The sequence below is a fragment of the Leptospira meyeri genome, from assembly GCF_004368965.1.
Lineage (GTDB): Bacteria > Spirochaetota > Leptospiria > Leptospirales > Leptospiraceae > Leptospira_A > Leptospira_A meyeri.
The window spans coordinates 1,210,001-1,267,671 of the sequence record NZ_SORO01000001.1 but is presented as its reverse complement, the minus strand read 5'-3'; the positions used below and the strand labels follow the sequence as shown (position 1 = coordinate 1,267,671).

Sequence of the window (57,671 nt, the reverse complement as noted above, 5' to 3'; positions counted from 1 at the left end):
CGTTCGTTTTCCAAAACCGCTGGATTTACGGGGACTCGTTGTGCCTACCTTGTGATCCCAAAAGACTTAAAAGGAAAAACCAAATCGGGAGAAGAAATCAGTTTCAATTCCCTTTGGAATCGTCGCCACACAACCAAGTTCAATGGAGTGTCTTACGTGACACAAAAAGGTGCAGAGGCAGTTTTTTCTGCACAAGGGCAAGTGGAGATCAAAGAACAAATTTCCTACTATATGCAAAATGCAAAGCTCATCCGAGAAGGTTTGGCGAAAGCCGGATATACCGTATTCGGTGGCACCAATGCTCCCTACATTTGGTTGAAAACCCCACGCGGGCTAAAATCTTGGGAATTTTTTGACGAACTTCTCGGAAAGGCCCAAGTGGTGGGAACCCCAGGTTCGGGTTTTGGCCCGGCAGGAGAGGGATATTTCCGACTTTCTGCCTTTGGAAAACGCGAAGATGTGATTTCTGCGATCGAACGTATCCAAAAAATGTAAAATTTAGTCCTGGTTTTTCCCGTAGCTCCGATATATAAAAACAAGGTAGAGCTATGGGAAAATGGAAATTCATCCTCTTTTTTGCAATGGTTGTGGGTCATATCTCACATATCAGCGCAGTATCACCAGAACAGACGAATCTGGGGATTCTAATCTTTGAAAACAAAGAAAACTTAAATTTTATCAATGTTGCTCTCAGCAATTTGGCTCCTTCGCAAGAAGAAGCACAAAGCACAGGCCAACCAGGAGCTGAAACTCCCCAAGCGGATCCTTCCAAAAAGAATTTGGACTTTGATTATTTCAAACTCCTAAAAGCAGCCAACCAATCTGACTTTAGTGGGAACATGTGGTACTTACAAAGTAATTATGTGTATGGATTTCGCCAACTCCGCCAAGCCCAAGGGGAGTTAAAAAATATTTTTGAAATCGTTCTTCAGAAGTATATTGAAGACGCAAGAGCTTTACTCGAAGCAGCAGCCCCGACCATCATTCGTTCCAATGACAATAACGCCAAAGCATTGTTACGTCTTGGTTTTCGTGACCTTCGCTCTTCGGAAGACCTTTACACAACAGGTCTTAACTCAAGCCCACACCAATACCGATACAAACTCACTCTTTATAAGGAAGGGATCCTCACGTTGCGACGTGCGAAACGTTTTGCTATCCTTGCGATGATTTATAGCAAAACTCCAGACGAGGACAAACCCGAATATCAATATAGATCTAACGAAGATCTAAAAGATGCTCGGAACGAAGAAAAACAACGTAACTATGAAAAGGTGAGAGATACCATCATCAACTTCGTAGAAAACAAACGTATGGAAAGAACGGTGGTTCCTCCTGGAAACCCGGATGCAAAACCTTTGGATCTTTTAGAACAACATGATGACAATTACGGACTCATTACTTCTAAAAAATTAGATTTACTGATGGAAGCCAATGCACAAATCAAAGAGACAGAAGGTGCGAGACGTGAGTCAGTTCCTCCAACTCCAAAATTTGATGAAAACGGGAAAGCCATCTACCCAGAAGAAAAGAAAAAATAATATGAAGTGGCTGACAAGTGTTATCATCTTTAGTTTCACTTTGGGACTTGTGGCAAAAACCACAATGTCGTATCGGGAACGTAAAAAACAATTAGATGGGAAAATAGCACTTGTTCTTGATATCAAAGAACAGTTGAAGTTGGAACCAGAAACTGGGAAAACTTCAATTGAATCCATACGCACACAAGTGGAAGAAACATACCGAGCCGGCAACCGAGTGGAAATTGAAAAAACACTTTCTCTTGCCGAAGGGGATCTTCTTGTCACTCAACGCAAACTCTGTTTTCCCATGGAAGAATCAGCAAATGGGCTCTACCAAAAAGCCATGGGACAATGGATCCTTCTCGAAGGAGAAGATAAAACTGGTGCAAAAACTTTGGAATGGGATACCAAAGAAAAAATCCAAAGATACCTTGTGATGGCAAAAAGTGAAAAAGATCACGCAAAAGAATACTTTTTGTCTGGGAATTACCAACTATCACTGCATACATACAAACGTTCGCTAGTTTATAGTCTTATGTCTTTACGATCGCAGAAAGCGGAGATTCCGGAAGAATTTCAAACTGCTGATAGTGTTTGGGTCCAACCTATTTGGATGGGGCTCCATAAACAAAAGCAAAACACGATTCAAGAAAACTAAAAATTTCGATTTTCACTGATAACAAATTCGAAAGAATGACTGCTTAGTGAAGTTCGAATCACTTTATCGTCATTTTTTGCTGACTAAGGCAACCCATCTTCCTGTGATTTCGGAAGAAGGGGAACTTTTAGGTCTCCTTTCCAAAGACCGGGTTCACCGCGAATTGTCTGATTTGGGGAGAGAAAGGGAAGATCTGGATGAAATTCCTTTGGACATCCTCGAAAGAGAACTCCACGAAAATCTTCTGCTCTATTTCAAAGAATCCGCACAAATCCCGGTCATTGGTTTGGATGGTGAAAAAAAGGATCACTGGGACAAACCAAGGTTTCTTGCGGCTTTCACTCGTTTTGATTCTTCTCAGTCTCGAGATCCCAAACTCGAAGAAATCGAATCCAAACTAGAAAAGAAAAAAGAAAATGCAGACTCTGTCCAATGGTTTATGGAACTCATCCTTTCTCATTTTCCCGATGGACTTCTTGCGACTGATGTAAACGGTTCTACAATTTTTTATAATGAGACCTTTGAAAATAACATTCTCACCAAACCTTTGTTTCGTGATTCATTGCAGTTGGCAGAAAAATACCTTCATAATCTCAATCGGGAAGTCCTTGCTAGTTATCTAAAGGATCATGATTTGACTTTGGGCAAAGATGCGGACACAAGTGTATTACATACTAACATTGCAGAGCTACGTGCAGATCTTCGCATTATCACTTTAAAAAAAGAGAAAAAGGTCGTTGGTTTTTTATATCATTTTTCGCCATCAAAATTTGCCCATCCTTCCGGAACTGGAAATTCCGAATTCCCGAATTTGGATGAGGCTTTCCGTTCTAAACTTCCGTTAGAGTCAGTTTTGGAAGAAATGGAAGCTCATTACATCCATAAATCACTGGGAAGAAATTCTAATAATATCTCACATACCGCTACGGAACTTGGTGTACCAAGGACTACCTTACAAAACAGAATTCGCTTTTTAAAACTTTCGGAACGGTTTCAGAATGAAGCTAAGGTAAAGTCCGTAATTCCGAGGAAACGCTCCGAAAAACCGGAAGAAAAACAAAAAAAAGTTTCTCCGAAAAAGAAGTCACTCTCTCCAAATCAGGCAAAAACTAAGGAGAAACCTTTAAAATCTTCAAAACCAAAGGCAAAAGCTAAGAAACAGAGTCCAAAACCAACGCAAGTGGGGAAAAAGTCGAAAAAAAGACGTTGACGAAAACACTCGGAAAAACAATTTTTTCATTACCGTTTGAGAAAACACCTCCGCACTTCGCTGTTTCACTTGCATACTTAACTTGCACAAATGGTTTCCCGAATTTAATCAAATACCTTAACAAATCAATGTAGAACAATCTATGGCATCACGCAAACAAGAAGAAATCCAAGTTAATCCTCCCGAAGAACCAACCGAATATACAAACGGCATCATGGACCAAGAAGACGGTTCCGAACCCCCAAAACAGTTTAAGAAGAAAAAGAACCGATATGAAGGTCCAATTCCTCCTCCTCTCGATTTAGTCGAACTCAAGAAAAAAAACATCAATGAACTGGCTGACCTTGCGAAAGGGTTAGGAGTGGAAAACACTCACGGACTGAAGAAACAAAACTTGATGTTTGCTCTTCTCCAAGCACAAACCGAAAAAGACGGTCAGGTGCATGCAGCCGGAGTTATGGAAAGGCTACCTGATGGGTACGGTTTTCTTCGTTCACCTGACTACAATTATGTGCCAGGTCCAGATGATATTTATGTTTCCCCCTCTCAAATTAAATTGTTTGGTCTTCGCACAGGTGATACTGTCACAGGTCTTATCAGACCACCGAAAGAAGCAGAAAGATTTTTTGCGATGTTGCGTGTGGAATCCATTAACGGTTTCCCTGTGGAAGTTGCCCAAAAAAGAAATTTATTCGATAACCTAACACCACTTTATCCAAATGAAAGAATCAATATGGAGTTTGATCCAAGCCATTTGGACACTCGTGTGATTGACCTTATGTGTCCGATTGGGAAAGGGCAGAGAGCTCTCATTGTTGCTCCGCCAAGAACGGGGAAAACAGTTCTCATGCAATCCATTGCCAATGCGATTACACGAAACCACCCAGAAATTTTTCTCATCGTTCTTCTGATTGATGAACGTCCAGAGGAGGTAACGGATATGGCTCGCCATGTAAAAGGAGAGGTTGTGAGTTCTACATTTGATGAACCTGCACAACGCCACGTCCAAGTAGCTGAAATGGTCATCGAAAAAGCAAAACGTCTTGTGGAACACGGAAAGGATGTGGTCATTTTACTCGACTCGATCACTAGGCTTGCCCGCGCTTACAACCAAGTGGTTCCTACTTCTGGAAAAATCCTTTCCGGTGGTGTGGATTCCAATGCCCTCCACAAACCAAAACGTTTCTTTGGAGCGGCAAGGAATATCGAAGAAGGTGGGTCTCTTACCATCATCGCAACCGCACTCATTGACACTGGTTCCCGAATGGATGAGGTGATTTTTGAGGAATTTAAAGGAACGGGAAATATGGAAATCCATTTGGACCGAAAACTCGCTGACAAACGAATTTTCCCGGCCATCGACATCAACCGCTCCGGAACCAGGAAGGAAGAACTCCTCCTACCGCAAGATACCCTCACTCGAGTCTTTATCCTTCGAAAAGTACTTTCTCCTATGAGTATCACCGAAAGTATGGAACTATTGATTGAAAAAATGCGTGGTGCGAAGACGAACGACCAATTCCTCGCCAGCATGAATACGAACTAGAAGGGCCACCATGAAAACTGACATACATCCAAAATACGTTTCTGCAAAAATCAAATGCGCTTGTGGTACAGTGATCGAAACAAGATCCACTGCCGGGGATATCAGTGTGGAAATTTGTTCCAACTGCCACCCATTCTTTACCGGAAAATCCAAACTAGTGGATACAACGGGACGAGTAGACAAGTTCAAGAAAAAATACAAAATGAAGTAAGAGGCCGAGGCCTCATCCGTCTAATAAACATACGGGGGAACAACTCATGGCAGTAATGGACTTTGCTCGCTACAAAGAAATCAACGACCAAAGGATGAATTACCGTGAGATGGATGACGCAACAGTCGTCTCCTATTACCGCAACACGGGTTGCGGGGACGGATACCGCATTTATTTAAAGTTAAACGATGACCAAGTTGTGGAAGACGCCAGTTATACCACAACAGGTTGTGGGTTTGGGATTGTGGCTCTTGCTATGGCAACTGAGTATGCCAAGGGTAAATCTCTCACCGATTTAAAAAATCTCACTCCTGAAACCTTAGAAACTCTATTTGAATTTCCTGAAAGAAGGAAAAACTACCCTGAGTCTGCTGTTGCTGCTCTGAAGAAAGCAGTAGAGGATTTTGAATCCGGACAAGGTGTCCCCAAGGAAAACCGAATTACAAAATCGCAAACCATGGAACTTCTTCATAACCAAGGTCACCTTCGTGAAGCAAAGTTATCCAGTGTTATGTTAGAAAAAGAAAAGTTAGACGGAGTTGATTTTTCTGGTGCTGACCTTCACAACGCTTTCCTTCAAAATTCCAGCTTTGTCGGTGCCAACTTCCAAGGTGCCAACCTAAAGGCTTCTTTTTTTAACGGTGCCGATCTTCGAAATGCTAATTTCCGTGGTGCTGATTTACGTTTTGCGAAACTGGCTTCTGCAAAAATTGATGGTGCTGATTTTACCGATGCCATTTATGATATTGGGACTCGAGTGGACCATAGCCAAATGTACATCTTTGATGTCATGAAAAAAGCAGGTAAGGATCTCTATTTGAAAAAAGAGGATGGGGAATGAAGCCAGGCGATAAGGCAAAACTCATCAAACCAACATTCTTGAATAAAGGCATTTTTATCTTCACTGGGTCCACTGTGGAAATCAAAGAAATCCAATCAGAAAAAGCAATTGTTGTTTATAATGATAAAGAAGGATATCCGCACGATTTAGAGATGAATCTGACGGATTTAGCCCCACTTTCCTAAAGCCGATTTTCTTGACACAAATCCAGAGAATCGTAACGTATTGTTAATCCAACTATGTTGATTCTAAGCCACCGTCAGGAAAATCACCTGCTTCTATCGATCCAAAGGGATGTCCTGATGGAAAACTCAAGGGAGTTTTACCAAGAATTTGAGAAGGCGATCGACAGTCAGAATTTTGGAAAGCTGACCATGGACTTTCACTCTGTAAAGTTTTTGGATTCGAGTGGGATCGGTGCAGTGATTAAGGCTTCTTCAGCCCTTCACAACCGTGGTGTTGAAATCTTTGTTACCAATCTGAATAAAAACCTAAATTCCGTATTTCGACTTTCTGGGCTCAATCATATTCTTTCGATTTTGACTTTAGATGAATACCTTTCTAAATTTCCAGAGTTTCAAAAAACTCTAGAGGCATAAGCGTAATGAAACTTTTCCAAATTTTTTCCCTAATTATTTTATCAATCCTCCTGAACTCATGTGCCTCAGGTGTAAAGTCTCGAAACCTTTTGTTTCGCAGTAATGAATTTGCAATTTATACAGTAAATCGAGACAAAATAAATTTAAAATCCGAATCCTCAGTTCCTAAAATCTTGGATCATCCATTAGAAATTTCAGAGGAAAAAATTTTGGATTTACTTGGAAATATTAGGTTTCGTGAAGAAAGTTCTTACGGAGATGTAAATCAATATATCTTTGAAGAAAAAGAAATCAAAGAATTCGCTATGGATCTTGCCGACGGTTTACAGAAATTAAAACCGGACCAGATTCTACTCGTTATCTCTAAATACAATCCTGTGAAATCCGTGGTTTCTCATTATTCTCGAACAGGATTTTATATTTGGTCATCAGATACTTCTATTGAGATTTTATTTGGGGAACTTCAAAAAGAAATAACCTATGATGAACAAGGGAATTATTATGATTGGTCCAATATCCCTGACATTCCGTTTGAACACTTCCCAGCATCGACATACGTTTTACAAGGTCCAGGTTTTTCCTTTAAAAAAGTTTCTGGCTTTAGAAACAAACACTGGTTAGTTTTTGATAAATCCGATTTAGCTAAATTAAAATTTGAAAAACGGAAGAAAACTACAGTTCCTGAAATAACGAACTCTGTTGATGCTGATCTTAAACCTGAAAAAAAAATTTCTCGTGATGAAGAAGATGGAATCATCAGCGAAGATTAAATAGATTCATCGTTTAATCTTCTTTTCTGATGACGGTTCGTTCGGTTTGAATGCTACCGTCAGTTCCTAAATAAAAATGCGTTTTTCCTATTAGCGAATTGATACCCAAACGGTAGTTTTTGCCAGCTCCAAAACTTAGATCCACACCGGGAAAAACTTCTCTTTCCACATCCACAAAGGCATCTGGATTTGGTTCATAAGAACCAAGCGCAGTTTCAAACTGTTTGGATTCTGTTTCTAAAACTTTCGTAAACTTTTCGTTGGCATCCTTTAGTTTGGAGATGGTTTCTTTTTCTTCTATAGTAAGTTCTTTTTTTTGGCTTTTTTCGACAAGTTTAGTGAGTGCGAGTTGGACTTTGTGGAGTGTAATTTCTTTGTCGGCGATTTCTTTTTTCATTCTGTTGAGTTCGTCGAGTAACTCTGGAGGAGTTCCTATGGCCACCTTGGTTTTAGTTTCTACTACGGCACCAAGTTTGGAGCAGGTAAGAGAGTTCCCGGCAATGATAGTTCCACCCATCACTTCTCCTCGGCCCCCTAAAACACGAATGAAATCTTTGGCAGAAATTTCGGAATGCATCACAGCCTCTTCTACAAAGATACTGCCTTGGGCTGTGAGTTTTCCTTGTTCTACAAATTTAGCGTAAATATTTCCTTCGGATTCAATATATCCTTCGCCACGCCCCATAAACCCACCGGAGAGAACTATATCTCCTTTGGCTTTGAGAAAGGCCTTACCCACAGAGTTACGAATGATGATACTTCCATTTGTGGTTAAAGAAAATCCATCGCCGATTTTTTCTTCCACGATGATTGTTCCTGGAAAATCTATATTTCCTGTGGAATAATCCACAGCTTCTAATTGGATCACTTCATCGACTTTAATTTCCCAAGTGGCAGATAAAACAGGACGGCCAGCAATTTTTGCGTACAGTTTGTCCTCTTTTAATTCGACATTGGGACCAAGATTCCAATCGACAGATTTTTCTTCCTGGTAGGGGATGATGGTTCCATTGACTGTTTTTCCAAATTCACCTTTTTTGGGTGGAATCCTCTCAGCAATGAGATCCCCCGGTTTTACGGATTGAATGACTGCAATGTTTTTATAATCGATTCGACCATATTCATCCTCTTCTAGCTGGGGTTTGTTGTCGGAACGAAAGTAAATTTTGATTTCTCCATCCTTGCCTGGAACAGGAGGAATCCCTTTGGCAATGGTATAAGGGACAAAAAAGTTTGGGTTTTTGATTTGGTTTTGAATGACAGAATCAATGATACCGACAGAAATTCCGACAGAAGCTATTTGTTCACGTAACTGATATTCGGTGAGTAGATCCCCTCCGTGTTTAGGTGGGTGGAGGACCATTTTGGCTTCCATATGATCTTCGGAGATTGTGATGTCTGCATAAGAACTGATGGGATCACCCTTTGACCAAGTCCCAATTTCCACAGGTTTGTTTTCTGCGAGGGCAACTACCTTTTTAATTTGTTCTCCGTTATAACCTTCTACACCAAAAAGTTGAACTCTGGCAATGACATCCTTATAATCGACTTTTTTGCCTTTGGCCCCGGGTTTTGTGATTTTTAATACGGCTTTGCCACCCGAGTTTTCGATTTGGAAATAACCATTTTCTGAGGCTTCTAAATCTTGGAGGATTCGATCTGTATAGGAGTCTGGACCAGGCATTTAATTGTATTCTAATAAGTGTGAAACAACATCCTCTTCTCCATCGGTTTTTAATTCTAACTTCGGAGTCATGGAGTCGATTGTATTAATTAGAGTCAGCACTTCTTCAAATTGACAAGAAATTATTCGGGAAAGGTCAATATACGCGGAGCGAAAGTATAAATCTAATGCATTTACCAAATGGATGTATTCGCTAAAATCGCCACGATCGGTATAAAGAATCGGAGTTTTGGCATAATAACATTCTGCTAAAATTCCATATCCAGGTTTGGTGCACACGTAATCGACTGCTGTCACTAGATCCGGATAATGTGAGACTTCTGGAATTAAAATTCCTTCCGATTGGATTCCGGGAACTCCATAAGCTACAAGCTGAATGGACTTGGGTAATTTTTCGGTTTGTAGTTTGGTTCCTTCGAGACCATAAGCTCCAAAAGATAAAAGAATGTACGTGGTGTTTTCATTTAGTCCAAATAATTTCCTTGCTTGTGATTTGGATAGGTTTGGTTTCCTTCCCACGAGACCAATGTTAGCCGAATCTAAAAAAGGTGGCATGGGGCAAGAAAAAGGTAAAATAAGGGCTTCGGTTACAAATCCATATTCTACTTGGAGTTGTTCGCTAAGAGTTCCAAAATAAGAATCGTCCTTCTCGTAATTTTTATAAATAAAATCCCAAGTGAAATTCCCAATAAACATACTGGGAACTCCCGCTTCCAGAGCAATGGTGATGGGAAAAGAAGAGCTATCGGTTAGGATCAAACCGATTTTGTTTTTCTTACAATATTCAGTTTCCTCTTTTAGAAGTTGTGTTTTCTTTTTTTCGAAATCGACGAGTTCTTCTTTTGTGGTTTGTAAATCAATTGAGAGTGAGTTCTTTTGTGAAACACCTACATCGAGTTTTAGATTCCGCGTTTTTAGTTTTGGATGGGTGAAATCCAAAAAAGAGATTCTTGTGCTGACTAAATGAATTTCTTCAATGAATTCTTCTTTTAGGAGGCGACGTATGATATTGCCTGAACGACTGATATGACCAAATCCATGGCCTGAAATATAAAAATAAAGTTTCATTTGTTTCTTTGGCGAATGGATTCATACAAAACAATTCCACAAGACATCGCTAAGTTTAATGAGTCTGCTTCCCCGAGCATTGGTAAGTGAAGAGTATCATCGGAAAGTTTTTTTGCATCTGTGCTTAGTCCATATTGTTCACTTCCAAAAAGAAACACTGATTTTTCTTTCATATTGACGGATGTATAAAGTGTTTTCCCTTCAGGAGTAACCGCATAACGTTTGTAACCTTTTGATTTGAATTTGGTCAAAACTTCGTTTAAATCACCAATATAAACGGGTAAAGTAAAAATAGTTCCCGTACTCGCGCGCACAACATTTGGATTAAAAAGATCGATCCTTGGGTCGGTGACAATCACGAGTTCTACGCCAGCTCCCTCTGCAGTTCGGAGGATGGTCCCGAGGTTTCCTGGTTTTTCCACCCCCTCAATGATGAGAATAGGATTTGTATCGATGGATTTTATTTTGTCCCAAGGGACATGGGCATCGGGAGTTTCTGCCACTGCAATCAGACCGTCAGGCCGATCTCTGTAAGATATTTTTTCAAATATTTTACGAGGAAGTTCGAAAATCGGACAATGAACGGACCCAATGAGGGCCTCTTCATTTTCTCCTAAAAAACATTCTGGGGAAATGAATAAACTTGTAATCTTCACCGGCAAACAAGGAATAGGTGACTTTGCGTTACTTGTGATGGCTTTTTTGATTTCACGATACCCTTCGATGAAAAACTTTTTTTCATCATCGCGATTTCTTTTTTCTTTGAGTCCAGCAACCCATTTGACCTTGGGATTGGAAAAACTGGTGATATATTGTCTTTTGTTCGGCATGGAGTTGGATCTGATCTTTAGATTTGCCTGGTTTATTTAGTGAAGAAAGTACAAAATCCAGCCGGGTATTTTTTTCCGGATTTTTCTGGAATGAATAACTCGGAAGTCTGGTAAATTCCTTTGGTTTTGATTCTTGAAGATAAAATTCTTTCTAAGGTCAAAGGACTATAGCCCTGGCTATGGCAACTAAGGATGACAAATTCTGGTTTGGAATCCGAGAGTTCCATCAGGGCATCCATCAGTTCACTTAAATTCTCTTCAATTTTCCAAACCTCTCCTTTGGAACCACGTCCAAAACTGGGTGGATCAAGAATAAGACCTTGGTATTTTTTCCCTCGTTTGATTTCTCGACGGATGAATTTCATCACATCATCCACAATCCATCGCACGGGTTTGGACTCGAGTCCCGAAAGTTTTGCATTTTCCCGAGCCCAGTCAACCATTCCTTTGGAGGCATCTACATGGCAGACACTCATCCCTGCATCGAGACATGCAAGAGTGGATCCTCCTGAATAAGCAAATAGGTTTAATACTTCGAGGCCTTGTTTCTTTTTTCCAATCTCTCTGATGCGGTCCCAATTGGTTTCTTGTTCTGGGAAAAGGCCAATATGACCAAAGGGTGTGAGTTTGATCTTAAAAGTTAGATTCGAAAATTCGATGGTGAAACTTTCCGGAACTTTTTTTTGAAAATTCCAATGGCCTGAGCCAGAATCATTTTTGATGTATTGTGCATGGAGGTCATTCCAAATTGTTGGAGTTTCTTTCCCATAAGCAGAAGTAGGGGAGGAACGAAGGAGTTTGTAACCACCAACGATTTCTAATTTGGATAAGTCACCGGAATCCAGGAGTTCGTAACTTTTTGTCATACCAATTCCAGGAAAATAAAGGTTAGGTCGTCGTCCCAGTCTTTTATTTCTGTTTTAGAAAATGACTCCAAGTCTTGGATGAGTTTTATTTTAAAAAGATGATTTGGTATTTCACGGTTCACACGTAAAAACTCGAGGAGTCCCACTTCTCCATACATTTTGCCTTCTGGATTAAAACATTCCAAAACTCCATCACTAAGGATGAGGATTCTATCTTTGGGTTCCACACGATGTGTTGTTTCTTCAATTTGGATTTCAGGAAATACGCCGATGATTTTTCCTTTGGGATGCACTTTTAAAATTTCCCCGCTGGCCCTTTGCAAGTATGCACTCGGATGGCCCGCCCTTCCAAATCTCCAAACTTTTGTAGATGTATTAAGATATACATAAGATGCGGTTACATATTGCGGATTACAATTACCGTATAACACGCGATTCATTCCTTCTAGAACTTGTTTTGGGGATGAGATATTATCTTTTTGTGTGGTAAAGGCAACTTTTCCCATCGCAGAGATGAGTGAAGCTGGAATTCCATGTCCCGAAACATCGCAAAGAACTATCCCAAGTTCATAAGGATTGGGAGAAAAGTATTCATAAAAATCTCCTCCTACATCTTTCATTGGTTGGATGTAAATTTGCATTTGTAAATTCTTTACATCTGGAATTGTTTTCGGAAGGGACTGCATGAGAATGTCCCGAGAAATTTTTCTTTCCTTTCGTAGACTAGTGACTTGGGCAAGAGCCAAATCTTTTTCTTGGCGGAGCAGTTGGATTCTATCCGCTAATGCAAAAGCAAACAAGGTGATGTCGGCTAGGGAAGCAATGGGAAATAACATTTCTTCCAAAAATGGATTGGAAGAAAGGATTCCAAATTTGAGTAATCCATACACAATGCATGTGAGGAGTAATAAAGCGAAGGCGATGGCAAAATAATAAAAAGACCTAAGTCCTTTGTAAATTCCCCAAATTAATACTCCAAGTAAACTAATACAAATTAGTAAAGATAACCATGTCACCCCAATGGATGCTTCTTTAATACCACCAAGCAAGGAAATGGTGGCATTAAGGAGTGAAAACAATCCTAATACTTGAAAACATCTCGCCATTTTTGGAGTTCTGACTTTTAGTTTTAAAAAATTAGATGTAAAAAGAACAAAGAAAAAGAGACAAATGCTAAAGAAAAAAGGAATTCCAATCCGTTTCCAAAAATAAGAATCGGGAACAAAAAAATAACTCCAGAACCCTAGTAAAGAAAGTTGTCCGAGCCCAAAGAACAATACATAACCAATATAATAAAAATAATTTCGATCTCTCACAAAAAATGCAATTGCGAGATTGTATAAAATAATAATTCCCAAACTTCCAAAAAATAATCCATAAACCCACTGGGTGATATAATCTTCTCTTTGAAGATTTCTTTGGTTGGTGAAAATAAGGGAAAACTGCAAAGAAATTTCAGATTTGATTGCAATGAGAATGGTTTCTTTTTCATGTCCAATCCGAAACACAAAATTTCTATGTGGGATTTCTCTTTGGAAAACAGGTTGGATATGTCCCGATTTGGATACAATATATCTATTTCCATCATTCTTATGGAATAGTTCCACCGAGTCTATGTTATGTGCATTAATGAGGAGGAGTGGATATTTAGAAGGATCTGGGAAATCTTTTGGGTTGAGACGGAGCCAAAGAGTTCCTTTTAAAAATCCAAAATTTACAAAATTATCTTCTATTTCTTTGAATTCACCTGTTTGAAACACAGACTCTACGGGTATGGAAGAGTTTGGGTCAATCCAATAAGAAAACTTTGTGGTGTGAATGAGTTTTTCGCCAATATCGTTTTGTGTTTCAGAAAAAAGGGAATCGGTAAAAAAAAGTGAAAGGACTGAAAGAAGGAAGAAAGTCGAATCGACGAATGGTTTTTTCAATTGTGGCTATGGACAAGGGATTAAACCCTTGTCCTCTTTTCGATCGGTCTTAGGCCTGTTTTTTGGCCGCTTCGTAAGAAATTTCTTTCGGACCAGTGTAAATTTGGCGTGGGCGACCAATCTTTAAACTAGGATCTTCAATCATTTCTTTCCACTGAGCAATCCAACCAGGAAGTCTTCCCATAGCAAACATTACTGTAAACATATTGGTAGGAATTCCAAGAGCACGGTAGATGATTCCTGAGTAGAAGTCTACGTTTGGATAGAGTTTTCTTTCTACAAAGTATGGATCGTTCAGTGCTGCTTCTTCCAATTCTTTGGCAATGTCAAGGAGTGGGTCTTTGATTCCTAGTTTGTTTAAAACTTTATCACATGCAACTTTGATGATTTTCGCACGAGGGTCAAAGTTTTTGTAAACGCGGTGACCAAATCCATTCAATCGGAAACTGGAATTTTTGTCCTTGGCTTGTTCTACGATTTTTTTCACAGAAAGCCCGCTCTTTTTAATTCCTTCTAACATTTCCAAAACTTCTTGGTTGGCACCACCGTGACGTGGTCCCCAAAGTGCTAGGATTCCTGCAGAAATGGCACCATACAAGTTGGCTAGGGAGGATCCCACCAAACGTACAGTAGATGTGGAACAGTTTTGTTCATGGTCTGCATGTAGGATTAGAAGTAAGTTGAGTGCAGAAACAATTTCTGGATCGATATGGTAATCTTCAGCAGGAACCGCAAACATCATATTCATGAAGTTAGATGCATAATCTAACTCGTTAAGTGGATGGATGATCGGTTGTCCGATTGATTTTTTATAAGCATAGGCTGCAATGGTGGGAAACTTTGCAAGGAGTCGAATGATGGAGATTTCTCTATGTTCCTCATTCATTGGATCATAACTATCTTGGTAGTATGTAGACAAACATCCCATCATACAAGACATGATCGCCATCGGGTGTCCATCTTTTGGAAATCCGTTGAACAGACGTTTGAGATCTTCATGGATCATTGTATGATTAGTAATGGAAGTATTCCACTCTTTGAGTTGTGCGTCGTTTGGAAGTTTGCCGTAAATGAGTAAATAAGCTACTTCTGTAAACGTAGATTTAGCGGCCAAATCATCAATAGGAATTCCTCGGTAACGGAGGATCCCCTGTTCTCCATCGAGAAAGGTAATCTCACTGGTGCAAGCACCTGTATTTAAATAACCGGAATCAATCGTAACATAACCGGACAACTGGCGGAGTTTAGTAATATCAATTGCCTTCTCGTCTTCACTTCCCACTAAAATCGGAAGTTCGAACTCTTTCCCATCCACTTTCAGAATTGCCTTTTCGGACATATCTTCTCCTGTATATCTCTGTCTATTTCAAAGGATAGACAGGGGAAAGGGTGGGGAAAAGTCATTTTTTACAACTTGTGGTATTTTTTCATAATGTCATAGGCGTAGAAATTAGAGACCACGATGCGACAGTAATCTCTCGACTCTTTGTAAGGAAGGTCTTCCAAAAAATGGTTAAAATCACCGGTATAAACAGACTTCTTCCACTTTCGTAAATTCCCTGGGCCTCCGTTGTAAGCGATGGATGCCCATTTCAATTCATTTCCGTTCGATTTCAAAAGGTAGGCTAAAAACTTTGTCCCGAGCCTGATGGAGGTTTCGGGTTCATAGAGGGAATAGGAAGTAATTCCCATACGTGAGGCGAGTTCCTTTCCTGTTGCCGGCATAATTTGCATAAGGCCCCGTGCATTGGATCGAGAGGTGGCCGTTTCCTTAAAAAAAGATTCTTGGCGCATCAGAGCATAAACTTTGTCTTCGGAGATATCATTTTCCTGGGCATAACGTGAGACAATGTTTTGGTGGGGTCTTGGGTAAATGCGTACGGAAAGGGAAGTGGGGAGTAGGATGGGGTCATCTGGGATCAAATGTCTTTTGAGAAGAGACCTTGTGTGAAAAGCAGTATAATATGTGTTATATGTTAAGTCTCCAATCCCCACTAAAATTTCATCTTTTTCTTCTTCGGAAAGGTTCTCTCGTTTTACATGAAAATTAACCAAACTTAAACCTAGACTATCTTCTCCGACTCGAAAGTATTCTTTGGCAAGGTTCAGAAGTTTATGCCCTTGGATTCGTGAACTCATCCCTCCCAGTTTATTTCCTAATTCATAAGAATCTTTAGGATACACAAATCCTAGGTTTCTACCGAGGATAGCATAAGATTCTTCGGGAATACCTGCGGTATAAGATAAATATTCAAATAAATATTCTTTATTGTAAGTAGGATTGTCTGGTTTGTTTGATTCTTTGATGATCGGCAAAAATTCTTCTCGGATGACTCGCGTATAATAAGAGCCGGGGCAAAGTGCGTAGTATCTTTTTAGTTCTTTTTTTAATTTTTCTGTATCACCGCTTTCTTTTAGAGATCGTAAATACCAATAAACGAGTCGGCCTTTGACAGGAAGGTTTGGAATTTCAGCAAGGGCTCTTTCAAATTTTGTAATTGGAGCATAATTTGATTTTTCTCCTTTACGATCCACTAAATATTCGATCAGTCTGTCCTGATAAAAAAGATTAAATGGATATTTTCCTAAATATAAAATTAAGTTTTCAAAATACATCTCACGATCGCCTAATCTGTCATAAGTGGCTGCAAGAACTCTGTAGTATCCTGCATCTTTACCAGGAAATGTTTTTAAAAGTTCAATGGCATTTTGAAATTTGTTTTGTTGGTATAATATGTCTGCAAGGGATACAATATACGAAGAATCCATATCCACGAAGGTTTTGTTTGCACGTAAAACCCTAAAAAGTTCGTTGATTTTCCCCGTTTTGGTTAGAATAGAAGTGAGATGTTTGAACCCTTCATAATAAGCAAGTCTTGTAGAGAATAGTTCTGGTCTTGTACGAAACACGGCTTCTTTGTCACTATTGTTGATCGCTGGCAATAAGAGGGTGAACTCAGATGGAGCCAGTTGTAAAATACTTCCCGACCCTTTGTATTTGGACCAGTCGGCCGCAATCATCTGTACAGTGGAATCGCTAAGTCCTTCTCGTTGCAGGCAAATGAGCCATTCTTCGACGGCTGCTTTTTCGTCGCCTAACACTAGTTTTGCTTTCCCGTATCTGTATTGTGTATCCCCTGTCAAAAGGTAACGTCTATGTGATTCTTGGATGGAGTTAATTTTATCTAAAATTTCTTTCCATTGGTTATTTGCTGCAAGGAGGCGAACCAGTTCATCAAGAAGCCTGCGGCAAATGGGATCTTCTTCCAAATTCAATCGATTCAAAAATTGAATTCTTTCTTGCGGAGTGAGATAGTTTCTTTGCGTGATTTCGGTGTACAACTTCCAATAACTAAGTTTAAAAAGGGTTGTTTGGAAGGGCATAGTTTGTGTCAGGATTTTTCTGACCTCTTCTTCCGAGGATTCTGTGACAAAAACTCCACGTACAAGAGAAATCAAATATCGAAATCTTTTCTCCTTGTCTCCGTTAGGTGCTTTTTCATGAAATTCAATTAAACTATAAACTTCACTTTCACGGGAAGGGTTTGTATTTCGAAAGTGACTTTCGATTTGACCCCACTGATGAGATTTGATTAAATACTGAAGGTCAGTGTCCGCAAATAGGGATGTTGTGAAAAAGAGAAGAATTCTACTTGCTAACCAAAAATGCCTCATGCATACTTCCTATGATTACGAATTTAGAGAGGGAAGGTTCCTCTCCTTATGAGCTTACAAACAGAATACAAACTGCAATGGCCGGAATACCGGATTGAATTCCACCCTGGTCCTCTAATTTCGAAAAAGGCCAACCTGAATGAACTTTGGCCAATCCTTCGTGCCTTTTTTTCGGGCAATCAGTCTCGTTTTGCAAACTATCTCTTCTATTTATCGACCGATTTTTCTGGGGGGTTCAGCCTTTGTTCCGTTCTAGGAGAAAATGAGCTCACCTTTCGCTTCCGGGACCCGCAACTGGTCTCTCCCTCTCCTTTCCCCATAGAAACTTTGGAACAAATTTGGGACCTTTGCCAAAAACGTGAGTTTGAAGAAATGGAAAGAGAGGACTGGGAACTCATTGGATTTGGTTTTTTGTATTTGGGAAAGGTCCTTGAGTTTCGAAATTGGGTTTTGAAAACCAAAGATTTTTTCGGCCAAACGGATGACAATCGTAGGTTTTTGCATTTGCTTGGTTGGGAAAGTTCTGATTTTTCTTTTGAAAACTCCATTTTACATATGTTAGTTGAATTTGAAAAAGGAAACAAAGATGTTATCAATTTTAAAACACTTACCGATGCAGTTGTTTTTGATTCCCATTGGCAAATTTCTGGCGTTCTGTTTCATGCGATCGAAATTGGTTTGTTTACAGGCGAAGAAACTTTTCGGTTCTGGAAATTTCTTATAGGATTTTATGAAGAATGGGAAGATTGGGAAAAACAAAAATTCCGTTCTGTTTCACTTGGAAAAATTCCTGCCTTTCCTGCTTTGCGTTATGCAAAACGATATTTTCCAGAAAACACTTTCGTTTTATACAGGCAGGATCTTGAAACAAATCTTAGAGGTGATTGGACCTATGGAGATGGATTTGGTTATGAACTAACTCACCAAATGGATCCCTTTGTGGAAACAATCGTGCGGTTTCGTAACGATAAAGAAAGGTTCGAAGAAGAATTAAAAACAGAATTATGGAAGAGACCTTATTCTTACTTTATCAATTTGCAGTTGGCTTTTATTAGTTTTGTGAAAAAAGAAAACCAACATTTTTTGGAGTTTTATAAACAAGCAGGAAGGCTAAAATATTTACCTCTGGCTCTCAATTTGTATTGGAGGGTTTTGAAATTAAATGGGGAAGAGATTCTCTCAAAATCCATTGAACGAACGCTAGTTGCTACTGGTGAATCTACTAACATTCCAGAAGGTTGGGAATAAAATGCCTCTTTCACAAGAACAGATTATGGAACTCTCCAAATTGCAGAAAATGCTAAGAAATTTGGAGAAAATTGAAAGAAATGCCAAAAATGATCTGCAAAAAGAACGTGTGGCATTTGACATTGAGCGCTACAGGCGCCGGATGCAAGAAGTATCTCCGGAAGGAATTCCTGATAATTTAGAACAAACGATGCGCAATGCAAAAACTAGAGAGGAAAATCCAGAAAACCTCAAACACAAAGTCATTTCTCAGTATCCAGTGATGAAAATTACTCCCAATTCGAATGATAGCGAAATCAATCAAATTGGAACACTTGTGAATATTATGGATTTGGAATACATTCCAATCCTAGGGGATGGTCATATAAAATTCGATTATTCACATGCCACAGAAAGAGATTCTGTTCTCAAATACATGGAGAACTTACGTCGGAACATGAAAATTCTAGTGGAAACCGTCGAAGAATATGCTGCTGCCGACAAACAGGAGTTTCGTGAACAGCTCTCTCGAATGAAAAACAAACAATCCCGAATTTTTATTGCTGAGTCTTTTGAAACTCTTGGTAAATTTCGAGATTTCCTGACAGCAGTAAATAAAGACATCAAGGATGGGGTAAATGTCATTATGAACATGGAAGAACCGATCAAATTCAATCCTAGGTTTGAAAAGGCCACGGTTTTGGAAGGTCGTTCGATTATGGAAGGGCTTCGCGAATTTCAAGAATTTGCAGAGGAAGCTTGTGATTTGATTCGACTCCCGTCCTTTCGAGGGTAAAAAAACCTTTTCATTCCCGGGGGGAAACGCACACTGTGAAAAATCACATACACGGACTCGCAAACGCATGGCATTAGTCAAAAATCAGACCGAAGTTACCAATTCAACTATTGGTGAGAATTCTTACTTCAACGGTAAGTTCTTCATCAATGGCTCCTTAAAAATTGACGGTAAATTCGAGGGAAAATCCCTCCAAGCCGAACACCTCTATATCGGTGTTACCGGAAAGGTCAAAACCAACATCACTGCTGCCAGTGTCATCGTAGAGGGAATTGTTGTTGGAAACGTCACTGCTAGAAATCGTGTGATGCTCCTACCTACCTCTAAAATTCTAGGAGATATCAAAACTCCAGAGCTCATCATCCAAAACGGGGTGATTTTGGAAGGTCGTTGTATGATTTCCAACGACCTCAAACACAGTGCCAAAGACCTAATTGAATTGGAATACTCAAAAGATTCCTTAAGTGTTGAGAAGATTTTTGGGAAACAACCAAACGCAAAAGAATAATTGAAAACCATTCTGATTTCGGAAGGCGATCCCACCAGTATCAACTATGAACTTTTGGTTTCCGCCTTCCCTCATTTGTTAGCTTTGGGGAAACACCACCGCATTTACTTGGTGCGTGGGCCTCACAACATCACCGTTCCCTCTCTCCCAAACCTCACCAAACCTAGTACGGAACCAGGATTTTATTCAATTCCTTGGTCTGGTTCTAAAAAAACTCACTCATTTGTTTTGGGCAAACCATCCAAAACATCTGGCCAGATGGCTTATGATTCATTACTTGCCGCACTGGACCTACAAAAGGAACTTGGAGCCGACCTCATTACGTTACCACTTTCCAAAGAGTGGGTTGGAAAGGCGGGAATCAAAGGATTTCGAGGCCATACAGAAACCTTGGCAAAGTATTACAAACGACCTACCTTTATGATGATGACCGGCGAAAAACTAAGTGTCATCCCCTTAACCACCCATGTCCCTTTGAAAGACGTGGTAAAAGAACTAAAAAAATTTTCTTGGAAGGAACTCACTAAGGCCCTCGTTCGTTCTCCATTTTTAAAGAATCCAAAGATTGCCTATTTGGGCCTTAACCCTCATGCCGGAGAAGGTGGAAAGATCGGGGATGAAGAATTGACCATCCTTGCCGTAGGTGCCAAAGTGCTACGCAAAGCTAAGTTTTCTGTAGACGGACCGCTTTCTGCCGATTCTGCATTTTTGCCAGGGGCCCGGCCGTACGATTTGTATTTGGCTTCCTACCACGACCAAGGACTCATTCCATTTAAATTGCTTGAAGGGAAAAAGGGAGTCAACATAACCTTAGGACTGGATTTTACCCGTGTGTCCCCCGACCACGGAACTGCCTTTGACATTGCAGGTAAGGGCAAAGCAGATGCAACAGGACTCATCTCCTGTTTAGAACGACTCACGGAGAATACAAAAACAAAACCATGACACTATTGGAAGTCCTTGCCTTTCCGGTTCTTTTTATTTGGTTTGTGGGCCTACTTCTCACTCTTTTCCGGAGAGACTTGGAATCCCATTGGAAGTTTTTTTTCTTCCTCGTGTTTTGTTTTTATTTGGTTCAATTTTTTCCTGAATTTTGGGAAGGGGTGGCTCGTTGGAAGGAAAATCCTAAGGCAGAAGTTCTTCTTTGGATTTCGGCTATGGGAAATTCTATCTATGTATTTTTATTCTTTTTGTGGCCCCTTGTTCTCATTCGAATTTATTATTCCGCATCCAATAATTTAAGTAAAACCTTGATCCCCGCACTTGCTTATGGGACAGTTCTGTATTGGGTTATGTTTTTTCTTTGGACCATGTATTCCAAAGAGTTCAATGGTTGGCTTCATCAAGTTTTCATAATAAGTAAATAAAAAGGGCATACAATGGCAGTTCCATTTATAGATATCAAAAGATTTGAACCAGGATTTTTGGACACCTGGAATGAAAAAGTAAAGTCCATGTCCGTAAACGCACAGTTTATCGGTGGAAACGAAGTTACCGATTTAGAAACAAATCTCGCCACTTGGGCAGAGACAAAGTATGCCATTGGTTGTGCCAATGGAACCGATGCTTTGCAATTGGCTCTTCGTGCAGTTGGTGTGGGTCGTGGTGATAAAGTTTTGTTACCTGATTCAACATTTTGGGCGACCTTTGAGGCAGTGGTGAATGTGGGTGGTGATCCTTATACTGTGGATACCAATCCAGTTGATTTACAAATGGACTTCCAAGTATTCAAGGAAGCTGTCGAAAAAGTAAAACCGAAAGCAGCTCTTGTGGTTCATTTGTACGGATGGGGAACAGCAAACATTGAAGAACTCCGTAAATTCTGCAAAGAAAAAAATGTAGCCCTCATTGAAGATGGGGCTCAGTGTTTTGGTGTAAAACACAATGGTAAGTCTTTGTACAAAGATGCTCTCATTTCCACAACTTCCTTTTATCCTGCAAAGGTGTTAGGTGCTGCCGGTGATGGTGGTGCAGTATTTACCAATGATGAAGAATTATCTGTTGTAACACGTAGGCTTGTCAACCACGGAAGAACTTCTCATTATGAACATGGACTTGTCGGTTGGAACTCAAGACTTGATTCTTTACAAGCAGCCTTCTTAAATTTATCTTTAAAACACTTGCAAGCAAGGATTGATTCAAGGAAAAAATCGCAAAACATATACTATAAAGAACTTCCCGGTTTAGGAATTGGAGTCATCCAACCGCCGAAAGGTTATGAGGAAAATGGATACTGTAATGTGACTTTGGTGGACCCTGAAATTCGTCCCAAAATCGAAGCTGTTCTCAAAGAAAAAGGGATTGGATTTGGAAATATTTATCCGGGTGCTATGTCCGACCAACCAGGTGCCAAACCATACCTCATCGAAAGATTTGGAAAGGATGGAAATGCACGCCGGATTTCTAAATCAGTTCTTAACTTTCCACTATTTGCTTATATGTCAGATTCTGAATTGGATGAAGTGTTTAGTGCGATAAGAGCATATAACGCAACCTAATAATGGAAAAGTTTAGAGTCGGAGTTTTTTTATTCTTTTTACTCATTTTGGCGGTGCTAACTTTTAGTTTGTCTAAGAGTTGGCGTCTTTATGACGATGGGTATGAAGTTACTGTAGAAACTCCCGAGTCTAAGGAAAAAGACAATAAAGATAGTGCCCCCGAACCTTCTGATAGTTTAGATTTAGAAGACGGTAATGGAAAAATCTATTGGAAACAATTCTTCATTTACCCACATGGACTGGTAACGGAATCCGGTGGGTTTGGTCCTGATGGGATTTTATCACATGCGAGAAATCTATACTCCATCAATCTAAAAGATGGAAAGGTTCAAAAACTCTTTCCTCATGATGTCTACATTTGGGATTTTTTTGTGGGTGATTTTGCCAAAAAAACGGTGTCGAACACAATCGATGATCCTAAAGAAGATGTTTTATCTTTGGAGAAAAAAATCATCATCCTTGCAGTCACAGAAGATAGTAATTTGGATGGGGTTTTAAATTATAAGGATCATAAATTGGTTTATCTTTTTGATCCAGAGACAAGTGGTTTACAAACGGTAATTCCAGATGGATTCCATTTTCGAAAACTCGTTTACAATTCGGCAAAGAACCACCTTACTTTAGTTCTAGGAAAGAATCCAGAAAAACAAATCAATAAAAGAAGAAAACTCCCAGAACCTGAAATCAAACTTCATATTTTTGATTATGATGCGAGTACTTCCAAAGGAATTTTAAGTGGATCTTTAGAAGCATTGGCAACACCAACAAATTCCAATCCATAAATTAAAATGGCCTTGAGTATTCCCCCAAGGCCATTCATTACACAATCATTTATTGTTCTAAGATGCTTTTCTTTTTAAGACAAAGCATCCTTTACTAAATCTTCTTGTTCTTTTAGATGAGTGACCACGTGACCACAAGCAGGGCTCGGGAACTCGGAACGACCTGCATAATGGAGACGTTTGTTCTCAGGCATCACCGCTTCGATACGATCCCGAACAAAGAACCATGCCCCTTGGTTTTTTGGCTCCTCTTGTACCCATACAAATTTTTTCAGTTTTCCATAACTTGTGATCATTTGTTTGATATGGTTTTCTGGGAACGGGTAGAGTTGTTCAATGCGAACGACTGCTACGTTTTCCAGTTTTTGCGCATCGATGGCTTTGCGTAAGTCATAGTAAACTTTTCCTGAGCAGAAAAGTAACTTCTCCACTTTTTCCGGTTTTGCCACTGGATCAGGAAGGATCTTTCTGAAGGCACCAGTTGTGATGTCTTCCAAACTAGAAGCTGCTTCTTTCAAACGAAGGAGTGACTTCGGTGTCATGATGATAAGCGGTTTTCTAAAGCTTTGTAAGATTTGGCGACGCAAAATGTGGAAATACTGAGCCGGTGTGGTTAGGTTTGCCACCTGGATATTGTCCAAAGCACAAAGTTGTAGGAAACGTTCTAGTCTTGCTGACGAGTGCTCAGGACCTTGTCCTTCGTACCCATGAGGGAGTAAACAAACAAGACCAGACATCCTTTGCCATTTGATTTCCGAACTCGAAATGAACTGGTCAAAGATTACCTGTGCGTTGTTTGCAAAGTCACCAAACTGAGCTTCCCACATCACAAGGCTACTCGGATCAGCAAGCGAATATCCATACTCAAATCCGAGACAAGAATACTCCGAAAGGGAAGAGTTTACGATTTCTATTTTTGCTTGTTTTTCGCTAATGTGATTGAGAAGAGTGAGTTTTTTTCCATTCACGATATCCGAAAGAGTGGCATGTCTGTGAGAAAAAGTTCCCCTTTGAGCATCTTGTCCCCCGAGACGAATCGGAAATCCATTTTCCAAAATGGATCCAAAAGATAGTGATTCTGCAAAACCCCAATCGATTGGAAGTTCTCCCGCACCCATCTTTTTACGGTCTTCTAAAACCTTGATGTGTTTTGGGTTCGCTGTATATCCTTCTGGAAGGGTAGTAACTGCTTTGACAATTCCACCTAATTGTTGTTGGAGGAGTTGTGTGTGGACATCAGAATCCAAAGGTTCTTTTGTGTATCTGGACCAAACTCCACCGAGAGTGTCTACGGTAATGCGAGTGTCTTTTTCCTTAGCTTGTTGGAAAGAGTCTTCAAGTCCTTGTGCAATTCCATCTTTTATGAATTGAATTTCTTCTGCAGTGATGTCACCACGTAGCAACAATTTCTCTTCGTAAATTTTGATGGTTTTGGGATGTTTTTTGATGATATCATACATCTGTGGTTGTGTGAAGGTTGGTTCATCCGTTTCATTATGACCAAGCCTTCTGTAACAGATTAAATCGATGATCACATCTTTTTTGAATTTTTGACGGTATTCTAACGCAAGTTTTGTGACTCGGTAGGTAGCTTCTGGATCATCTCCGTTCACATGGAAAATAGGAACTTGGAATCCTTTGGCAAGGTCAGTTGCATATAGAGTAGATCTTGATTCGCTCGGTAAAGTGGTGAATCCAATTTGGTTGTTGATCACGATATGGAAGGTTCCACCAACAGTATAACCATCTAGGTTCATCATATTGAGAGTTTCTGCCACAACCCCTTGTCCAGCAAAGGCAGCATCCCCGTGGATGGCCACTGGCATAAATTTGGAGCGGTCAATGTCTTTTGCCATTTCTTGGCGGGCACGAACCGATCCAAAGATGACTGGGTCTACGGCCTCTAAGTGAGAAGGGTTGAAGGCAAGAGAGAGTTTGACTTCTTTTCCGTAATGTGTCATGACATTGTTTGAATACCCGAGGTGGTATTTCACGTCTGCATAACCAAGTTGGCCTGGATTTAGTTTTTCTTCGAACTCAGCAAAGATAAGGCCCGCCGGTTTACGAATGATATTCACAAGAACGTTGAGTCGTCCCCTGTGTGCCATTCCAATGACAAGCGCATCCATTTTATGCCCACCTGCTTCTTCCACAAGGGTATCAAGCATAGGGATCATGGTTTCCCCACCTTCGAGAGAAAAACGTTTTTTCCCTACGAATTTTTTGGCGAGGAAGTTTTCAAAACTATCGGCTTGGTATAACTTTTCAAACAAACGTAAGGCGGTCTTTTTGCTGATGGGTTCGCTGTTGGCAAGAGGTTCCATCCGGTTTTGTAACCACTCTCTTTCCTCATCATTAACAAGGTAGTAGTGTTCACAACCAATCGAGCCGCAATAGGTTTTTTCAAACCAATCGATGACGTCTTTTAGTTTGGCTTTTCCTAGGTTGGCAACACCGGAATCTACTTCTGTTTCTAAGTCAGTTTGTTTTAAGGCTTTGACTTTGAGATCAATGAATTCCCGGTTGGGTTTAGTGATTCCCAGTGGATCTAAATTTGCCGCTAAGTGCCCTTGCCTTCTGTAGGCATTGAGAAGGTTGATGATCCCGAAGTCACTGAGCGAAGAACCTTTCCGGTGTTCGGTGGAAGCGTAGTTGACGTATCCATTCCCACCGAATCCATTTCCGTTGGATCCGTTACTCGAAACGGAACTCCTTTCTAGTTCTCCAAAAAAGTCGATCCAGTCTTTTGATAAACTTTGTGGATCTTCTTTGAATTGTTTATAATACTCTTCCAATAATACGACGTTATCGCCGTATAAACTCATCATCTGGTCGGTTGTCATATACTCTCCCTAAAACAACAAAACAACAGTTAATTTACGAATGGATGGACCATTTTGCATCTGCATCCATCGCCGCTTCCCGAAGGACTTCGGAAAGAGTGGGGTGGGCATGTGTGGAACGAGCAATGTCTTCCGCACTCGCACCAAATTCAAAAGCTATCGCAGCTTCTGCGATCATGTCCGAGGCTCTTGGTCCAACGATATACACTCCAAGAAGTTTATCCGTTTTTTTGTCTGCGATGACTTTGACTTGTCCATCGGTTTCGTTCATGGCTTTGGCACGAGCATTGGGTTTGAACATGTACTTACCCACTTTGTATTCAATCCCTTTGGCTTTTAGTTCTTCCTCACCTTGTCCCACCCAAGCCACTTCGGGCCAAGTGTAAACAATCCAAGGAATGGCTTTGTAGTTCACATGGCCATACTTACCACAAATGAGTTCGGCAACGGCAATCCCTTCATCTTCTGCTTTGTGTGCCAGCATGGGGCCATCCACGACATCCCCAATCGCATAGATATTTGGGATATTGGTTTGGAATTTGTTCAGTTCTACTTTGACACGGCCACGGTCCGTCATCTCGACTCCAATTTCTTTGGCACCGAGTCCGTCTGTGTTGGGACGGCGTCCGATGGACACAAGAACCTTGTCTCCTTCGAGAATGGTTTTTTTGCCGTCTTTGCCTTCGATTTCGACTTCTACTTTTTTGCCTTTGACTTTGGCGCCATGCACTTTGGTTTCAAATAGGAAATTAATCCCTTGCTGTGTTAATAATCTTTCTGCAAGACTTGCCATCGCTTGGTCAGCCGTTCCGAAAAGACGTGGCATAAGTTCTACCACAGTGACTTTGGCACCAAGGCGTAACCAGACAGAGCCCAGTTCCAAACCAATCACACCTGCACCGACAATGATGAGGTGTTCTGGAACTGAGTCTAGAGCGATGGCATGGTCTGAGGTAACAATATTTTTTCCGTCCACTGGAAGGGGAGGGATTTCAATTGGGGTAGAACCAGTGGCAATGATGATATGGGTTCCGCTTATGGATTCTTTTTTACCATCTTCTGCGGTGATCGAAACTTCTGTTTTAGAAACAAAACTGGCATGACCTAAGTAACGAGTGATTTTGTTTTTTTTCATCAGGTAGTCTACACCGGATGTCACTTCACTTACCACTTTGTCTTTACGAGCCATCATCTTCGCGATATCGATTTTTACATCTTTTACGGAGATTCCATGGTCAGCTAACTTGTGTTTTGTTTTGTGATACTCTTCGGAAGAGTCGAGAAGGGCTTTGGAAGGGATACAACCTACGTTGAGGCAAGTTCCCCCAAGAGTTTTTCTTTTTTCGATGATGGCTACTTTTTTACCAAGTTGGGCAGCGCGAACTGCCGCCACATACCCACCAGGACCTGCACCGATGACAATGATATCATATTGTTCCATAAAATCCTCTTATACCTCAAAGAGGAGTCTAGTTGGATCCTCTACCATTTCTTTGATTTTCACAAGGAACTGAACCGCTTCCTTTCCATCCACAATTCTGTGGTCATAAGAAAGAGCTAAGTACATCATAGGGCGAATCACAATTTGGTCATTCACAACTACCGCACGTTTGACGATATTGTGCATTCCGAGAATTCCCGATTGGGGAGGGTTGAGGATGGGTGTCGACATCATCGATCCATACACACCACCATTGGAGATAGAGAAAGTTCCACCTTCCATATCTTCGAGAGAGATTTTTCCGTCTTTTACTTTGCCAGCAAGTCTTGCGATCTCTTGTTCCACACCAGCAAAACTCAGTAGGTCGGCATTACGCACAATGGGAACCACAAGACCTTTTGGTCCACCCACGGCCACTCCGATATCATAGAAGTTTTTGTAGACGATGTCTGTTCCGCGAATTTCTGCATTGATGGCAGGATAGGCTTTGAGAGCTGCCACCGCTGCCTTTGTGAAAAGAGACATGAATCCAAGACCAACACCGTGAGTTTCTTTGAACTTGTCTTTGTATTTATTTCGAAGTTCCATAATCGGAGACATATCCACTTCGTTGAAAGTGGTAAGGATGGCTGCCGTATGTTGTGCACTCACCAATCGATTTGCGATGGTTTGGCGAAGTTTTGTCATCGGCACCACAGTTTCTCTAGGACCGGCATTTGCCGAAACCACAACCGCTTTTGGAATCTCAGGACTTGCCGCTGCTTTCGGAGCCGCTTGTGCGCTTGCGCCACCTTTTTCCATAAACAGGATCACATCTTCTTTTGTGATTTGTCCGTTGCGACCAGTTCCCGTGATTTTTGAAATATCTAATTTATTTTCTTCGATGAGTTTACGAGCGGCAGGAGGAAGTTCGTCGTTCACTTTGCCCGTGTTAGGCTGCGCACTTGGTGTTTCCGCTTTCGGAGCCGCGCTACCAGAACTCGCAGGAGCCGCCGCAACAGCACCTTCTTCAATGGCACCGAGGATATCTCGCACATGAACCACATCTCCCACCTTTTTGGCGATGGATTTTAAAACCCCAGATGCGGGAGCAGGAATCTCTAATGAGACTTTGTCTGTTTCTAAAATAGCGAGCACTTCGTCTACTTTTACAGCATCGCCTTCTTTTTTGGTCCAAGCACTGATCGTTGCTTCGGTTACGGATTCCCCCATCTCGGGGACTTTGATTTCTATTGCCATGAAATGTTCCTTAGCAGGTTTTTAGAGAAAAATAGCGTTTTTGAGGAGTGAGATCCCATTTGAATCTAAGACTACCGTAACTTAGCCAAAGGTAAAAACGCAAGCGGAAAAACGAAAAGACCTTGAGTTTCAGTTCGATCCCCTATGTTTAGCAAGTATGATCCGTTCTTTCCAAGGCCATACACCTTCTATCCACCCTTCGGCCTGGGTGGCACCCTCAGCTGATGTACTTGGAAAAGTCACAATTGGCGAAGAGTCTTCCATTTGGTTCCAATGTGTTCTTCGTGGTGACGTAAATACCATCACGATTGGCAAACATGTGAACATCCAAGACATGACTCTCGTACATGTGGCAAGAGATCTCTTTCCCGTCACCATTGGGGATTATGTATCCATCGGCCACCATGCCACCATCCATGGTTGTGTTTTGCGGGATCATAGTTTTGTGGGGATGGGGGCGATGCTTATGGACGATGTGGAAATTGGAGAATGGTCCTTTGTGGGTGCCGGCTCCCTCGTTCCCCCTGGGAAAAAAATCCCACCTGGGGTTCTTGTGATGGGAAGCCCCGCCAAAATCATCCGCGACATCACAGACAAGGACCGCGAGATCATCACCCGCACGGCAAACAACTATGTGAAGTATAAAGAAAACTATCGCAGTGAAGGCATTGGGGGCACATCCCTTTCCTGACGGAAAGGGACCGGGCTATCCGCTCCAATCTTTCGCAATGGCGAAAGGATTTCCGCTTCTATCCCTTGTGCGCTTCTTTGAATTTCAATGATTAGTATGTTGGCCTTTCAAAGCAAGCCGTTGGTTTCCGTTGTCGATATTGATAATCTGAGGTCCGTCCAAAAGCAATACTACAAAAATTATTATGATCACACTTATATCCGTAACTATGTGTGGTATTGTAGTAGGGTTTGGTGAGGCCGACACTTTTTTCTTCTTTGAAGTAGATTTTAATATAATCGAAACCAGATGGAAAAATAAGGAGAGGGATGGGAATGAACCCAACAATTACACCGATAAAATTCCATTCCAATCCATCGCGGTAGGCAATATAATCACAGACCACATCCTTCCCTATGTTAGATGGTTCTCCCCATTTGGCGATGATATCTGCTTTCGAATAAATTGGCGGGTTTCGAAAGTCGGTTGCGTGTTTAATTTTTTTTCTCTCTTCTGTAATTTCAAAGGATTCATTCACCCATTCTGTGGAACCGATTCTTGCGATACCATAAAAACACTGAATGGATGTTAGGGAAATTAACGTGAGTGTGGTGAGTAAACTAAATTTCCTCATATATTTCTTTGGTCTGGTTTCAGAAATGATCACTTAACGTTTGATGCGATATATGAATTTACAAAATGTCAAAACAAATTTGATGTGTTTGTCTTTCATCCATTCTTCTACAAGACTCCATAATGATCTAAATGAATGAAAATATCTTTTTGGGTGAGACCAAAAAATCCATGGAAAACAAGAAAGGGGGCATAAGGATATAAAGCAAAAGTGGAACTTGTGCCTAATGAGAAACTAGCAAACAGTGATAAGATAGTGCTTTCTGGATTGATTTGGTCTGGTTCGGAAAGGGAGAACTCGAAAGTTTTGTTGTTATAGGATAATTCTAGATTTTCGCAAGTGTGGAAGGAATAATGACTCGGTGTTCCCATTTGTGCATAACCTTTGCTGAAATTACAATTGGCTAGAGATGTTTTCAAAGTAGTATCATTCCGATTTAGACCGAAGGACAATACGTGATAGCCTTTGGTTCTTTTGTAATAAGGAATGAGATTTGTTGATGTTAGTTTTAATGAACCTACATAGTCTCCTTTTGGTATTTGGATATCGATAAATTCACCATCAGTAGTTTCTTCAAAACTATACTGCGATTCGAATTTATAATTTTCCGATTGGAATGACTTGTAATCTTGTAGAACCAAACTGATTTCTGTTTTGAAATTTCTAAAGTTGTTGAGTTTGATTCTTATGAATCGGTCAGTCTCATTTTTGACTTCCGGATTCAATCGGTTCAATTTGATTGTATCTTTCGTAGAACAACAGATAATTGAGAATGCGATTACAAAAATTGAAAATATTATTTTCATTCTAATGTTTGGTATGGCTTTAGCAGTATATAGTCAAATGATTTCATTGAACTAGTTGTTAACTAACATTCTCTAAATCTAACAAAAACAATCGGATATTCTCTTTGGCCGTATATTCGTATGCTCGGTTTGCTCTGTAGACACCAATCAATGATTTGCTGGGCGTTGCAGTTCCTATTGAATCTATGATAAATATTTCGTCATTGATTTTATTCTTAGTTTTTACGTTGGGGGCAACCATTTTGTCCACTCTTGCAGGGATAGCACAGTTTAACAATGTCAAGGTTATGGCTGAGAAGATTAATTTTTTCATTGTATGTCCTTTTTTTTGTTATGATTTGTTTAAATTGCTATTCCTGCGTAAAATGAAATGAACATATATTCGCTGTTCGGTTTATCCCTATCTCTAATGATGAATTGCTCAGCGACATAGCTAGGTGGGGGGCCATTGAAGTATTGTGGATTAAATGTGTAATGTTGGTTTGTTTTTCCTGAACTCATGATCCCGTATTCAAATTCAGTTCCGAGAATAAAATATTCAAACATTTCTCTTCTGTATCCAATCCCTGCAGAAGCAAAATGGCGATCAGAATAAATCGTACTTTTGGAATAAGGCATTAATTCCACATTGTTTCCTTGGAATAGTAAAAAGTTTTTTTCTTCAATTCTATATCCTTTTTCTATGCCAAGATTGAAACTTCCGTAAACATTTCCGCCGAAAAAGTATTGAGTTCTAAAAACAAAATATTCTCCTTCCCTCGTTTTTTTATAATCTTGAGTTCCTGATGAATTTCTTTGCGTCGTGTAAGCAAAGATTCCTCTCTCTTCTGGATTTTCCCCCCGACTATAAGAAATACCCATATATAGGTTATTGGTAAATCCATAGAGAGTTGTAAGAGTTTTTTTCTCGGGCCTAGATCTGAATGGGTACTCCGTATATCTTGTTAAGTAAATAGGAGTGATGTAGATATGGAATTTTTTTCTTCCAAGGTTCGGTTCCGAACTAATATCCGGTTCCGCTTGTATTCCAAAAGTGAAAAGTATTAAGGAAAAAAATAATCCTGCGAATATGTATTTGGTTTTTTTCTTCACTGTGTTCTTTGCTCTCTTACTTATTTTGTTTTTTATTTGGTATCAATATAGTGATTCAACGAGCGTATCATTCTTTTAAATAGTTATAGATACGGTATCGCTATTTTACTGATGAGTCGTTCTAAGATGTAATACATGAAATGTCGTTAGTCTTCGTTTCGTTTAACTCATATGATTCGACTTCCACTCATAATAAAGTAAACGATTATATTCAATTTTTTGTATGGATTTTATTTTTTATCGAATTTTTTTAAGATCAATATCCACTACCATTCATTATGTAGTTTGATTTTTGATTCTAGTAGGTTTTCCTGGAAATGTTTTTTGAATTCTTGGGTGATACGGGTATATCCACTATTTCCTTGCACTTTTTGATGTTTCTGTTTTTGGGATTCTCCCACCAATTCACAATTGAAAAATATCCCAATTTTTGATTTGTGCTGGTTCCTGCGAACTAAAATATGATTCATAAAAGATAGAGGTTAGAGTTTGTACACACTCATTCGTTTTGAAAACGTAGAATTAGCGCATATCCAAGTAGAGAAGGGAGGAGTGAAATCTTTCCTTTGTGGTTTTGATCCTTCCAAACAAACAATGGAAAAATCGTCTTTAAGATTGGATCTAAAAAAAATTAGAGTGGCAGTGGCCAAATCGGCAAATGCTGATTCCGATATTTGCGGAACCTGTGTTGGTGCTTTATACTCTAATTGATCCATTTGAATTGGTATAGGTCACAAATGAAATCCGCTTGCCTTGACTTAACCGGAATGGCAAAACATCCTTAGGTTATGAAACGATTATTGCAGTTTGTCTTGGTATTTGCCTTATCATTCAGTGTTTCTTGTAATTTATACTATTTTTCGTTAGCGGACCGGGGATCTAAAAATCTAGAAGCCAATGAAACCCTGCAGCAAGGAAAAATCCGTTTTAATCTAGTGAGAAGAGTTGAATCTGGAAAACCAAATTTATATAATTCTTCTGCGCTTGAATACGAATTAGCAAAATCAAAATTATTCAAGTTAAGCCAAACCACCAAAGTAGAATTAACTTATACATCATCCTCTGGAGTGAACGGTGCAGGGATCTCCGCGGTTCTTTTTCTTTTGACACTTGGGATTTTTCCTTCATTGGAAGAATCACATTCCTGGGTGACCTTTACCCTTTCCAACAGAGAAGATAAAAAACTAATCCGAGATTACACTTACCCAATCAAAGGGAGAAGGATCAACTCCTGGCTAACAATTCCGTTTTATCTTGTCCTTCCTATTTTTTCTAAATCCTTTGATGGTGGTATTGAATATAACACTTCAAGCGCCTCCATTCGTTTGCTTGTGGATGCATTTGAGGCAGATTTTGCAAATGATTGCAAAGATAATCCTGAATTATTGGAAAAATTACAATCTCTTAGTCGGGAATTGATTGAATTATAAAAGAATATAGTTTGTTATTTAGGCCTTTTTTGGGAGGAGATAAGAAATTTTTTATCAGAACCTAATTCTTTGTTAGTTGACGGAGGGATCACTTTGTCAAAAGTTAGCTGGTGAAGTATTTTAAATTTCTTCTTTTTATTTTTCTTTTTATCAATTGTAACAATCTTGGAAAATCAGGGATTGGGGAAGAAACCATTCTTGGCCGGGATATTTTTGATGAATTGAATGTTTATATCGGAATTTTTGCACAAGATGTGGCAAATGATCGAGTCAACTATTCTCGTAGACTAACAGACATAGCCATTCTATCTCGTTGGTATGATGCCATGGGAGTGAGGTACCAAAAGAGGGATTTGTCGTTTAATCGAAAAAAGGCAAAGTCTTGTATAACACTTACATCCAGTTACCTTTTGGCCACAAGGGACGCCACGGGGACATTGCTTTTAGCTGCGGGTTGTAAACTCGATCCAGTGGCACCCTATCCACTTCCTTAAAAGGGAAATCTTTGTTTCGCTTGATTCAAGATTTTGCCAAAAAAGAATCACTTCCTATTTCTTAGAAATTCGTAGATCCCCCTATGCCTGATTGACAAATATCAACATGGTTTGTCCATCAAAAATGGACAACCGAGTTGATTCAAATTCCCATCATTATAGTTTACGATACGTTAGCTGAGAAAGATGGGAGAAAACAATTGAAAAATGTAAAAGTAAATTTAGTTGAAAATGTTCTTACCGAATCTGATGTCATCATCTCTCGCACCGATGCCAAAGGTTTGATTACTTATGTGTCACCTGACTTTGCAAGAATTTCAGAATATTCTGTTGAAGAAATGATTGGGAAACCACATAATATAGTTCGGCATCCTGACATGCCAAAAATTGTATTCCAAGAACTTTGGGACTATATTAAGGTAGGGCTGCCTTGGACCGGAGCAGTTAAAAATAGAGCAAAGTCTGGAAATTACTATTGGGTTGATGCCACAATCACACCTGTCTTAAACGAAGAAAGAAAAGTTGTCGGTTATGTTTCGGTTCGGAAAAAATTAGCTGATGATAAAAAGAAGTATTATGATGATTTATACAAAAAAATGAGAAAACAACGGTTTTCTTTGGGGAAAAAAGGAAAAGTGGTAAAAAACATCAGAACCGTCAAATACCTGGAAGTATTTTTTGTATTGGCAAGTTGTCTTCCATTTTTAGGTCTTTTCGGTTTTTTATGTTTAGATAAGCCATTGTTATGTGGTATTTTGTTTTTATCACAAACGCTGCTTGCTTCCAGTTTTGTCTATCTATTGTCTCAAAAAAATAAAAAGTTACAAAGAGCAACGGAATCAGTGATTTCTGTTTCATCCGGTAGATTTCAATACCCAGATCATTTCCATAATGATAGTAGGGATGAAGTAAAAATAATGTTACTCTCAATGAAGAGTATGAGCATTAACCTTTGGGGTATTGTTTCTCAAATTCAAAGAGCAACTCATGTTTCTATTCGAATTTCCGAGGAATTAAAGGACCTCACCAATCACTTTTTCACTTCGACTCATTCCATGGCTTCTGGAAGTGAAGAAGCGGCTGCCTGTATGGAAGAACTGACTTCTGCTCTCACCAATATCAAACAAATCACTGCAAATCATTCTGTGATCATGTCGGATATGAGAGATTACATGGATGCAGTGAATCAAAATTTAAACGGAACACAAAATGCTTTAAGAGGATTGGATGAGTTATCAGCTAGATCGACACAAAAAGCCGATTTAGGAAAACAAAAAATATCTGATTCTTTGGAAGGGATTGAAGCCATCAAAAAAGTTTCTAGTAAAATTTTAAACATAGTTTCGATAATAACCGAAATTGCCAATCGAACCAACTTGCTTTCGTTAAATGCATCTATTGAGGCAGCAAGAGCAGGAAATGTTGGCGCTGGATTTGCGATCGTAGCCAAAGAAATGATGAGTTTGAATGAACAAATTGCTGTGTCTGCAGAAGAAATTAAATCCTATGTAGATGAAACATTGTCTGTGATCCAAGAAACTTCGACAAAGGTAAAAGATGCTTCCTTGGAAATATTTTCTGTTTCTGATTTGTTTTATGAAATGAAATCAATTTTAAATAAGGTAGCTGCATCCTTATATCACGACCTACAAGAATCAAATCGAGTGAAGGTAAAATTAGAGTCTGTCGAAGACCAAGTCAAACAAATTGATCAATCTGTTTTAGAAGCAAATTTGGCTTCCAAACAAATTTCAAGTATTCTTCTTGGGTTATCGGAACAGGCTCAGGTCATTGCCTTTAAATCAGAGACCTTACATGAAAAGAGTTCCTTAGTGGTCTCGGAACCTAAAAAAATCATGGATTTAGTCGAACATTATTATACGGGTAGCACCGAAAGTATGGAAATCGTATCCTAAAAGGTTCTGGATCAGGATACGATCCTTTTTAAATCCAATATTGTTTTAGTTCTCATTGGAAGTTGTCACTTGATTCGTTAAATTCGATCGACTAACAAAACGGTGACATCGTCCGCAAAGTCATTTGTTCCCACATACTCTCTAGCAGCTCGAATGAGATCGTCTGCGGAGTTTTGGGAATCAAGTGTCTTTGATTTTAAAATTGCCTTTTGGAATAAATCTTCGTCATAACGTTTGTTATGGTCTTTTGACATATGTTCAGTTATCCCATCGGTATACATAACAAGGCGATTCCCGGGTGTAAAAGGAAAGGTCTTTTCTTCGTAAAATAGATCGGAGATGAGCCCTAAAATTTTTCCTTTCACATCAAGTTGGATTAAGGGTGAATCCTTTTTGTCCAATAAAAATGGGGCGTGGTGACCTGCGTTAGCACAAAGTAGGGTATTGTTTTTGAGATCAATAATTCCATAGAAGGCAGTGAGAAAATTCCCGGCTAACTTACCGTATAACATATGGTTCAAGGTTGTAAGAAATAATGAAGGGCTTTGTTTTATATCTGGTTCAAAATTCTTTAATACCATATGGGCCATTGCGGCAAGAACAGCAGCCGAAAGCCCATGTCCAGAAATGTCCGCAATTAATATTGAAAATTTGGAATCTTCTAATTCGGTTACGTCATAAAAGTCGCCACCAACTTGTTCTAGAGGAATGTGTGCCACCCCGTAAGAAAGTCCATTTGACTTGGGAAGAATCGACGGCATAATTTTTTTCATTATGTTTTTTGCCCGATTCAACTCCTTTCCTGTATCTACAATTTGATGGAATAGTTGAGCATTTTTAATTGTACTACTGAGTCTTGCAGCAATATTTGTTAGTAAGTCTAAGTCCGAATGTTGAAACGCATATCCAGATACTTTGTTATTGATGCTAATGACACCAAGGAGTTCCTCCTGGAATATTAACGGCGCAGAGATGAGAGATTTGGATTCAAATTTATATGGTGCGAGTTTGTTATATCTCGGATCTAAATCCAAGTTGTGAATGAGAAGGCTTTCTCTTTTTTCTGCTACCCATCCTGAAACCCCGGTCCCATAAGGAACTTTGATTTGGTCGTAAGCATCTTCTGGAATTCCTTTTGCAGAAAGAATACTTAATTCTTGTTTGTCTGCATTTGCTAAATAGATGGTTCCTGAAGAAGCACCCAAGTATTCCAAAACTCGATTCAGTATCCATTTACCTAGTTCGTTCAAACTTTTTTCGGAAACAGATAATCTTTCAAATTCATATAATAAAGATAATTCGAGAATGCGTTTGTCCAAACTGTCTTTGGTATTAGCATTTTGGATGGCAGTGGCTGCAACTTCAGAAAGAGAAATTAAATATTCCAAATCGGAGGAATCAAAGATTCTGTTATTTGTTTTGTTGATGACTTCCAAAGTTCCAATCAATCTTTCTTCTACAAAAAGAGGGACACAGATAAGTGATTTTGTTTTGAATCCAGTGCGTTTGTCCATACTCGCATTGAATCTTGGGTCTTTGTAGGCATCTTCTAAAGCGATTGGTTTTTTTTCTCTTGCTACCATTCCTACAATCCCTTCGCCTAACTCCAAACGAGCATATTGTTGGATGATTTCTCCCTTTTCTCCTAATGCCACTTCACAATACAAAAATTCTTCATCTTCCAAAAGAAAAAGCGAACTTGCTTCTGCTTCCAGTAGATCTTTAGAATATAACATAATGAGTGGTAGGAGCTGGTGCAAATCTAGGTTTGCATTCAGAATGGAAGAAATATGGAGTAGGCTACGAAACTTACTAAGGCTAGTTTGAGGGTCTAACGACATGGACACGGTACCCATTTTTCTCTTAGTTTCGAATCCGTCGATTTAGAATTTCAACTTAGTTTTGCCTTAAAATCAGAAAACAGAGAAAAAATACTTCTCGATTCTCCATTTTTGTGCATTTTGTAACGTTTGCACTCAGATCCATTGATTTGTGTCAATGAGGTTTGCGTTGACATAATTTAGAATGAGACCAGAGGATACGGAAATGCATACAAAACTACAGAAACCCAATCGGTTTGGGATTTATCTTCTCTTTTTGGTTATGACAAGTTCCTTGTCTGTTTGTTCAGGGCAAAAAACAGAAGAAGCCAAACTCACCTATGCCCCTGAAGTACCACCTCATATTGATCGTACGAACGAAGCCAAAGTCATCGTCAATATGGAAACTGTGGAAGTAGTGGGTAGGCTTGCTGATGGAGTCGAATATACGTTTTGGACTTTTGGTGGATCAGTACCTGGGCCAATGATTCGAGTCCGAGAAGGAGATGAAGTAGAGTTTCACTTGAAAAACCATCCGTCAAGTAAAATGCCACATAACATTGATTTGCATGCTGTAACAGGACAAGGAGGAGGAGCCGCTGCTTCTTTAACAATTCCTGGTCATGCTTCAAAATTTTCATTTAAAGCTTTAAATCCCGGTCTTTACATTTATCATTGTGCTACTTCTCCGGTGGGAATGCATATTGCGAACGGAATGTACGGTTTGATTTTTGTTCAACCCAAAGATGATCTTCCTAAAGTAGACAAAGAATACTATGTTGTGCAGAGTGAGTTTTATACCAAAGGTAAAAATGGGGAACCTGGGCTTCAACCCTTTAGCATGGAAAAGGCGATTACCGAAATTCCTGACTACGTTGTTTTTAACGGTTCTGTAGGCTCCTTGGTCGAAGATCGAGCCATTACTGCAAAAGTGGGGGAAACAGTGCGATTGTTTGTTGGGAACGGTGGCCCGAATTTAGTGTCTTCATTTCATGTGATTGGCGAAATTTTTGACAATGTTTATACAGAAGGTGGAATCCTTCCTAATCAAAAAAATGTACAAACCACTCTCATACCAGCCGGTGGTTCTGCCATTGTAGATTTTAAAGTTGAGGTACCAGGTACTTTGATTCTAGTGGATCATTCTATCTTTAGAACGTTTAACAAAGGTTCGCTTGGGATGCTAAAAGTTGAAGGTGAGCCGAATGCAACTGTTTATTCTGGAAAACAGGATGATACTGTTTACCTTCCCGAAGGACCAGCCATCCAAAGAATGGTAACCGAGGTAAAACCCAAAGTCTCTGCGAAAACTCCAAAAGAAATTTTGGCCAATGGGGAAAGAGTGTATAAATCAGTTTGTGCAGCTTGTCATATGAAAGAAGGACAAGGTGTTGTTGGTGTGTTCCCACCCCTTGCAAAGTCCGATTATTTGAATGCGGATAAAGCTCGTGCGATCCAAATTTTAAAAAAGGGGCTTAGTGGTCCAATTACAGTCAATGGACAAAAATATAATAATGTCATGCCTCATTTGGAACTTTCAAATGAAGAAATTGCGAGTGTCCTTAGTTATGTATACAACCAATGGGGAAACAAAGGAATTATGGTTTCTGAAGCAGAGGTAAAATAAGTTTACAAATTGCATAGTCACACAATGAAGCTTTTTTTTGTTTTTTATGTCTTGGTTCTTAATATTTCTCTTTCTGCTGAGATGGTAAAAATACCAAGAGGAAGTTGGAAACCATTCTTAAAAGAGAATGAATCTGTGTTAGGTGGCTCGGTAATTATAAAATCTTTTTATTTGGATGAATATCCTGTTACAAAAAAAGAATATTTTGAATTTATCGAAGCCAATCCTAGTTGGAAAAAAGGGAAAGTCTCCAGTTTGTTTGCGGATGAGGGGTATTTGGGAGATTGGAAAGAAAAAGTTCCAAAAAGCCACGATTTGAATTCTCCCGTAACTTATGTTTCTTGGTTTAGTGCCAATGCTTATTGCCAGTGGAAGGGGAAACGATTGCCTACTGAATCAGAATGGGAATTTGCAGCAAATGTTCCTCCCACTGGAAAAAATAAAAAAGCAGTCGAATCAGTAATTCTTAATTGGTATGGAGAACAAAAACCTGAATTTCTTCCATCAGTTGGAAAATATAAAAATGGTTTGGGTGTGTATGACCAACATGGAATGATTTGGGAGTGGGTTTTCGATTTTAACAATACTTCTGTGACTGGAGATTCAAGACAAGATACCGATTTAGAAAATAACCTTTTTTGTGGTGGTGGTTCATTAAAGGCAAATGATTTTTCTAACTATGCGTCTTATATGCGTTATGGATATCGAGCTGGATTAAAAGGATGGTATACTGCCAAATATTTAGGATTTAGATGTGCATCAGATATTTTAAAATAAAGGACAATCCATTATGAAATTTCAATCAACTTATAAAATATTCATTTTCTTAATTTGTGTGGTTGTCGGTTTTGGCTGCGACGACCATAATTCAAACAACCACCATCACCATGGAGAGGATCATGTTTTAGCTGCAAACGATGCTGCTCAAGGCAGTTTGTTTGATTTAGGTTCCAAGTGGACAACAGAATCCAATCAAATGATAGGATTTAACCATTACCGAGGTTCTCTTTTTATCATTAGTATGTTTTATGCGAGTTGTCAGTCGGTTTGCCCTAGACTTGTTGCTGATATGGAACAATTAGCTAAAAAAATAAAGTTATCCATCGGACAGGAGCCTCGTATAGTTCTTGTTAGTTTTGATTCGGAAAAAGATAATCCTGATGTTCTGAGCAGCTACAAAAAGAAAATGAACCTAAATGATAACTGGACTCTACTTACTGGGACGGAATCCGACATTCGAATGTTATCCGTTGTTCTTGGTATCAATTATAAAAAGATTTCGAATGGAGAGTTTAATCATTCGGCAGTTTATAGTTTGGTTTCTAAAGAAGGTTTTGTTGTTTCTCGAATTGAAGGAATTGGTTCGAATACGGATGTATTGATTTCCCAATATCAAAAATTAAAATAAACCTTTTTTATTCATTTTGGTCCCTTCAAACTTTGTGCATATTGTTGCTTCTTTAGGCGATTTCTTTGTTACGAGGAAAGGGACTAAATTTCAGAATTGATTTGCATTTCATTCGCTTGGTTTTATTACTACCTAAGAATCTAATTTAATTTAAGGTAGTTGCCGTTGTTTTCTTTTGATTTGTTTCGTTTTGTTCGTAGTTATTTCCTTTTTCTAATTCTTTTTACTTTTGTCATTTCCTGCAAAAAAAAATCCGAAGACACAGAAGAAGATCTGGTCACTTTGCTCGGGCTTGGGTTGTATGCGAGGTCTTGTGTGGGTCAAAATACATTTCCTTCAAGTGGTTCTGTTGGAGCGCTGACAAGACTACAAATCCAACCTTCCCTAACTTCTTCTGCAATCACTTCATATCACCAGCCCCATCACGTTTATCCTCCACAATCGGGTGTTAGTCGAAAAAACGTTCTTTCTGTTTTTTATCCTGGAACGGGTTCGACACCTTGTGAAATCGGTGCCATCCTACAACAAGGTGCTTCTCGCGGATATCATATCATTGGACTGAGTTACCCCAATGGAGAAGCGGTGAATAGCCTTTGTAATCAAGGTGCTGCAAGAAATGATGTTGGATGTTTTGAGAACTTACGAAGAGAAGTGATTACAGGCGCAGATGTTTCTCCCTATGTCTCTGTAGATGTAGCCAATTCAATAGAAGGTAGGTTACTTAGCCTCATCCAATATTTAGTCCAAACGAGACCAGGCGAAGGTTGGGACCAATTTCTTTCGGGCAATGTTGTCAACTGGTCCTTAGTTTATGTCGGGGGACATTCGCAAGGTAGTGGACATGCTGCCTTTCATGGAAAAATTCGAACCCTTGGAAGAGTCTCTATTTACAGCGGAGTTTCCGATTATAGTTTGCAATTTGCTACTTTGCCCAGTTGGATGGGAGCAACCCAAAACACACCAGCGGCATCTTATTATGGGCTCATTCATGAAAATGATACTGTTGCTAATTTTAGTGGAGACACAAATCAAGTAACAGATGCTTGGTCAAGTCAATTTTCTATGACAGGGACTCTGACAAATACAAATGTTGGCTCTCCATTCGGAAATAGCCATCGTTTGGTGACAAGTGCCTGTAACGGAATGGGGGCAGCGGCATTACACAGTTGCCCTATGATCAATGGATTCCAGTCTATTTGGAACTACGTCAGTTACCCGTAATTGTTTTCATATTAAAAAGGAGGAAGGCGTTTGAAGATCCATTCTGGTATCATTCGAATTGCCATCATGATCCACCTCCACGGCCAACGAATGTAAACTAAATTTTTTTTATTTAATCCTGCCTGGACTATGAGTTCTGCGGCATCTTTAGGTTGTAAGGTGAGCCAAGGGATTAAGTTATGACCCTCTGACATTTTAGTATAAACTGGTCCTAGTTGGACGGTTGTTATATGGACTCCCTTTGGAAACAAAAGAGTCCTAAGTCCAGATAGGTAGGTGGTAAGCCCTGCCTTTGCACTTCCATATATATAGTTCATTTGTCTACCACGGTCCCCAGCAACAGAACTAATGGCAACAATGATACCCTCTCTTCTTTTTTCCATATCCAAAGAAATGATGTTTATTAGAGAAACAACAGCAGAGTAGTTTGTCTGAATGGTTCTAAGAAGTTCATTTTGATCTTCTCTTGCTTTGGTTTGATCTTCGTAGTATCCGACTACGAAAAAAACAATATCGGGTTTTTGGGAAAGTGCATCATAAAATTTTTGATGAAAATGAAAATCGGTAACATCCCATTCAAAAATTTCCACAGGAACCAAAAGTTCAGACTTAATTTTAAATTGAGTATCAGCTAACTTTTGTTTATTTCTTCCTGATAAAGAAAGAGAATATCCTTTTTTTGCAAGAGATTCTGCAATATAAATTCCAATGTCGGATGTAGCTCCAACAACGAGTGCATTTTTCATTTTTTAAACCGAACCCAAATGGATCTGACTATATTCGGTGGCGAGATTTTTTGTCATTGAAAATTCCACCAACCATCTACACTTCCAGATCCAGTGAATTCAAAACTTTCGCCAATTTTCGGAACTTGCAAATTAAGTTTTATGTTTTGGGAAGCAGCGAGGACTCGTTTGATAGGATCATTCCAAGGATGGAGTGATAAAATAAATTTCCCCCAATGCACTGGTACAAAAGACTTAGCACCAATATTCGCTGCGGCCAGAGCCGTTTCTTCAGGGCGCATATGTATGGAAGGCCAGTCGTCACCATATTGACCACATTCTAAAAATGCTAAATCAAATGGTCCGTATTTTTTACCAATGGATTCAAACACAGATCCGTATCCTGAATCTCCACCAATAAAAACCTTATACTCTCCAAGTTTCAAAACATAAGAACACCAAAGACTTTTGTTTCTGAGTACACTTCGTCCAGAGAAATGTCGTGTTGGAGTGGCTGTAACAGTGATCGTGGAATCAATTTCCTTTGTTTCAAACCAATCCAATTCAATGATTTTTGTAAGAGGTACTCCCCAAGACAATAAATGAGCAGAGACACCTAACGGAACGATGATTTTTTTGGTCCTCGGATGAATTTTTAACATTGTTTCATAATCAAGATGGTCATAATGATCATGAGTGATGATAAGAATGTCTAAATCTGGCATATCTTCCGGAAGATAGATATCAGTTCCTTCAAACGATTGAACTGCAAAAGGCACTGGAGATGCATAACCTGAGAAAACAGGATCCACTAATATTTTTTTTCCTTCTGCAAGTAGGAGGTAAGAAGAATGTCCGAACCAAATGTATTGCGCTTTATTTGCGTCTAGTTCCTTTAAATTGATTTTGGTAGAGGGGATGGGAGAGGACGGGCGAATGGAATTTGGTTTTTGCCAATATTTGATTGCCATTTTCCAATAGGAACTGTTAGGTGCTAACATTTCCGTATGTTCTATGTTTTGAAAACTTCCAGATTGAAAATGTTCAGACTGAGAGATCCGTTTGAGAATATCACCATGTGGTAGTTTACCGAGAGTTGTTGCCAAAATTTAATCCCTAATGATTGGACGTTGCCAAATTCTTTTTTGCCCATTTTCTTATCATAAAATCGAGATCGTGCAAAAGAAGTGGTTTTGTCATAAAATCATCCATTCCAGCGGAAAGACATCGTTGTTTTTCTTCTTCTAGAACGTTGGCGGTAAGAGCGATGATGACTGGTTGTTTGGATATAGTTTTGGATTGGCGAATGCACTTGGTGACAGTGATTCCGTCCATATCAGGCATTTGGATGTCCATAAATACCAGGTCCGGTTGTTCAGAGCGTACCATATCCAAAGTTTTTTCTCCGTTATCAGCTTGTAAGGCGGTAAACCCAAGTTTTTTCAAAAAAAGATCCGAAACTTTTTGGTTGATTGGGTCATCATCTGCGATTAAAACTTTTACGGGATATTTATTTGCAAGTTTGGAATCCCAATTGGTTTTTGTTGAAAACTCTCCTTGGTTTGCCGAAACATCGGGACGAAAGGAGTCGGGAGGAATTTGTGAATCAAATTGGAAAGAAAAGTTGGAACCCCGTCCGTAAACACTTTGAACGGAAATCGACCCACCCAACTCTTCAATTAATTTTTTTGTGATGGCAAGTCCAAGCCCAGTACCAATTGTTTTTTCAGTAAGATGGGAATGGATTTGGGAAAACGGTTGGAATAAAATTTCCATTCGATCTTCTGGAATTCCTATTCCCGTATCTTTCACTGAGATCGACAATCGTACTTTGTCTTCTAACAATGGGATTGATTCCACAGAAACAGTGATGGTGCCTTTCTCCGTAAACTTAACAGCGTTGCTCAAAAGATTGGAAAGAATTTGAGTAAATCGCCTTTGGTCAGTAATCAGGAAATTTGGCGGAGGGTTAACAAGTTCTAATGAGATGAGGAGACGATTTGGATCAGATTGGGATTTGAAAAGATTGATACAGTCATTTAGAAATTTTGGTAAAGCAACCGGCTCTAGGTGCAACTCAAATTGCCCTGACTCTAATTTTGTTAAATCTAAAATATCGTTCACAAGTAACAACAAATTGTCTCCACTGAATTGAATTAGATTTAAATATTCTTTTTGTTCTTCTGTGAGATCAGTTTGTTGCAAAATTTGAGTCATACCTAAAATTCCATTCATGGGAGTTCTGATTTCGTGACTCATTGTTGATAAAAATGAGGTTTTGAAATTTACTTTCGCTTCTGCATTTTCTTTTTCTTGTTTTAGTCTTTCCTTATTTTTGAAATTCTCAATCATCCTATCAGCAATAAATAGTGCTTGGGACAAACCAAACACTAAAAATCCGTATTGCGCCAGATAGGCGGTTCCTTTTTTTGCAAACTCGGTAAGTATATCGAGAGAGAACAATGCCATCGTTGCGATTACAGAAAAAAGGAAAAAACGGCTACCCGGTTTTTTTAAAACCACACCGTCTATGATGGGATATAAAATTCCAAATAAAGTAAATAAAGAAAGAATAAGATGGATGCCTAGGAATTTCGAAAATGTTAAAATATCAAGTGGCAAAGCAAAGAATAGTAAAGAGGCAACCAAGAAATTTGCCCGATACACAAAACGATATTCTTTTGCGTTATAAATTTCCCTTACATACAAAACAAATGAAAGGTAGAGTAAAACAAAACTAATTCCATTGAATTTTACAATCGTTTCATAAAAACCAAGCGGAAGGTAGTTATAGATGAAACGAGTTTCACCAGTGGTGAATAATCGTATTGCAGCGATAAAACAAACAGCAGCGAAAAAAACATGAGTTTTTTCATCTCGCCAAAAAAGATATAAAATCAAATGGAAAAAAGCTAATGTAAATAAGGACGCCAAAACAAAGACGTCTCGACTAATGGCTTCCAAAAAAGATCGATTGATTCCGGAATTTGATCCAAGTTGATAAGGTGTTGCAATTCCACAGATATGATAATGAAAACAAGAGATCCTTATGACTAAATTGATTTGGTTGTTTTGGGAGTGGGGTAGAGAAACTGTTTGAATATTTAAGTGAGGAACTTCCTTTGCGAAATTTTCTCCGATGATTCCAGATTGATAAATGGTTTCCCCGTCCACGGCAATCTCGAAAGCATTCCGAGTGACTCCATTTTGAAGATAAAGATTTTTTGTATGATCGGCAACAAGGATCTTTAAACTCAGTGAAGCAAATCCGGTTGGGTATTTTTCGCCCGAAAGATTTGTCCAGTGCCCCGGTACGGTCGTCAACTCGTATTGAGGAAGATTTTCATTAGGATTCCAATCTTTCCAATGAATCTTCCACTCACCATTGAGAGGGACATTCCCCATGGTTTCGAAGTTCCATTGTCTTAGATCTAAGACGGCATTTTTAGCAACTGGTATATCGACATTTTGACCAAAACCGCATTTGCTAAATGATGTGGTCAAAAATACCAACAGGAAGATTTGTTTTGTGATCTTCATTGCCTTCAACTTATTGGACGAAAGAAAACAAAAAAAACTGCATTAATAACTAGAGAGGAACCACCGCCTTATGTGGAAAAGGACCCATACAATCCAACTTACTTTCCGTAGATACCCCAGTTTAATTAGATTTTCTTTGTTTTGAAATCCTTTTAGTTTATCAGGATTTACTAAATTAAAGATGGTGTCGATTTGTTTGTTTTGGATTGTAAAAATTTGAACAAAACTTGGAACATCGTCCGAATATCCAACAAGTGCTGGTGAACCGTTGGCATACCCAAAATAGAATTCTGTTGATTTTGCTTTTTTCTCTGTCGTCTTTTTTAATAATGTAACAACTCTTTGGATTCCTGGAATTGGGATTCTTGCAGCATGAACTTTGCCACCTCCATCGGAATAGGCAATGACATCTTCACATAAAAGTTTGGTTAGAGATTGAGTGTCTTGGTGGTAACAGGCAAAACTAAATTCAAGTAAAAGTTTCGAATGTAGTTTTAGATCCGGTTCAAATTTCTTTTTTCTCGATTGGATCGCCAAACGCGCACGGCTAAAGATTTGCCTACTATTATCAGGAGTTTTTCCTATAATTTCTCCGATTTCTTCATAAGAAAAGTCGAATAACTCTCGTAATATGAATACTGCCCTTTCTGTTGGATTTAGTGTTTCGAGAATGACAAGAAATGCAAAGTTGATTCTTTCATCATCCATTGATTCCACAGTTTCCGGAATTGGTTCTGGTAAAAAAGGTCCAATGTAGGATTCTTTTTTTCTGGAAGCTTTTTTTAAAAGATCAAAAGCAAGTCTTGCCGCAATACTTCCCAAATAGGATTTTTCATTTTGAATATTTTCTTTTTTGGCGGAGAGCCATCTAAGATAACTCTCCTGTACAATGTCTTCTGCATCCGCATAACTTCCTGTAATTCGGTATGCGATTGAAAAAAGATAATGTTTCCATTTTAAAAATAATTCGATTTCATTCATGGAATCAAACTCCGATAGGGATTGGGTTCTTCTGTAATTTTTTTTCCATCTTAATTGGATTTCCTTTAGGCCAAAAATAGAATCGGAAAGGGAGGATTTTTTCCATCTTTAATGAAAAGATTGTAAAACGGTTTACCATTTCTTTGATACGAGCTCCCCATTTCCCTTTGATGATTTTTTCTTTCGGTTTATCATCGTTGTAAGTAAACTGAATGAGTCCTTCATTTCTACCCAAAGATATGCATCTTCCAAAAAACTGAAATGAAAAAGGGGAAATGTTTTTTCCTCGAATGAGGTTTGCGAGGTGATCCGCAATATATGCCCCCATCGGTAAAGCTGTCACACAACCCATTCTTAAATAAGAATTCTCTAAATAAGCTAAATCACCAGCAACAAAAACTTCAGGATGTCCGATGGATCTCAGGAATGGATCTACATACACTTGGTTTCTTTCGTTTGTTGGGAAACCTGCTTGTTTGGGAAGGGATGAACATTGAAATCCACTGCAGTTTAGAAGGGCATCGAACGAAAGTTTGGTTTTGTTTTGAAAGATGATTTCATTTTCCAGAATCGTATCTATCCTCACTTTATCTAAGATTTGGATTTGGTTCCTGGACAAATAGGATTGTAAATAATCCTTTGCTTTTGAGGAAAAGGAAGTTCCCCATTCGTTTCGATCAACGATTGTTACGGAAGAGTTGGGGTGGTAGTGCTTCCATTCGGTGGCCATTTCGATTCCAGTCAGTCCCCCTCCAATGATACATAGATTTTGTATTTCTCTTTGTTTTGAATCTTTCAAAAACTTGGAAACAGCTTCCTTCGATTGAATGGAATTTTCAAGATTGGATTTTCCATGGATTCCGGTGCTACCTAGACAAAGAATAAGATAATCATAGGAGAGTGGTTCTGATAAACCTTCGAGTAAAACAGATTTTTCTTTTGGTAAGATATTGGTGATTCTTGACTGTAAAAATCTAACTCTTGTTCTAAGCAGGTCTTTGATTTGAATTTGTTTTCTCTTGTCTTGGATGGCAGTTTCATGATTTCGAATTCTTTCTTGGAACATGTTAGATTCGGAGATTAAATTAATTTCGACCTCATCCAATTGTTTGTCCAATCGATTTGCAGCCATAATTCCTGCATAACCGGCTCCTAATATGATAATTTTTGGTTTCATTTTTATACCTCAATACCAAGACGATTTCCCCCTTCGATTTTGTGACAGAGTTCGTAAAAAATTTAGGCTTGATTTAACGCCTGATAAAATAAAAGATCACTCATGCAGAAAATGAATTGGATACATTATCTTGCCTATTCTGGAATTGTTTTTCTTTTCCCGGTTTTGTCGGTAACAGCAGAAGGGTTTGAACGTGGGAAATTAATTTTCTATGGAAATGGCGCTTTTGGGATCGGTGAAAATTCGGGAACTATGGAAAAGAATGTAGAAAAGACAAATTTTCCCAATTTTCTAGCATTAAACTCTCCTTATGCGGATAACCTCTCCACTTATATCAATTATTATACTTTAAGTGCGGTGAATCAACATAGAACTGAACTTTCTAGTCATTTCGGTGAATTGGGTTTTGAATATGGATTGTTTCGTTTTTTTGGAATCGGTTTATCTGTTTCTGACCAAGTGATTCGCGCTTCTAACTTTCGATCTGTAGACGAAAGACAAATCATCATTTATGCATTATCTGCTTCTAACTATTCAACTCTCCTTACTCGATTAAATCAGGGGGATATCTATGATACAGCAGTCCAAAAAAGAAGGGACGTCTTCCATTCTACTTCCGGAGATTTGAATCTTTTTTTCCACTTCCAACCAAATGATCCAATGGATCCATATATCCGAGTAGGTGGTGGTGCAGGATATGAACGATTGTTTGGAGGTGGAACCAATCGCATATTTGGTGCTGTTGGTTTGAGGTATCATTTCGACAGTCATTTTTTTGTGAATGCTGAATTAGAACATTCTAATGTTTATATTGTGAATTATAGTGCCCCCAGTTCTGGCCATAGGAACAAAGGGAATTTTGAAGAAACATATTACAAAATAGGTTTAGGGGTGAGTTTTTCTACGTTAGGTGATGTGAAGCCAGCGTTAGAGACAAAACCAAATTCTGTCATTGATTTTGTAGGTTCTGAAATTCCGATTCAATCCAAAGAACCGATAGTGGAAAGTAAATTGGAGAGATTTGTTTTTCTTGCAAGTGAGATATTTGATTTGCCCACCAGCAGAATCCATTTAGAAGGGAGAGCTCGTTTAGATGCCATTGCCCGCAGTTTAGAAAATGAGTATAAGGACTATGACGTCCTCGTGATTACTTATACCAGTCCGTTTCGGGAAGATGTTCCAGGAAATTATGAAAACTACGACCTAGGTTTTGAGCGTTCCCAAGCCATCTCAAGGATCTTAAGAGATAAGGGGGTGAGTCCGAGGCGGATCATAGACTCCACCCAGGGTTCTTCTCTTTATACCGTTGAATCAAAAGAAAAGGTTGTCATTGAGCTTCGAAAGAAGGTGAAATAATCACCCGAATCCCAATCGTTTCTTTTTGTTGTTACCTTTTGAAACCAACATTGGTTTTTTCTGTTTGGTTTAGTTCCAAAAGTTCTGCAGTTTTTCTACGGCTCACCAAACAAACTTCCGAGTTATCTTTCATGGATTCACCATAACTTGGAATCATTATCTTGAGTTTTGATTTCCACTCGTCGGATGACATTTCTTTCGGAAAACAATCTGATAAGACTTCTAACATAATTGAAACGGAAGTGGATGCGCCGGGACTCGCTCCGAGTAATGCGGCAAGAGATCCGTCTTTTGCTGAAACTACTTCTGTTCCAAATTCCAAAACCCCACCTTCTTCTTCATCTTTTTTGATGACCTGTACCCTTTGTCCTGCTATCACCAATTCCCAATCTTCTGACTTTACTTCAGGAAAGTATTCTCTTAATGCATCGATACGATCTTCATGTGACTGCATGGCTTGGCCGATAAGATACTTAGTCAATGGAAGGTTGTGCATCCCCGCAGATAACATAGGAAAGATATTGTCAAACTCCAATGATTTAACTAAATCCAAATAAGACCCTTTTTTTAGAAACTTTGTCGTAAAGCCAGCAAATGGCCCAAATAATAATTCTTTTTTTCCTTCTATGATTCTTGTATCTAAATGGGGAACGGACATTGGTGGAGAACCTACATTCGCTTTACCATACACTTTTGCAAAATGTTGTTTGATGACATCTCTATTGCGGCAACGCAACCATTGCCCACTAACAGGAAATCCACCGAAGCCAGAAGCCTCAGGGATATCCGATTTTTCTAAGAGTGGGAGGCTACCGCCACCGGCACCAATAAATACAAATTTGGCTTCATGGTGTTCTTTTTCATGGGTTTGAATATTATTTGATGTTAGGTGCCATAACCCATTTTTACTTCGTTCTAAATCTTTTACATCTTCAAAATAATTTACATGAACATCTGGAAAACTTTCTAAATAACGAAACATGGCTCTTGTTAAGGTGCCGAAGTTGACATCGGTTCCTAATTCCATTTTGGTAGCGGCAAGTGGTTCTGAAAGATCACGACCCGACATAACAAGAGGAAGCCATTCGGTTAAAGTTTCCGTATCGTCTGTATAAATGAGATCCTTAAAGAGTTCGTATTTTTTTAATGCTTCGTAGCGTTTTTTAAGAAAAGATACATTTTCCTCTCCCCAAACAAAACTGTAATGTGGAATGGAGTGAATGAATTCATCTGCATCTAAAATTCGTTTGGTGCCAGATAAATAACCCCAGAATTCTTTCGAAATTTCAAACCACTCTGCAATTTGGAGAGCTTTTTTTGTTTGGATCGAACCATCTTCATTTTCGATTGTATAATTCAATTCACAAAATGCAGAGTGTCCTGTTCCGGCGTTATTCCAAGCATTAGAACTTTCCCTTGCTGCAGCATCTAATCGTTCCAAAACAGTGATTGTTAGGTGAGGTGCAAGCTCTTTTAAAAGAACTCCGAGAGTGGCACTCATAATCCCGGCGCCAATTAAAATTACATCCGACTTCGTTCTAACTATATCTTTTTCTTTCATCCTCAACCTTCTCTCTCATTATCGGCAACTTTTATGATCTTTTTTATGTCCAAAGAATAGGGTGACTCAATTGAAAGCATTCTTCCTATTTTTGTCCGTTCTCACATCGCTACTCGGATTTATCTATTATTATTCTACCTTTCGATTGATCTCAGGACTTTCACTGAATGGACCCGTGGTTTCCGTGATTTTATTAGGAATTGGAGCTTTGGTTTTGCTTGTGCCACTGACCTATACCTTTAGTCGGATCTCCAAACGGGAAAAAACACAAACAATCTTTGCTTATATCACCTTTACCAACTTTGGTTTTTTTTCCATCCTCTTTACTTTGGTACTTTTTATGGATTTTTTGCGTTGGGTGGATTTGGGAATTATCACTCAATATTCACAAGTTTTGTTTTCTAGTTTAGTTCATTTTGGATTTCCGTTGGATGGAATTACTGAAGTCAAAAACTTTAGTTTGGCTTTTTCAACCATTGTTGCCGCAACGGCTCTCAGTTCTCTTGGATTTTTTAATGCACACGTTCGATTGCAATACAAACGAGTGTCAGTTCCTGTTAAAGATTTACACCCTGACTTGGTCGGTTTTAAGATTGTCCAAATTTCGGATGTTCATATTGGACCCACTATCAAAGAAAAATTTTTGCAAAGAGTTGTGAAAAGGATTAACCAAGAATCCCCTGATGCAGTTGTGATTACCGGCGATTTAGTGGATGGTCCTGCTTCCACATTAAAACAACATCTGAAACCACTTGCCTCTATTCAGGCAAAATACGGCACTTTCTATGTAACGGGAAACCATGAATACTATTCTGGTGTTCTTTCTTGGTTGCCTGAGATTCAAAACTTAGGAGTTAAAATCTTACTCAACCAAAATCAAATTCTTACTGTAGGAAAAGCAAAATTATTAATGGCAGGAGTTACGGATCTAACCGCTGGTAGAATGATTAAATCTCACCAAACAGATCCTAAACGAGCAATGATTGGTGGTGAAAATTGTGACTATAAAATTTTATTAGCACACCAACCCAATAGTATTTACGAAGCAAACGAAGCTGGCTTTCAGTTGCAAATATCTGGACACACCCATGGAGGACAATTTTTCCCGGGTAATATTCTGATTTATTTTGCACAGAAATTTGTTTCAGGCTTACATCAATATAAAAACTCCTTAATTTATGTTAGTCGAGGAACCGGATATTGGGGCCCTCCGTTTCGATTGGGAGCCCCTTCTGAAATTTCCATTTTAAAACTCGAAGTCATATAAATTCGGCTTTTTTAGCCTCTCCATTGGAATCCTGAACCAATGTCACTGGATGTTCCTAGCTAAAAAAAATACGAAAGTAGGTGAAGTCCTTTGGGATTTCTGAAATGATTGTCAAACGAAATGGTGGATCACAGAGCATGAACCAGAATCAACTCATCAAAAAATTGACAATTGCAATTGAAGCTCCTCTCTACTTGCTGATTTTTCCTTATTTTATAAACTTTTGTTTGTTCGCTTCACGTTTTGATGCAACAACTCTCATCCAACTTGCCATTCTTGGTTCTCTGCTTTCCCTTATTCCGTTGGTCATTGGTATTTCTTTGCGGTATCGTAGGTTGAAACGACTGTTAGCTTATTCGAATCAGACGGATGGGAAAACGTTAGAGGTTTTGAAAAAAGGTCTTTTGGAACATCCGCATTGGGAAGGCAAAGTCATCCTTATTCGCTGGGTTACTTCTATTTTTGGGTTTTCTTTTATGGCTGCAACTGTATTGGATCTTCCTTGGAAAGAGATTTTGGCATTGCCTTATGCATGTGTGATGTTATCTCCCATCATATATTTGGCGTTTTATTTTCAAACTGAAGTGAATCTTAGCCCCGTTCTTAAAGTTAAGGAATTGTCTTCCGTTCTTTTGGATGAAACGAAAATTCGAGTTTTTGGTGTATTCCAACGAAATCTTTTCACTATGATTGCGGTTGCTTTGTTACCAATGTTAACTTTCGGATATTATTTGTTTTTGATTTTATTAACTGAGTTTCGTTCTCCTTATTGGTTTTACCAAATGCCAATTGTTTTTGTGATGATGGTAGTGATTATCATCTATGCCGCTTATGTAGGTAGTAAATCTCTTAAAGAAGATATTGGCAATTTAAACCATTCGATAGAAAAACTATCAAATGGGGAATTATCGGAAACCATCCCACAGCTTTCAGCCACAAACTTGAGTCATACGATTACCAAGTTAAACTTATTCATGGAGTCCTTACGTCATTATTTTCAAACCGCAAAAGGAGAGGCTATTTCTCTCCTTTCCACTTCCAGATTAATTTTAGATAAAGGCAGTGTGATCGACTCTCAGGTAAGTGCTGAAAAAAATAAACTGGACTCGACTTTTGAATCAGTCAACCAAATCCAAAATTTATCCCGAGCCACGTATGATCGAGTTCTATCTCAAAAAGATAAAACTAACTATTTAGCGAGTGAACTCACACGTGTCACAGATGAAATGACCGATCTTTCCATAAAAGCGGATGGTTTGGCACAAAATACAATTCATTCCATTGGAACCATTCAAGTGGCAAAGGATGCCATCCAATCTGCTTATGAAAAGGTGGAAGTCATGAATCAAATGAGTGAAAATATTAAAGAAACTATTTCCATTGTTGAGGGTATTTCTGACCGAGTGAATTTACTTTCCTTAAATGCATCCATTGAAGCCGCGCGTGCTGGTTCAATGGGAAGGGGATTTGCAGTTGTTGCTGGTGAAGTTTCGCGGCTTGCCGATGAAACAGCAAGGAACATAGAGGAAATTAAAAAAGTTGTGAAGTTATCGCAAGTTGCTTCCAAAGAGAGTTTGGAATCCATGAAGAAAATTATCTCTACCAACGAAGATGTGAAGTTAAAGTTTGAAGAAATTTCGAAAGTGGTGCAGATGTTTGGACGGACAAGTGAAACGAGTTCTGAGAATGTAAAGTCTTTAAAGGACCTTGTGGCCCAATTCCAACGGGATGCCGAACAAATTACCGAAGAAATGAAACTACAAACAGGATATACAGAAGAGTCGAATACGAATTTGCAAGAGTTATGGGAAAACCATTCAAAAATTTCTACAACCTTTGGTGAAATTTCTGAAGAAGCAAATCGTCTACAGACTGTATCGGATTCCATGGAAAAGATTGTTTCTCGGTTTCGATTTTAAAAACTTCTTTATGATTTTTTTTAGATGATTGCCTAAGAAATTAAGGCGGTTTTTATAAAGTTTGAGATTGTTATCTGTTGAACAATGATCAAATATTAGATCCTATGTCTCTTCGTTTTAGGAAGGCGATATGTTAGTAAATCTTTTATTTACAAAAATTGTCGGACGTATAAAGTTCTGATTGGTATTTAAGAAAATACAGTTTTTAGATTTTTGCAGTGAACTAATAAAAATTGAGATCTTAAAAAAATACTTTCCATTCATGGGAAGTTTAGTTTCCTCATAAATCACACAAAACTTTTAAAGTATGATAAAACAAACTCTCCATAAACTCTATTCTCTTAGTATTCGTACTCAGTTGATGATCTTCATTTTTTTGGTTCTCAACTTAGTACTTGGCCCAGTTTTTTATCTCGTCTATCAGTCTGCTAAAAACCAAATCGTAAATCTTGGTGGAGAGTTATTTAAAACTCTGGCAACAGATTCGGTAGCTGTTATCGATTTGTTGAATGAAGATGTTAAGGCTGGGAAAATAAGTTTAGTGGATGCCCAAGAAATGGCAAGGATCTATATTTTGGGTCCTAAAGGTTCTGATGGAGTCCGTGATTTGTCCAAAGGAAAAATGTCTGCCAAATTGGATATGAGAGTTTGGGCTTCTCATCCGAATGGTGTTTTTACAATGAACCCTTTCAACATTGAAGGTGTTAATCTTTGGGATTACCAAGTAGATGGAAAGTATACGGTTCGCGACACTTGGTCCAATAAGGAAAGAACCGGGAGAATCGTATATGAATTATGGCAAGAGGGGGACGAACCAACTCATTCTTGGATTGCCTATCAGATCTATTATGAACCTTGGGATTGGATTGTTGGTTCTGGCGGAAGAGAGGCCATTTTTTACGAAGAGCGCCTTAAATCCCTTTCTTACTTATTTCTCTTCGGTGCTATATTTGCATCTGCCATTTCGTTAGTTTTTTCCTATTTTTTTGCAGCTATTTTTGCGAGAAAAATTAACCATGTGAAGTCACTCATCGGAAAAGCGAGAGAAGGGGATCTAACTTCAAAATCGAATCAACTATATAAAGATGAAATTGGATCACTACTGACTGATTTTGATCAAATGACAAATAGTTTACGAACGATGATTCAGGTGGTTTCACAATCCTCAAATGAAGTTTTGAAATCTGCAGATCAGCTGATCGAAAGTGCAAAAGGTTCTGCTAATGTAGCTGCTACGATTTCAGAATCAATGACTACTGTGCGAAGCAATTCAAATACTCAATTGGAAGCTTTTTCTGAAAACAAATCGGCAGTCGAAGAAAATACTCTTGCGATTGCGAAAATTGCGGAGGCGACGTATGTGGTTTCAGAACTGTCAAATGGAGTTTTGGAAAAAGTAGAGGAAGGTCAGGATATTGTTAAGAAAACAATACATCAGATGGAGATTATTAATTCTTCGGTAAATGGAATTTCTTCCAGTATCAACACTCTTGGTGCAAACTCTAAGGCAATTGGACAAATCGTTGAAACGATCAATCAGATTGCTAGCCAAACAAACTTACTGGCTCTCAATGCAGCAATCGAAGCGGCTCGGGCAGGAGAGGAAGGAAAGGGTTTTGCTGTGGTTGCTGATGAAGTTAGAAAATTAGCAGAACGATCAGAAAGAGCCACTAAACAAATTTCTGTGATCATTGATGAAATCCAAAAAAACACACTTGAGTCAATCCAGATGATGGAAAAAGGAAATCAAGATGTGGGGGTTGGAGTGGAAATGGTGAATGTTGTTGGAAATACCTTTCAATCAATTATATCTGCCATTAAAAAAGTAAATGATGAAATTCATGGTGTTTCCTCCACAACAGAAGAGATTTCGGCTAGTACCGAAGAGCTTAACGCAAACACGGTTCAATTGATTGAGTTAACTAACATGATCAATGAAAATACAAAAGAAGTTTCTGTTTCTTCGGATTCTCAGCTATCAGAAGTATCTGCCGTAAAAGAAGCTGCGAATCGATTAAGTGAACTTGCAAAGACTTTAAACGAGGAAATACGGAAGTTCAAAATTTGAAATACTCTTTGAGACTTTAATATACCTTTTCTTTTCAGATTGTAAAAAGAAAGCAATTGCCCTAAATAAAAAAAGATTCTCATTCAGATCCACTCAGAATGAGAATCTTTTTTTTTATTTTTACTTTTTTAAATAACCTTTTTCTTTGATTTCTGCATAAACAGAACTCAACAATTCCCTTCTTTGTTTCTCAATTTTTACCGTTGGATCAGCGAAAGGCATTACAAATAGGAGTAAAATCTGGCCCACTTCAGTTTTGTTTTCCTCCCTACTCATTTCCGCAAGAACCTTCCCCTTTTTATCCTTTACTGTTAAGTTCATTGTCAAATGAGATCCGGAGTAAAAAGGTATAATCCCAAGAGTTGGTAATGAAAGCCAAAGGGAAACTTTTGCAGAAAAGTATCCCAAGTTTTCTGTCACTTTGATATCAAAAGTGTAATCTGCGTCTACCTGACTTCTGGTGGAGAAAACATCTTCACTTTCGTTTAATAGTTTAGCAGATTCATTTTGCCATTTTTGCGTTAAAGATTCATGGAGAGAATCAGACTCGCCATTCACAGTAACTTGGTATGCTGCATACACTTTCACCGCTATTTTCTTTTTGGAATCAAAGTTTTTAACTACGGGAGTTCCTTCGTATTCGCCACTTCTAAAACTCAAACAGTTGATTGTTAAAATTCCAAAGCTAATGAATATTAGATTTTTTAAAAAAGGTTTAATCATTTGTTTTCCTAATTGAGTGAGCAAAATTTATTTTTTAAATTTGCTTAACTTTTTATCAGCAATTTCTTTCCAGTAGGAGTTTGGATTGGCCTTACTCACACCTTCCAAAAATACATACTCATCAAAACCTGGTCTGCGTAAATCTGGGTAATAGTATTTGTCTTTGAGTGATTCAAGATTTGATTTAAGAATGAATCCGTTATCTTTTTCTAAAACAAATTTTCTTTTGTTCGATAGGCCAACTAACTCATCTAATGTTGCTGGAAGTGCAAACTGGTCATCTGATGTTGTTTCCTTTAATACACCTTTAAACAATCCCAGATATTGAATTTCACCTGGTTTGGCTTTGATATTCAATACTTTGGCTGTATCTGCTGGATCCAAATCTATATAAACATTTTTACACTGCTCTTGGGTCGTAGGGACGCCGTTTACAAAGACAATTCTGGTTTGGCAATGAACAAAACCAGTAGTGGAGACTGTATAGGATTTT

Annotated in this window: 53 protein-coding genes (2 of these 53 running past the window's edge); 30 read left to right on the top strand and 23 right to left on the bottom strand. The window is 38.9% G+C overall.

Going from position 1 to position 57,671, the window contains the following annotated elements:
* The 10 genes from CLV96_RS05920 to CLV96_RS05875 all read left to right on the top strand — a co-directional run.
* Nucleotides 1–495, top strand: the 3' end of a protein-coding gene (locus tag CLV96_RS05920; protein WP_004785406.1) for an LL-diaminopimelate aminotransferase. 732 nt of this gene lie to the left of the window's left edge; only the last 495 of its 1,227 coding nucleotides appear in the window; its start codon lies off the left edge, out of view; the stop codon is at nt 493–495.
* Between the two features lie 53 nt (nt 496–548).
* The gene (locus CLV96_RS05915; protein ID WP_004784234.1) at nt 549–1,541 is read left to right on the top strand and encodes an adhesin OmpL37 family surface protein; all 993 of its coding nucleotides are present in this window, start codon (nt 549–551) and stop codon (nt 1,539–1,541) included.
* 1 nt (nt 1,542) lies between these two features.
* Nucleotides 1,543–2,181: a hypothetical protein gene (locus tag CLV96_RS05910; RefSeq protein WP_004786852.1), complete on the top strand. Its 639-nt coding sequence runs from the start codon at nt 1,543–1,545 to the stop codon at nt 2,179–2,181.
* Between the two features lie 46 nt (nt 2,182–2,227).
* A complete protein-coding gene (locus tag CLV96_RS05905) occupies nt 2,228–3,391 on the top strand; it encodes a helix-turn-helix domain-containing protein (RefSeq protein ID WP_004785958.1) in 1,164 nt (387 codons plus the stop codon).
* A gap of 142 nt (nt 3,392–3,533) precedes the next feature.
* Complete coding sequence (gene rho / locus CLV96_RS05900) at nt 3,534–4,937, top strand: transcription termination factor Rho (protein WP_004784490.1); 1,404 nt, start codon at nt 3,534–3,536, stop codon at nt 4,935–4,937.
* Nucleotides 4,938–4,947: 10 nt separating this feature from the next.
* Complete coding sequence (gene rpmE / locus CLV96_RS05895; protein WP_004787613.1) at nt 4,948–5,148, top strand: 50S ribosomal protein L31; 201 nt, start codon at nt 4,948–4,950, stop codon at nt 5,146–5,148.
* A 46-nt stretch (nt 5,149–5,194) separates the two neighbouring features.
* A complete protein-coding gene (locus tag CLV96_RS05890; protein ID WP_004786248.1) occupies nt 5,195–5,989 on the top strand; it encodes a pentapeptide repeat-containing protein in 795 nt (264 codons plus the stop codon).
* Complete coding sequence (locus tag CLV96_RS05885) at nt 5,986–6,174, top strand: hypothetical protein (RefSeq protein ID WP_004785346.1); 189 nt, start codon at nt 5,986–5,988, stop codon at nt 6,172–6,174. Before CLV96_RS05890 ends, CLV96_RS05885 begins: the two co-directional genes overlap by 4 nt.
* Before the next feature lie 54 nt (nt 6,175–6,228).
* A complete protein-coding gene (locus CLV96_RS05880) occupies nt 6,229–6,588 on the top strand; it encodes an STAS domain-containing protein (RefSeq protein ID WP_081581558.1) in 360 nt (119 codons plus the stop codon).
* A gap of 5 nt (nt 6,589–6,593) precedes the next feature.
* Complete coding sequence (locus CLV96_RS05875) at nt 6,594–7,358, top strand: LA_1326/LA_4305 family lipoprotein (RefSeq protein ID WP_004786882.1); 765 nt, start codon at nt 6,594–6,596, stop codon at nt 7,356–7,358.
* A 13-nt stretch (nt 7,359–7,371) separates the two neighbouring features.
* Here the strand turns inward: CLV96_RS05875 and CLV96_RS05870 are convergent, their stop codons facing one another.
* The 7 genes from CLV96_RS05870 to CLV96_RS05840 form a co-directional block, all read right to left on the bottom strand.
* Nucleotides 7,372–9,042, bottom strand: a complete 1,671-nt coding sequence (locus CLV96_RS05870) for a DUF342 domain-containing protein (RefSeq protein ID WP_004785014.1) — start codon at nt 9,040–9,042, stop codon at nt 7,372–7,374.
* Entirely contained in the window at nt 9,043–10,110 is a 1,068-nt protein-coding gene (locus tag CLV96_RS05865; RefSeq protein ID WP_004786135.1) for a hypothetical protein, read from the bottom strand.
* Nucleotides 10,107–10,940 carry a TrmH family RNA methyltransferase gene (locus CLV96_RS05860; protein ID WP_004786365.1) on the bottom strand — a complete coding sequence of 278 codons (834 nt, stop codon included), beginning with the start codon at nt 10,938–10,940 and terminating at the stop codon, nt 10,107–10,109. The genes CLV96_RS05865 and CLV96_RS05860 overlap by 4 nt, the downstream gene beginning before the upstream one ends.
* 32 nt (nt 10,941–10,972) lie before the next feature.
* Nucleotides 10,973–11,806 (bottom strand): class I SAM-dependent methyltransferase, encoded by an 834-nt coding sequence (locus CLV96_RS05855; RefSeq protein WP_004787157.1) that lies wholly within the window; start codon nt 11,804–11,806, stop codon nt 10,973–10,975.
* The gene (locus tag CLV96_RS05850; protein WP_004785611.1) at nt 11,803–13,734 is read right to left on the bottom strand and encodes a SpoIIE family protein phosphatase; all 1,932 of its coding nucleotides are present in this window, start codon (nt 13,732–13,734) and stop codon (nt 11,803–11,805) included. The genes CLV96_RS05855 and CLV96_RS05850 overlap by 4 nt, the downstream gene beginning before the upstream one ends.
* Before the next feature lie 49 nt (nt 13,735–13,783).
* Nucleotides 13,784–15,073 (bottom strand): citrate synthase, encoded by a 1,290-nt coding sequence (locus tag CLV96_RS05845; protein WP_004786311.1) that lies wholly within the window; start codon nt 15,071–15,073, stop codon nt 13,784–13,786.
* A 68-nt stretch (nt 15,074–15,141) separates the two neighbouring features.
* Nucleotides 15,142–17,409: a lytic transglycosylase domain-containing protein gene (locus CLV96_RS05840; RefSeq protein WP_004786611.1), complete on the bottom strand. Its 2,268-nt coding sequence runs from the start codon at nt 17,407–17,409 to the stop codon at nt 15,142–15,144.
* Nucleotides 17,410–17,457: 48 nt separating this feature from the next.
* On the opposite strand from CLV96_RS05840, the gene CLV96_RS05835 reads away from it, so the two are divergent.
* From CLV96_RS05835 to CLV96_RS05805, 7 genes are all read left to right on the top strand, one after another.
* Nucleotides 17,458–18,657, top strand: coding sequence for an LBF_1011 family protein (locus tag CLV96_RS05835; RefSeq protein ID WP_004787091.1), 1,200 nt, complete (start codon nt 17,458–17,460; stop codon nt 18,655–18,657).
* A gap of 1 nt (nt 18,658) precedes the next feature.
* Entirely contained in the window at nt 18,659–19,432 is a 774-nt protein-coding gene (locus CLV96_RS05830; protein ID WP_004785268.1) for a hypothetical protein, read from the top strand.
* Nucleotides 19,433–19,499: 67 nt separating this feature from the next.
* Nucleotides 19,500–19,940: a bactofilin family protein gene (locus CLV96_RS05825; protein ID WP_002973191.1), complete on the top strand. Its 441-nt coding sequence runs from the start codon at nt 19,500–19,502 to the stop codon at nt 19,938–19,940.
* Complete coding sequence (locus CLV96_RS05820; protein ID WP_004787543.1) at nt 19,941–20,885, top strand: PdxA family dehydrogenase; 945 nt, start codon at nt 19,941–19,943, stop codon at nt 20,883–20,885. It abuts the gene before it with no gap.
* Entirely contained in the window at nt 20,882–21,307 is a 426-nt protein-coding gene (locus tag CLV96_RS05815; RefSeq protein ID WP_004786737.1) for a hypothetical protein, read from the top strand. Before CLV96_RS05820 ends, CLV96_RS05815 begins: the two co-directional genes overlap by 4 nt.
* Nucleotides 21,308–21,319: 12 nt before the next feature.
* Nucleotides 21,320–22,438, top strand: a complete 1,119-nt coding sequence (locus CLV96_RS05810; RefSeq protein WP_004784854.1) for a DegT/DnrJ/EryC1/StrS aminotransferase family protein — start codon at nt 21,320–21,322, stop codon at nt 22,436–22,438.
* A 2-nt stretch (nt 22,439–22,440) separates the two neighbouring features.
* Nucleotides 22,441–23,220: a hypothetical protein gene (locus CLV96_RS05805; RefSeq protein WP_004784440.1), complete on the top strand. Its 780-nt coding sequence runs from the start codon at nt 22,441–22,443 to the stop codon at nt 23,218–23,220.
* Nucleotides 23,221–23,294: 74 nt separating this feature from the next.
* On the opposite strand, the gene CLV96_RS05800 is transcribed toward CLV96_RS05805, so the two are convergent.
* Genes CLV96_RS05800 through odhB form a run of 3 tightly spaced genes read right to left on the bottom strand, consistent with a single transcriptional unit; the run spans nt 23,295 to nt 28,743 of the window.
* The gene (locus CLV96_RS05800) at nt 23,295–26,063 is read right to left on the bottom strand and encodes a 2-oxoglutarate dehydrogenase E1 component (RefSeq protein ID WP_004787435.1); all 2,769 of its coding nucleotides are present in this window, start codon (nt 26,061–26,063) and stop codon (nt 23,295–23,297) included.
* A 34-nt stretch (nt 26,064–26,097) separates the two neighbouring features.
* A complete protein-coding gene (gene lpdA, locus CLV96_RS05795) occupies nt 26,098–27,504 on the bottom strand; it encodes a dihydrolipoyl dehydrogenase (protein WP_004786394.1) in 1,407 nt (468 codons plus the stop codon).
* A 9-nt stretch (nt 27,505–27,513) separates the two neighbouring features.
* Nucleotides 27,514–28,743 (bottom strand): 2-oxoglutarate dehydrogenase complex dihydrolipoyllysine-residue succinyltransferase, encoded by a 1,230-nt coding sequence (odhB, locus tag CLV96_RS05790; protein ID WP_004784256.1) that lies wholly within the window; start codon nt 28,741–28,743, stop codon nt 27,514–27,516.
* Between the two features lie 157 nt (nt 28,744–28,900).
* On the opposite strand from odhB, the gene CLV96_RS05785 reads away from it, so the two are divergent.
* The gene (locus tag CLV96_RS05785) at nt 28,901–29,434 is read left to right on the top strand and encodes a gamma carbonic anhydrase family protein (protein ID WP_004786007.1); all 534 of its coding nucleotides are present in this window, start codon (nt 28,901–28,903) and stop codon (nt 29,432–29,434) included.
* A 91-nt stretch (nt 29,435–29,525) separates the two neighbouring features.
* On the opposite strand, the gene CLV96_RS05780 is transcribed toward CLV96_RS05785, so the two are convergent.
* The 4 genes from CLV96_RS05780 to CLV96_RS05765 form a co-directional block, all read right to left on the bottom strand.
* The gene (locus tag CLV96_RS05780; protein WP_004785091.1) at nt 29,526–30,047 is read right to left on the bottom strand and encodes a hypothetical protein; all 522 of its coding nucleotides are present in this window, start codon (nt 30,045–30,047) and stop codon (nt 29,526–29,528) included.
* 107 nt (nt 30,048–30,154) lie between these two features.
* The gene (locus CLV96_RS05775) at nt 30,155–30,853 is read right to left on the bottom strand and encodes a hypothetical protein (protein ID WP_004785637.1); all 699 of its coding nucleotides are present in this window, start codon (nt 30,851–30,853) and stop codon (nt 30,155–30,157) included.
* 58 nt (nt 30,854–30,911) lie between these two features.
* Nucleotides 30,912–31,166, bottom strand: a complete 255-nt coding sequence (locus tag CLV96_RS05770) for a hypothetical protein (protein WP_020778240.1) — start codon at nt 31,164–31,166, stop codon at nt 30,912–30,914.
* A 29-nt stretch (nt 31,167–31,195) separates the two neighbouring features.
* Nucleotides 31,196–31,945, bottom strand: a complete 750-nt coding sequence (locus tag CLV96_RS05765) for a hypothetical protein (RefSeq protein ID WP_004786444.1) — start codon at nt 31,943–31,945, stop codon at nt 31,196–31,198.
* A 489-nt stretch (nt 31,946–32,434) separates the two neighbouring features.
* On the opposite strand from CLV96_RS05765, the gene CLV96_RS05760 reads away from it, so the two are divergent.
* The 4 genes from CLV96_RS05760 to CLV96_RS05745 all read left to right on the top strand — a co-directional run bounded on the left by CLV96_RS05760 (nt 32,435) and on the right by CLV96_RS05745 (nt 35,785).
* Complete coding sequence (locus tag CLV96_RS05760) at nt 32,435–32,656, top strand: hypothetical protein (protein ID WP_004786272.1); 222 nt, start codon at nt 32,435–32,437, stop codon at nt 32,654–32,656.
* Between the two features lie 77 nt (nt 32,657–32,733).
* Nucleotides 32,734–33,375, top strand: a complete 642-nt coding sequence (locus CLV96_RS05755; RefSeq protein ID WP_004787151.1) for a hypothetical protein — start codon at nt 32,734–32,736, stop codon at nt 33,373–33,375.
* Between the two features lie 110 nt (nt 33,376–33,485).
* Nucleotides 33,486–33,869, top strand: coding sequence for a hypothetical protein (locus tag CLV96_RS05750; protein ID WP_004785380.1), 384 nt, complete (start codon nt 33,486–33,488; stop codon nt 33,867–33,869).
* A gap of 137 nt (nt 33,870–34,006) precedes the next feature.
* Nucleotides 34,007–35,785, top strand: a complete 1,779-nt coding sequence (locus CLV96_RS05745) for a methyl-accepting chemotaxis protein (RefSeq protein WP_004784178.1) — start codon at nt 34,007–34,009, stop codon at nt 35,783–35,785.
* A gap of 77 nt (nt 35,786–35,862) precedes the next feature.
* Here CLV96_RS05745 and CLV96_RS05740 read toward each other — a convergent pair whose 3' ends face one another.
* Nucleotides 35,863–37,626, bottom strand: coding sequence for a GAF domain-containing SpoIIE family protein phosphatase (locus CLV96_RS05740; RefSeq protein ID WP_004786620.1), 1,764 nt, complete (start codon nt 37,624–37,626; stop codon nt 35,863–35,865).
* Between the two features lie 205 nt (nt 37,627–37,831).
* On the opposite strand from CLV96_RS05740, the gene nirK reads away from it, so the two are divergent.
* The 4 genes from nirK (at nt 37,832) to CLV96_RS05720 (ending at nt 41,861) form a co-directional block, all read left to right on the top strand.
* Nucleotides 37,832–39,232, top strand: a complete 1,401-nt coding sequence (gene nirK / locus CLV96_RS05735; protein WP_004785058.1) for a copper-containing nitrite reductase — start codon at nt 37,832–37,834, stop codon at nt 39,230–39,232.
* A 24-nt stretch (nt 39,233–39,256) separates the two neighbouring features.
* Nucleotides 39,257–40,009, top strand: coding sequence for a formylglycine-generating enzyme family protein (locus CLV96_RS05730; RefSeq protein WP_004787599.1), 753 nt, complete (start codon nt 39,257–39,259; stop codon nt 40,007–40,009).
* A gap of 13 nt (nt 40,010–40,022) precedes the next feature.
* A complete protein-coding gene (locus tag CLV96_RS05725) occupies nt 40,023–40,640 on the top strand; it encodes an SCO family protein (RefSeq protein WP_004786263.1) in 618 nt (205 codons plus the stop codon).
* A 165-nt stretch (nt 40,641–40,805) separates the two neighbouring features.
* Nucleotides 40,806–41,861, top strand: coding sequence for a BPSS1187 family protein (locus tag CLV96_RS05720; RefSeq protein WP_004786114.1), 1,056 nt, complete (start codon nt 40,806–40,808; stop codon nt 41,859–41,861).
* Nucleotides 41,862–41,872: 11 nt separating this feature from the next.
* On the opposite strand, the gene CLV96_RS05715 is transcribed toward CLV96_RS05720, so the two are convergent.
* The 5 genes from CLV96_RS05715 to CLV96_RS05695 form a co-directional block, all read right to left on the bottom strand.
* Nucleotides 41,873–42,607, bottom strand: a complete 735-nt coding sequence (locus tag CLV96_RS05715; RefSeq protein ID WP_004784654.1) for an SDR family NAD(P)-dependent oxidoreductase — start codon at nt 42,605–42,607, stop codon at nt 41,873–41,875.
* A 53-nt stretch (nt 42,608–42,660) separates the two neighbouring features.
* Complete coding sequence (locus tag CLV96_RS05710; RefSeq protein WP_004786636.1) at nt 42,661–43,692, bottom strand: MBL fold metallo-hydrolase; 1,032 nt, start codon at nt 43,690–43,692, stop codon at nt 42,661–42,663.
* A 10-nt stretch (nt 43,693–43,702) separates the two neighbouring features.
* Nucleotides 43,703–45,991 (bottom strand): ATP-binding protein, encoded by a 2,289-nt coding sequence (locus tag CLV96_RS05705; protein ID WP_004787584.1) that lies wholly within the window; start codon nt 45,989–45,991, stop codon nt 43,703–43,705.
* Nucleotides 45,992–46,168: 177 nt separating this feature from the next.
* Nucleotides 46,169–47,107, bottom strand: a complete 939-nt coding sequence (locus CLV96_RS05700) for a sigma-70 family RNA polymerase sigma factor (protein ID WP_004786892.1) — start codon at nt 47,105–47,107, stop codon at nt 46,169–46,171.
* A 4-nt stretch (nt 47,108–47,111) separates the two neighbouring features.
* A complete protein-coding gene (locus tag CLV96_RS05695; protein ID WP_004786186.1) occupies nt 47,112–48,284 on the bottom strand; it encodes an NAD(P)/FAD-dependent oxidoreductase in 1,173 nt (390 codons plus the stop codon).
* Between the two features lie 102 nt (nt 48,285–48,386).
* Between CLV96_RS05695 and CLV96_RS05690 the strand changes: the two genes are divergently transcribed.
* Entirely contained in the window at nt 48,387–49,640 is a 1,254-nt protein-coding gene (locus tag CLV96_RS05690) for an OmpA family protein (RefSeq protein WP_004785061.1), read from the top strand.
* 31 nt (nt 49,641–49,671) lie between these two features.
* On the opposite strand, the gene CLV96_RS05685 is transcribed toward CLV96_RS05690, so the two are convergent.
* Nucleotides 49,672–51,201: a malate:quinone oxidoreductase gene (locus CLV96_RS05685; protein WP_004786995.1), complete on the bottom strand. Its 1,530-nt coding sequence runs from the start codon at nt 51,199–51,201 to the stop codon at nt 49,672–49,674.
* Between the two features lie 70 nt (nt 51,202–51,271).
* On the opposite strand from CLV96_RS05685, the gene CLV96_RS05680 reads away from it, so the two are divergent.
* The 3 genes from CLV96_RS05680 (at nt 51,272) to CLV96_RS05670 (ending at nt 56,455) form a co-directional block, all read left to right on the top strand.
* On the top strand, nt 51,272–52,468 hold the full coding sequence (locus CLV96_RS05680; protein WP_004786532.1) for a metallophosphoesterase: 1,197 nt from the start codon (nt 51,272–51,274) through the stop codon (nt 52,466–52,468).
* A 137-nt stretch (nt 52,469–52,605) separates the two neighbouring features.
* Entirely contained in the window at nt 52,606–54,387 is a 1,782-nt protein-coding gene (locus tag CLV96_RS05675; protein ID WP_040917352.1) for a methyl-accepting chemotaxis protein, read from the top strand.
* Nucleotides 54,388–54,694: 307 nt separating this feature from the next.
* Nucleotides 54,695–56,455 (top strand): methyl-accepting chemotaxis protein, encoded by a 1,761-nt coding sequence (locus CLV96_RS05670; RefSeq protein ID WP_051012784.1) that lies wholly within the window; start codon nt 54,695–54,697, stop codon nt 56,453–56,455.
* Nucleotides 56,456–56,575: 120 nt separating this feature from the next.
* Here CLV96_RS05670 and CLV96_RS05665 read toward each other — a convergent pair whose 3' ends face one another.
* Nucleotides 56,576–57,178, bottom strand: a complete 603-nt coding sequence (locus CLV96_RS05665) for a hypothetical protein (RefSeq protein ID WP_004785885.1) — start codon at nt 57,176–57,178, stop codon at nt 56,576–56,578.
* 27 nt (nt 57,179–57,205) lie between these two features.
* On the bottom strand, nt 57,206–57,671 hold the 3' portion of the coding sequence (locus tag CLV96_RS05660; RefSeq protein ID WP_004787735.1) for a hypothetical protein. Its footprint extends 368 nt past the window's final position; only the last 466 of its 834 coding nucleotides appear in the window; its start codon lies beyond the right edge, outside the window; it ends in the stop codon at nt 57,206–57,208.

What these genes read in the sequence shown, in the direction of transcription:
- CLV96_RS05860 (WP_004786365.1), bottom strand. Translation starts at nt 10,940, where the DNA reads ATGCCGAACAAAAGACAATATATCACCAGTTTTTCCAATCCCAAGGTC.
- odhB (WP_004784256.1), bottom strand. Translation starts at nt 28,743, where the DNA reads ATGGCAATAGAAATCAAAGTCCCCGAGATGGGGGAATCCGTAACCGAA.
- CLV96_RS05780 (WP_004785091.1), bottom strand. Translation starts at nt 30,047, where the DNA reads ATGAGGAAATTTAGTTTACTCACCACACTCACGTTAATTTCCCTAACA.
- CLV96_RS05835 (WP_004787091.1), top strand. Translation starts at nt 17,458, where the DNA reads ATGAGCTTACAAACAGAATACAAACTGCAATGGCCGGAATACCGGATT.
- CLV96_RS05910 (WP_004786852.1), top strand. Translation starts at nt 1,543, where the DNA reads ATGAAGTGGCTGACAAGTGTTATCATCTTTAGTTTCACTTTGGGACTT.
- CLV96_RS05845 (WP_004786311.1), bottom strand. Translation starts at nt 15,073, where the DNA reads ATGTCCGAAAAGGCAATTCTGAAAGTGGATGGGAAAGAGTTCGAACTT.
- CLV96_RS05885 (WP_004785346.1), top strand. Translation starts at nt 5,986, where the DNA reads ATGAAGCCAGGCGATAAGGCAAAACTCATCAAACCAACATTCTTGAAT.
- CLV96_RS05875 (WP_004786882.1), top strand. Translation starts at nt 6,594, where the DNA reads ATGAAACTTTTCCAAATTTTTTCCCTAATTATTTTATCAATCCTCCTG.
- CLV96_RS05865 (WP_004786135.1), bottom strand. Translation starts at nt 10,110, where the DNA reads ATGAAACTTTATTTTTATATTTCAGGCCATGGATTTGGTCATATCAGT.
- CLV96_RS05775 (WP_004785637.1), bottom strand. Translation starts at nt 30,853, where the DNA reads ATGAAAATAATATTTTCAATTTTTGTAATCGCATTCTCAATTATCTGT.
- nirK (WP_004785058.1), top strand. Translation starts at nt 37,832, where the DNA reads ATGCATACAAAACTACAGAAACCCAATCGGTTTGGGATTTATCTTCTC.
- CLV96_RS05870 (WP_004785014.1), bottom strand. Translation starts at nt 9,042, where the DNA reads ATGCCTGGTCCAGACTCCTATACAGATCGAATCCTCCAAGATTTAGAA.
- CLV96_RS05770 (WP_020778240.1), bottom strand. Translation starts at nt 31,166, where the DNA reads ATGAAAAAATTAATCTTCTCAGCCATAACCTTGACATTGTTAAACTGT.
- CLV96_RS05755 (WP_004787151.1), top strand. Translation starts at nt 32,734, where the DNA reads ATGAAACGATTATTGCAGTTTGTCTTGGTATTTGCCTTATCATTCAGT.
- CLV96_RS05675 (WP_040917352.1), top strand. Translation starts at nt 52,606, where the DNA reads ATGAACCAGAATCAACTCATCAAAAAATTGACAATTGCAATTGAAGCT.
- CLV96_RS05690 (WP_004785061.1), top strand. Translation starts at nt 48,387, where the DNA reads ATGCAGAAAATGAATTGGATACATTATCTTGCCTATTCTGGAATTGTT.
- CLV96_RS05785 (WP_004786007.1), top strand. Translation starts at nt 28,901, where the DNA reads ATGATCCGTTCTTTCCAAGGCCATACACCTTCTATCCACCCTTCGGCC.
- lpdA (WP_004786394.1), bottom strand. Translation starts at nt 27,504, where the DNA reads ATGGAACAATATGATATCATTGTCATCGGTGCAGGTCCTGGTGGGTAT.
- CLV96_RS05805 (WP_004784440.1), top strand. Translation starts at nt 22,441, where the DNA reads ATGGAAAAGTTTAGAGTCGGAGTTTTTTTATTCTTTTTACTCATTTTG.
- CLV96_RS05810 (WP_004784854.1), top strand. Translation starts at nt 21,320, where the DNA reads ATGGCAGTTCCATTTATAGATATCAAAAGATTTGAACCAGGATTTTTG.
- CLV96_RS05840 (WP_004786611.1), bottom strand. Translation starts at nt 17,409, where the DNA reads ATGAGGCATTTTTGGTTAGCAAGTAGAATTCTTCTCTTTTTCACAACA.
- CLV96_RS05825 (WP_002973191.1), top strand. Translation starts at nt 19,500, where the DNA reads ATGGCATTAGTCAAAAATCAGACCGAAGTTACCAATTCAACTATTGGT.
- CLV96_RS05730 (WP_004787599.1), top strand. Translation starts at nt 39,257, where the DNA reads ATGAAGCTTTTTTTTGTTTTTTATGTCTTGGTTCTTAATATTTCTCTT.
- CLV96_RS05855 (WP_004787157.1), bottom strand. Translation starts at nt 11,806, where the DNA reads ATGACAAAAAGTTACGAACTCCTGGATTCCGGTGACTTATCCAAATTA.
- CLV96_RS05830 (WP_004785268.1), top strand. Translation starts at nt 18,659, where the DNA reads ATGCCTCTTTCACAAGAACAGATTATGGAACTCTCCAAATTGCAGAAA.
- CLV96_RS05740 (WP_004786620.1), bottom strand. Translation starts at nt 37,626, where the DNA reads ATGTCGTTAGACCCTCAAACTAGCCTTAGTAAGTTTCGTAGCCTACTC.
- CLV96_RS05815 (WP_004786737.1), top strand. Translation starts at nt 20,882, where the DNA reads ATGACACTATTGGAAGTCCTTGCCTTTCCGGTTCTTTTTATTTGGTTT.
- rho (WP_004784490.1), top strand. Translation starts at nt 3,534, where the DNA reads ATGGCATCACGCAAACAAGAAGAAATCCAAGTTAATCCTCCCGAAGAA.
- CLV96_RS05725 (WP_004786263.1), top strand. Translation starts at nt 40,023, where the DNA reads ATGAAATTTCAATCAACTTATAAAATATTCATTTTCTTAATTTGTGTG.
- CLV96_RS05890 (WP_004786248.1), top strand. Translation starts at nt 5,195, where the DNA reads ATGGCAGTAATGGACTTTGCTCGCTACAAAGAAATCAACGACCAAAGG.
- CLV96_RS05715 (WP_004784654.1), bottom strand. Translation starts at nt 42,607, where the DNA reads ATGAAAAATGCACTCGTTGTTGGAGCTACATCCGACATTGGAATTTAT.
- CLV96_RS05800 (WP_004787435.1), bottom strand. Translation starts at nt 26,063, where the DNA reads ATGACAACCGACCAGATGATGAGTTTATACGGCGATAACGTCGTATTA.
- CLV96_RS05705 (WP_004787584.1), bottom strand. Translation starts at nt 45,991, where the DNA reads ATGGGGAATGTCCCTCTCAATGGTGAGTGGAAGATTCATTGGAAAGAT.
- CLV96_RS05880 (WP_081581558.1), top strand. Translation starts at nt 6,229, where the DNA reads ATGTTGATTCTAAGCCACCGTCAGGAAAATCACCTGCTTCTATCGATC.
- CLV96_RS05665 (WP_004785885.1), bottom strand. Translation starts at nt 57,178, where the DNA reads ATGATTAAACCTTTTTTAAAAAATCTAATATTCATTAGCTTTGGAATT.
- CLV96_RS05685 (WP_004786995.1), bottom strand. Translation starts at nt 51,201, where the DNA reads ATGAAAGAAAAAGATATAGTTAGAACGAAGTCGGATGTAATTTTAATT.
- CLV96_RS05670 (WP_051012784.1), top strand. Translation starts at nt 54,695, where the DNA reads ATGATAAAACAAACTCTCCATAAACTCTATTCTCTTAGTATTCGTACT.
- CLV96_RS05700 (WP_004786892.1), bottom strand. Translation starts at nt 47,107, where the DNA reads ATGAATGAAATCGAATTATTTTTAAAATGGAAACATTATCTTTTTTCA.
- CLV96_RS05695 (WP_004786186.1), bottom strand. Translation starts at nt 48,284, where the DNA reads ATGAAACCAAAAATTATCATATTAGGAGCCGGTTATGCAGGAATTATG.
- rpmE (WP_004787613.1), top strand. Translation starts at nt 4,948, where the DNA reads ATGAAAACTGACATACATCCAAAATACGTTTCTGCAAAAATCAAATGC.
- CLV96_RS05915 (WP_004784234.1), top strand. Translation starts at nt 549, where the DNA reads ATGGGAAAATGGAAATTCATCCTCTTTTTTGCAATGGTTGTGGGTCAT.